Annotated in this window: 43 protein-coding genes and 1 tRNA gene (2 of these 44 cut by a window edge); 26 read left to right on the top strand and 18 right to left on the bottom strand. The window is 60.3% G+C overall.

Annotated features, from left to right (window positions below):
* A protein-coding gene (glnA, locus tag AC3YUO_RS09585) for a type I glutamate--ammonia ligase (protein WP_489962825.1) crosses the window boundary here: on the bottom strand, positions 1-947 show its 5' portion. It extends 385 nt beyond the left edge of the window; only the first 947 of its 1,332 coding nucleotides appear in the window; the start codon lies at positions 945-947; its stop codon lies beyond the left edge, outside the window.
* Positions 948-1,014: 67 nt separating this feature from the next.
* Positions 1,015-1,266: a hypothetical protein gene (locus AC3YUO_RS09580; RefSeq protein ID WP_489962810.1), complete on the bottom strand. Its 252-nt coding sequence runs from the start codon at positions 1,264-1,266 to the stop codon at positions 1,015-1,017.
* 63 nt (positions 1,267-1,329) lie between these two features.
* Between AC3YUO_RS09580 and AC3YUO_RS09575 the strand changes: the two genes are divergently transcribed.
* Complete coding sequence (locus AC3YUO_RS09575) at positions 1,330-3,438, top strand: glutamine synthetase III family protein (protein WP_489962809.1); 2,109 nt, start codon at positions 1,330-1,332, stop codon at positions 3,436-3,438.
* Positions 3,439-3,581: 143 nt separating this feature from the next.
* Positions 3,582-5,021: a glycoside hydrolase family 3 N-terminal domain-containing protein gene (locus tag AC3YUO_RS09570; protein WP_489962808.1), complete on the top strand. Its 1,440-nt coding sequence runs from the start codon at positions 3,582-3,584 to the stop codon at positions 5,019-5,021.
* Positions 5,022-5,149: 128 nt separating this feature from the next.
* Here AC3YUO_RS09570 and rnc read toward each other — a convergent pair whose 3' ends face one another.
* The 7 genes from rnc to AC3YUO_RS09535 form a co-directional block, all read right to left on the bottom strand.
* Positions 5,150-5,827, bottom strand: coding sequence for a ribonuclease III (gene rnc, locus AC3YUO_RS09565; RefSeq protein ID WP_489962807.1), 678 nt, complete (start codon positions 5,825-5,827; stop codon positions 5,150-5,152).
* A 54-nt stretch (positions 5,828-5,881) separates the two neighbouring features.
* The gene (acpP, locus tag AC3YUO_RS09560; protein ID WP_118641238.1) at positions 5,882-6,115 is read right to left on the bottom strand and encodes an acyl carrier protein; all 234 of its coding nucleotides are present in this window, start codon (positions 6,113-6,115) and stop codon (positions 5,882-5,884) included.
* A gap of 242 nt (positions 6,116-6,357) precedes the next feature.
* On the bottom strand, positions 6,358-7,569 hold the full coding sequence (rpoD, locus tag AC3YUO_RS09555; protein ID WP_489962824.1) for an RNA polymerase sigma factor RpoD: 1,212 nt from the start codon (positions 7,567-7,569) through the stop codon (positions 6,358-6,360).
* A 110-nt stretch (positions 7,570-7,679) separates the two neighbouring features.
* On the bottom strand, positions 7,680-9,446 hold the full coding sequence (gene dnaG, locus AC3YUO_RS09550; protein WP_489962806.1) for a DNA primase: 1,767 nt from the start codon (positions 9,444-9,446) through the stop codon (positions 7,680-7,682).
* A gap of 305 nt (positions 9,447-9,751) precedes the next feature.
* Positions 9,752-10,753 carry a deoxyguanosinetriphosphate triphosphohydrolase gene (locus AC3YUO_RS09545; protein ID WP_489962805.1) on the bottom strand — a complete coding sequence of 334 codons (1,002 nt, stop codon included), beginning with the start codon at positions 10,751-10,753 and terminating at the stop codon, positions 9,752-9,754.
* Between the two features lie 159 nt (positions 10,754-10,912).
* A complete protein-coding gene (locus AC3YUO_RS09540) occupies positions 10,913-12,247 on the bottom strand; it encodes a Na+/H+ antiporter NhaC family protein (RefSeq protein WP_489962804.1) in 1,335 nt (444 codons plus the stop codon).
* Between the two features lie 140 nt (positions 12,248-12,387).
* A complete protein-coding gene (locus AC3YUO_RS09535) occupies positions 12,388-12,756 on the bottom strand; it encodes a desulfoferrodoxin family protein (protein ID WP_489962803.1) in 369 nt (122 codons plus the stop codon).
* 163 nt (positions 12,757-12,919) lie between these two features.
* Between AC3YUO_RS09535 and AC3YUO_RS09530 the strand changes: the two genes are divergently transcribed.
* The 8 genes from AC3YUO_RS09530 to AC3YUO_RS09495 all read left to right on the top strand — a co-directional run bounded on the left by AC3YUO_RS09530 (position 12,920) and on the right by AC3YUO_RS09495 (position 21,228).
* Positions 12,920-12,993, top strand: a tRNA-Gly gene (locus AC3YUO_RS09530).
* Between the two features lie 364 nt (positions 12,994-13,357).
* Positions 13,358-13,756, top strand: coding sequence for a NifB/NifX family molybdenum-iron cluster-binding protein (locus AC3YUO_RS09525; protein WP_489962802.1), 399 nt, complete (start codon positions 13,358-13,360; stop codon positions 13,754-13,756).
* A gap of 204 nt (positions 13,757-13,960) precedes the next feature.
* Positions 13,961-15,427 (top strand): sigma-54 interaction domain-containing protein, encoded by a 1,467-nt coding sequence (locus tag AC3YUO_RS09520; RefSeq protein ID WP_489962801.1) that lies wholly within the window; start codon positions 13,961-13,963, stop codon positions 15,425-15,427.
* Between the two features lie 204 nt (positions 15,428-15,631).
* Positions 15,632-16,540 carry a 3-hydroxyacyl-CoA dehydrogenase family protein gene (locus tag AC3YUO_RS09515; RefSeq protein WP_489962800.1) on the top strand — a complete coding sequence of 303 codons (909 nt, stop codon included), beginning with the start codon at positions 15,632-15,634 and terminating at the stop codon, positions 16,538-16,540.
* Between the two features lie 18 nt (positions 16,541-16,558).
* On the top strand, positions 16,559-17,761 hold the full coding sequence (locus AC3YUO_RS09510) for an aconitase X catalytic domain-containing protein (protein WP_489962799.1): 1,203 nt from the start codon (positions 16,559-16,561) through the stop codon (positions 17,759-17,761).
* Between the two features lies 1 nt (position 17,762).
* Positions 17,763-18,185, top strand: a complete 423-nt coding sequence (locus AC3YUO_RS09505; protein WP_489962798.1) for an aconitase X swivel domain-containing protein — start codon at positions 17,763-17,765, stop codon at positions 18,183-18,185.
* Entirely contained in the window at positions 18,182-19,690 is a 1,509-nt protein-coding gene (locus AC3YUO_RS09500; RefSeq protein WP_489962797.1) for an HAL/PAL/TAL family ammonia-lyase, read from the top strand. The genes AC3YUO_RS09505 and AC3YUO_RS09500 overlap by 4 nt, the downstream gene beginning before the upstream one ends.
* 29 nt (positions 19,691-19,719) lie before the next feature.
* Positions 19,720-21,228 carry an HAL/PAL/TAL family ammonia-lyase gene (locus tag AC3YUO_RS09495; protein ID WP_489962796.1) on the top strand — a complete coding sequence of 503 codons (1,509 nt, stop codon included), beginning with the start codon at positions 19,720-19,722 and terminating at the stop codon, positions 21,226-21,228.
* An 81-nt stretch (positions 21,229-21,309) separates the two neighbouring features.
* Here AC3YUO_RS09495 and AC3YUO_RS09490 read toward each other — a convergent pair whose 3' ends face one another.
* From AC3YUO_RS09490 to AC3YUO_RS09470, 5 genes are all read right to left on the bottom strand, one after another.
* Complete coding sequence (locus AC3YUO_RS09490; protein WP_489962795.1) at positions 21,310-22,293, bottom strand: ATP-binding protein; 984 nt, start codon at positions 22,291-22,293, stop codon at positions 21,310-21,312.
* Positions 22,294-22,323: 30 nt separating this feature from the next.
* Complete coding sequence (locus tag AC3YUO_RS09485) at positions 22,324-23,853, bottom strand: HAL/PAL/TAL family ammonia-lyase (RefSeq protein ID WP_489962794.1); 1,530 nt, start codon at positions 23,851-23,853, stop codon at positions 22,324-22,326.
* 22 nt (positions 23,854-23,875) lie between these two features.
* Complete coding sequence (locus tag AC3YUO_RS09480) at positions 23,876-24,418, bottom strand: hypothetical protein (protein ID WP_489962793.1); 543 nt, start codon at positions 24,416-24,418, stop codon at positions 23,876-23,878.
* A 101-nt stretch (positions 24,419-24,519) separates the two neighbouring features.
* Positions 24,520-26,262 carry a sodium:solute symporter family protein gene (locus AC3YUO_RS09475; protein ID WP_489962792.1) on the bottom strand — a complete coding sequence of 581 codons (1,743 nt, stop codon included), beginning with the start codon at positions 26,260-26,262 and terminating at the stop codon, positions 24,520-24,522.
* 380 nt (positions 26,263-26,642) lie between these two features.
* The gene (locus AC3YUO_RS09470) at positions 26,643-28,112 is read right to left on the bottom strand and encodes a sigma-54 interaction domain-containing protein (RefSeq protein ID WP_489962791.1); all 1,470 of its coding nucleotides are present in this window, start codon (positions 28,110-28,112) and stop codon (positions 26,643-26,645) included.
* A gap of 532 nt (positions 28,113-28,644) precedes the next feature.
* Between AC3YUO_RS09470 and AC3YUO_RS09465 the strand changes: the two genes are divergently transcribed.
* From AC3YUO_RS09465 to AC3YUO_RS09400, 14 genes are all read left to right on the top strand, one after another.
* Complete coding sequence (locus AC3YUO_RS09465) at positions 28,645-29,112, top strand: CBS domain-containing protein (protein WP_489962790.1); 468 nt, start codon at positions 28,645-28,647, stop codon at positions 29,110-29,112.
* A gap of 285 nt (positions 29,113-29,397) precedes the next feature.
* Complete coding sequence (locus AC3YUO_RS09460) at positions 29,398-30,900, top strand: hypothetical protein (RefSeq protein ID WP_489962789.1); 1,503 nt, start codon at positions 29,398-29,400, stop codon at positions 30,898-30,900.
* A 1-nt stretch (position 30,901) separates the two neighbouring features.
* Positions 30,902-32,719, top strand: a complete 1,818-nt coding sequence (locus AC3YUO_RS09455) for a DUF6020 family protein (RefSeq protein ID WP_489962788.1) — start codon at positions 30,902-30,904, stop codon at positions 32,717-32,719.
* Complete coding sequence (locus AC3YUO_RS09450) at positions 32,712-33,644, top strand: glycosyltransferase family 2 protein (RefSeq protein ID WP_489962787.1); 933 nt, start codon at positions 32,712-32,714, stop codon at positions 33,642-33,644. Before AC3YUO_RS09455 ends, AC3YUO_RS09450 begins: the two co-directional genes overlap by 8 nt.
* A gap of 17 nt (positions 33,645-33,661) precedes the next feature.
* Positions 33,662-34,093, top strand: coding sequence for a GtrA family protein (locus AC3YUO_RS09445; RefSeq protein ID WP_489962786.1), 432 nt, complete (start codon positions 33,662-33,664; stop codon positions 34,091-34,093).
* A gap of 89 nt (positions 34,094-34,182) precedes the next feature.
* Entirely contained in the window at positions 34,183-34,311 is a 129-nt protein-coding gene (locus AC3YUO_RS09440; protein WP_489962785.1) for a hypothetical protein, read from the top strand.
* A gap of 240 nt (positions 34,312-34,551) precedes the next feature.
* Positions 34,552-42,207, top strand: coding sequence for an amino acid adenylation domain-containing protein (locus AC3YUO_RS09435; RefSeq protein ID WP_489962784.1), 7,656 nt, complete (start codon positions 34,552-34,554; stop codon positions 42,205-42,207).
* The gene (locus tag AC3YUO_RS09430; RefSeq protein ID WP_489962783.1) at positions 42,204-44,081 is read left to right on the top strand and encodes a histidine kinase N-terminal 7TM domain-containing protein; all 1,878 of its coding nucleotides are present in this window, start codon (positions 42,204-42,206) and stop codon (positions 44,079-44,081) included. The genes AC3YUO_RS09435 and AC3YUO_RS09430 overlap by 4 nt, the downstream gene beginning before the upstream one ends.
* A 15-nt stretch (positions 44,082-44,096) precedes the next feature.
* Complete coding sequence (locus tag AC3YUO_RS09425) at positions 44,097-45,632, top strand: HD domain-containing phosphohydrolase (protein ID WP_489962782.1); 1,536 nt, start codon at positions 44,097-44,099, stop codon at positions 45,630-45,632.
* A 21-nt stretch (positions 45,633-45,653) separates the two neighbouring features.
* On the top strand, positions 45,654-47,330 hold the full coding sequence (locus AC3YUO_RS09420; RefSeq protein ID WP_489962781.1) for an AMP-dependent synthetase/ligase: 1,677 nt from the start codon (positions 45,654-45,656) through the stop codon (positions 47,328-47,330).
* 6 nt (positions 47,331-47,336) lie between these two features.
* On the top strand, positions 47,337-47,567 hold the full coding sequence (locus AC3YUO_RS09415; protein ID WP_489962780.1) for an acyl carrier protein: 231 nt from the start codon (positions 47,337-47,339) through the stop codon (positions 47,565-47,567).
* A gap of 2 nt (positions 47,568-47,569) precedes the next feature.
* Positions 47,570-48,124 carry a 4'-phosphopantetheinyl transferase family protein gene (locus tag AC3YUO_RS09410; RefSeq protein WP_489962779.1) on the top strand — a complete coding sequence of 185 codons (555 nt, stop codon included), beginning with the start codon at positions 47,570-47,572 and terminating at the stop codon, positions 48,122-48,124.
* A gap of 415 nt (positions 48,125-48,539) precedes the next feature.
* The gene (locus AC3YUO_RS09405; RefSeq protein ID WP_489962823.1) at positions 48,540-50,054 is read left to right on the top strand and encodes a DUF1538 domain-containing protein; all 1,515 of its coding nucleotides are present in this window, start codon (positions 48,540-48,542) and stop codon (positions 50,052-50,054) included.
* A gap of 16 nt (positions 50,055-50,070) precedes the next feature.
* Positions 50,071-50,748 carry a hypothetical protein gene (locus tag AC3YUO_RS09400; protein ID WP_489962778.1) on the top strand — a complete coding sequence of 226 codons (678 nt, stop codon included), beginning with the start codon at positions 50,071-50,073 and terminating at the stop codon, positions 50,746-50,748.
* 62 nt (positions 50,749-50,810) lie between these two features.
* Here the strand turns inward: AC3YUO_RS09400 and AC3YUO_RS09395 are convergent, their stop codons facing one another.
* On the bottom strand, positions 50,811-53,264 hold the full coding sequence (locus tag AC3YUO_RS09395; protein WP_489962777.1) for an ATP-dependent Clp protease ATP-binding subunit: 2,454 nt from the start codon (positions 53,262-53,264) through the stop codon (positions 50,811-50,813).
* A 119-nt stretch (positions 53,265-53,383) separates the two neighbouring features.
* Between AC3YUO_RS09395 and fdxA the strand changes: the two genes are divergently transcribed.
* Together fdxA and trhA are read left to right on the top strand one after the other, a co-directional pair.
* Positions 53,384-53,554: a 4Fe-4S ferredoxin gene (fdxA, locus tag AC3YUO_RS09390; RefSeq protein ID WP_158579230.1), complete on the top strand. Its 171-nt coding sequence runs from the start codon at positions 53,384-53,386 to the stop codon at positions 53,552-53,554.
* Positions 53,555-53,712: 158 nt separating this feature from the next.
* Entirely contained in the window at positions 53,713-54,435 is a 723-nt protein-coding gene (gene trhA, locus AC3YUO_RS09385; protein ID WP_489962776.1) for a PAQR family membrane homeostasis protein TrhA, read from the top strand.
* 46 nt (positions 54,436-54,481) lie between these two features.
* Here trhA and AC3YUO_RS09380 read toward each other — a convergent pair whose 3' ends face one another.
* The 3 genes from AC3YUO_RS09380 to AC3YUO_RS09370 all read right to left on the bottom strand — a co-directional run.
* On the bottom strand, positions 54,482-55,876 hold the full coding sequence (locus tag AC3YUO_RS09380) for an MATE family efflux transporter (RefSeq protein ID WP_489962775.1): 1,395 nt from the start codon (positions 55,874-55,876) through the stop codon (positions 54,482-54,484).
* 161 nt (positions 55,877-56,037) lie between these two features.
* A complete protein-coding gene (locus AC3YUO_RS09375; RefSeq protein WP_489962774.1) occupies positions 56,038-56,700 on the bottom strand; it encodes a single-stranded DNA-binding protein in 663 nt (220 codons plus the stop codon).
* 129 nt (positions 56,701-56,829) lie between these two features.
* Positions 56,830-57,671: the 3' portion of a TPM domain-containing protein gene (locus tag AC3YUO_RS09370; protein ID WP_489962773.1), read on the bottom strand. It continues 229 nt past the right edge of the window; 842 of the gene's 1,071 nt are visible here — the last part of the coding sequence; its start codon lies off the right edge, out of view; its stop codon occupies positions 56,830-56,832.

The following is a 57,671-nucleotide window of genomic DNA, read 5'->3' as shown; positions in this document are numbered from 1 at the left end:
GAGCGGTTGGAGGCCGACCAGGCCTTGTACCGGGGGGCCTCGTAACCCGCGCTCAGGCGCTTGTAGGAGTTGACCAGCGGATTGGTGACGGCGGTGAAGCCGTCCACATGCTCCAGAAGCCCGGCGATAAAAGAGTAGGCCACGGAGGACAGCCCCTTTTCCCCACCCTCATCGGCAAAGGCGTTTTTCCCGTCCCGGAACAGGGACATGTTCAGGTGCATACCCGACCCCGCCACCCCGTACACCGGCTTGGGCATGAAGGTGGCGTGGAGGCCGTTTCTCTGGGCCAGGGTCTTGATGGCCAGGCGCATGGTCATAATCTTGTCCGCGCCGTCCAGGGCGTCCACATAGCGGAAGTCGATCTCGTGCTGGCCCACCGCCCCCTCGTGGTGGCTGGCCTCAATCTCAAAGCCCATGGCCTCCAGATTCATGCAGATCTCCCGGCGGGTGGAGTCCCCGTGGTCCAGGGGACCAAGGTCAAAATAGCCCGCCTCGTCCCTGGTGTGGGTGGTGGCCCGGCCCTGGGCGTCGGTCTCGAAGAGGAAGAACTCCAGCTCCGGGCCGATGTTGAAGGTGTCAAAGCCCATGTCATGGCAGCGCTTCAGCACCCGGCGCAGCACACCCCGGGGATCTCCCACAAAGGGGGTGCCGTCCGGGTTATATACGTCGCAGATCAGCCTTGCCACCTTGCCCTGGGACGAACGCCAGGGAAAGACACAGAAGCTGTCCAGGTCGGGATAGAGGCACTGGTCCGACTCGTTGACCCGGGTGAAGCCCTCGATGGAGGATCCGTCAAACATAATCTGGTTGTTGACCGCCTTCTCAATCTGGGAGGCGGTGATCGCCACGTTTTTCAGCTGACCGAAAATATCCACAAACTGCATGCGGATAAATTCAATGTCCTCCTCCTCCACCATGCGGATGATGTCCTCCTTGGTATAGCCCATGGTAAAGTACACCCCTTTTCTTTGTCCCGTCTTCCCCGTCCGGTTTTCGGGGCCTGCGGCCGCTTTTTTAGGATGATTCAGTATTGCATTTTTCCCGGAGTTCTGTCAAGAATTTTCTCTGCTGCCCCCCGCTTCTCCAGGCATCCTCGCCCCCTTGTGGAGATGTTCCACATTTTTTGGCGCTGGCTCCGACCACTTTCGTCAGAATTGATTCTTGCAAAATTCCTTTAAATGGAGTATCGTAATGACAAGAAGATTTTCCTGCCCGCTGGGCACGGCAATCGGCTGGCTTGAGTGAGACAATGATGTCGACGGGCATCGTTGTCTCCTTTTTTATATGACCACCGAAGCCGGAAATTCTTGGAAAGGGTTGAAGGAATTCATGAGCGTCAATATCACTGAGATCTTTGGCACCAACGTATTCAGCATGTCAGTAATGCGGGAGCGCCTGCCCAAAAAGGCCTACGCCGAAGTGGTGGACGTGATGGAGCACGGCGGCAACATCACCATGGCCACCGCCGACATCGTGGCCAATGCCATGAAGGACTGGGCGGTGGAAAAGGGCGCCACCCACTACACCCACTGGTTCCAGCCTCTCACCGGCATCACCGCCGAAAAGCACGACTCCTTCCTCACCGCCCCCGACGACAGCAAGACCCTGCTGCAGCTCACCGGCAAGCAGCTTATCATGGGTGAGCCGGACGCCTCCTCCTTCCCCTCCGGCGGCCTGCGCTCCACCCACTACGCCCGGGGCTACACCGCCTGGGACATGACCTCTCCCGCCTTCGTGAAGGAGATGTCCTGCGGCACCATCCTGTGCATCCCCACCATCTTCGTCTCCTACAACGGCGAGGCGCTGGACAAGAAAACCCCTCTGCTGCGCTCCATGGAGGCCATCAACATCCAGGCCCTGCGTATTCTCCGCCTGTTCGGCAATACCGAGTCCAAGAAGGTTACCCCTCTGGTGGGTCCGGAGCAGGAGTACTTCCTGGTGGACCGTGAGAAGTATCTGAAGCGCCGCGACCTCATCTACACCGGCCGCACCCTGTTCGGCGCCCCCGCCCCCAAGGGCCAGGAGCTGGACGATCAGTACTTCGGTGTCATCCGGGAGCGAGTGGGCGCCTTCATGTCCGACCTCAATGAGGAGCTGTGGAAGCTGGGCATCCCCGCCACCACCCAGCACAACGAGGTGGCTCCCGCCCAGCACGAGCTGGCCCCCATTTACACCAAGTGCAACCTGGCCGTGGATCAGAACCAGCTGACCATGGAGACCATGAAGCGGGTGGCCACCCGCCACGGGCTGGTGTGCCTGCTCCACGAGAAGCCCTACGCCGGCGTCAACGGCTCGGGCAAGCACAACAACTGGTCCCTGGGCACCGACAACGGCGAGAATCTGCTGGATCCCGGCGATACGCCCAACGAAAATCTCCAGTTCCTGCTGGTCCTCTCCTGCATCATGAAGGCGGTGGATAAGCACGCCGACCTGCTGCGCTGCTCCGCCTCCAACGCCGGCAACGAGCACCGTCTGGGTGCCCAGGAGGCGCCGCCCGCCATCATCTCCATCTTCCTGGGCGACCAGCTGGACAACGTGGTCAGCCAGATCATCTCCAACGCCGACTCCGTCAAGCTGCTGGCCGCCAGCAAGCTGGACACCGGCGTGTCCACTGTCCCCGTCATCAAGAAGGACGCCACCGACCGCAACCGCACCTCTCCCTTCGCCTTCACCGGCAACAAGTTTGAGTTCCGTATGGTGGGCTCCTCTGACTCCATCGCCGATGCCAACACCACCCTCAACGCCATTGTGGCCGAAGCCTTCTGCGAGGCTGCCGATGAGCTGGAGAAGGCGGACGATTTCAACGCTGCCTGCACCAAGCTCATCCACGACACCATGGTGGAGCATCAGCGCATTGTCTTCAATGGCAACGGCTACTCCGAGGAATGGGTGGCGGAGGCCGCCCGCCGCGGGCTGCCCAACCTGCCCTCCATGGTGGACGCCATTCCCGCTCTCACCACCCAGAAGGCGGAGGCCCTGTTCACCAAGTTCGGAATCTACACCAAGTCCGAGCTGGAGTCCCGCGCGGAGATCATGTATGAGACCTATGCCAAGGTGCTGAAAATTGAGGCTCAGACCATGATCCACATGGCCGGCAAGCACTACATCCCCGCCGCCATTCACTACATCACTCGCCTGGGACAGTCCGTCTCCGCTGTGGCCTCTGCCGCACCTGAGGCCGACATCTCCGTGCAGAAGGACCTGCTGGGCCGCTGCAGTGCCCTCCTTTCCAGCGCTTACAAGGCTCTGGATGAGCTGAAGGCCCTTCTGCCCCAGGTGGATTCCATGACCGATGTGGCCGCTATGGCCATGGCCTACCACACCCGCGTCGTCCCCGCGATGGCCGCCCTGCGTCATCCCGTGGATGAACTGGAGCTGCTGGTGGACAAGGACATCTGGCCGGTTCATACCTACGGCGATCTGATGTTCGAGGTCTAAAACTGCTTACTCCTTCCATTCCATTCCGGCGGAAATCCGTCTCCTGATACCAGGAGGCGGATTTCCGCTGTTTTTGTTGCCCCGGGGGCTCTCTTATGCTATGCTTTCAGTGAACAAACCCGTCCGAGAGGAGGCTGAATTTCATGCCAAAGCTGCACCCCGCCCAAACTGTGGGTTCCCGCCGCATTTTTTGGCTTCTTCTGCCTCTTCTTCTGGTCCTGGCCATTGGTCTGGCTGCGGCGCACCTGTTTTCCCCCGCGCCTCCTCCGGAGGCTCCCCCCTCTGCGGACCTCGTCCGGCCAACCTCTCCCCGGCCTCTGGGCACCCTGCGGGGCATGGTGGCGGATGGGACGATGAACTCCCTTCTGGTCCGGGACGAGGCCGGGCAGATGCACTCCTTTGACCGGATGGGCACCCCGGTGGTGGGCAATTCCCAGGGCATTCTCATCGGCAGCTTGGTTGCTGTTACCTATTTCGGTGACCTCGCCGACGCACAGCCGGAGCAGGCCCTCTTTGTGGCAGTGGAGGCTCCGCCGCCGGAGGAGGCCCAGGAGGAACAGCCCCCCACGCTCCGTGAACTGGCCCAGGCATACCTGGACACCATGACCCTGGAGGAAAAGGTGGGCCAGATGTTCTTTGCCCGGCGGCCCAAGGAAGATGCCCCCCAGGATGCCGCCGACTACGCGCTGGGCGGCTACCTGCTCTTCACCCGAGACATTCAGGACCGGACGCCGGAGGAGGTGGCCCAGGAAGTGGCCGACTGCCAGCAGGCGGCCTCCATTCCCCTGTTCATCGGGGTGGATGAGGAGGGGGGCAGCGTGGTACGCATCAGCAAGTTCCCCGCCTTCCGGGACGAGCCCTTCCCCTCCCCACAGGAGCTGTGGCAGCAGGGCGGTCTCCCTGCTGTCCAGGCAGATACCGCCGAAAAGTGCGCCCTGCTGCATTCCCTTGGCATCAACGTGAATTTTGCGCCCGTATGCGACGTGTCTCAGAATCCGGAGGACTACATCTATTCCCGCACCCTGGGCCTGGATGGGGAGTCGACCGCCCAATATGTCCGGACCGTAGTGGAAGAGATGTCCGCTCAGGGGATGGGCAGTGTGCTGAAACACTTCCCCGGCTACGGCGGCAGTCAGGACACCCACTCCGCCATCGCCCGGGATGACCGGCCCTACGAGGCCTTTGTGCAGTCGGATTTTCTGCCCTTTCAGGCCGGCATTGAGGCGGGCGCCAGCATGGTGCTGGTGAGCCACAACATTGTCTCCTCCATGGACAGCCAGCTTCCCGCCTCCCTCTCCCCCAAGGTACACGCAATTCTGCGGGAGGAGCTGGGCTTCCAGGGCGTCATCATCACTGACGACCTGGACATGGCCGGGGCTAAGGACTTCGCCGGAACGGAGCAGTCCGCCGTCCTGGCGGTGCAGGCGGGCAACGACCTGCTGTGTGTCACCGACTATCAGGTGCAAATCCCGGCGGTCTTACAGGCGGTGGAAGAGGGTGTGATTACGCCCCAGCGCATTGACGAGTCCGTTCTGCGGATTCTGGAGTTGAAGCTGGCCCTCGGAATTCTCCCCCGTGAGTGACCGATTTTTCTTATTCCGGAAATACAGAACGGGCGCGGACCAATGGTCCGCGCCCGTTTCTTCTGCGATATCCCCAATCTTCAAACAAAAGCCCCGCCCGCTGCACCGCAGCGGACGGGGCTTCCTATTCAGGATTTACTCTGAAGGAGATCGATGGCCGCCTTGGCCGCCATCTGCTCCGCCTCTTTTTTGCTCCGGCCAGAGCCATTTCCTACCGCTTTGCCGTTCAGGTCCACTTCCACGAAAAAGCGCTTGTCGTGGTCGGGTCCGGACTCTCCGGTGAGCCGGTAGCCCAATACCTGTCCGCTCTCCCGCTGAACCAGCTCCTGCAGCGCCGTCTTGTAGTCCCGGGGCTTGGTCAGCCCGGCTACCTCCCGGCTGAGGATATACTTCTGGATAATTTTCCGGGCGGATCCGATGCCGCCGTCCAGGTAGACTGCCGCCAGCACCGCTTCCACCGCGTCAGCCCGGATAGAGGGACGGTTCCGGCCTCCGCCAGCCTCCTCGCCCTTACCAAGGCGCAGGTACTCTCCCAGGTTCAGCTCCCGGGCCACCTCCACCAGGCTCTCCTCACAGACCAGGGCGGCCCGGGTGCGGGTCAGCTCTCCCTCGGGCAGGTCGGGGTGATTGCGGTAAAGGTGATCCGCCACCACCATGCCCAGAATAGAGTCACCCAGAAACTCCAGCCGTTCGTTGCTCTGCAGCTTTCCCTGGCTCTCGTTGGCGCAGGAGCTGTGGGTCAGAGCATTTTCCAACAGGGCAATATTCGTAAACGTATAGCCCAGCTTGCTCTCCAATGTCTTCATCCGTATCTCCTCAGGCAAGGCAAAGCTCCGCCATAGGCGGAGCTTTGCGTGTGATTAGTCAATTTTATTCTGAAGGAACCGGACCAGGTCGCCCACCGTGGAAATGGAGGACGCCTCTTCCTCGCTCAGCTCGTCGATATCGAATTCCTCTTCCAAAGCCATGGACAGGTCCACGATATCCACAGAATCGGCATTCAGGTCATCGGTAAAGGAGGTCTCCATGGTGATGGAATCCTCATCCACGTTGAATTGCTCCGCGATGAGCTCTTTCAGTTTCTCAAAGATCATACCTCGCTGCTCCTTTTGCTTGTGGTGTAGTAGACTTCTTTCCTTACTATATGCAGAATCCCTCTGGCTGTCAATAGGGTTTTTCCATTTTTTACGCTTTGACTGTTTCCGGCGTTTCCGCCCCGGGACAACCAGCTTCCAAGAAGCTGTCCTGGGCCTTAACTTCCGCTTAAAAAGCCCTCACATTTCTTCTTTCCACCGGGCTCCTGCGGCCCCGGAAACGCTGGGCTAAGAGATCAGTTTTAGTTCAAGAAGTCCTTCAGCTTCTTGCTCCGGCTGGGGTGACGCAGCTTGCGAAGCGCCTTGGCCTCGATCTGGCGGATACGCTCACGGGTGACGTTGAACTCCTTGCCAACCTCCTCCAGCGTACGGGTACGGCCATCCTCAATGCCGAAGCGCAGCTTGAGCACCTTCTCCTCCCGGGGCGTCAGGGTGGACAGCACCTCCACCAGCTGCTCCTTCAGCAGGGTGAAGGAGGCAGCCTCCGCGGGCTCAGAGGCGTCCTCGTCGGGGATGAAGTCGCCCAGATGGCTGTCCTCCTCCTCGCCGATGGGGGTCTCCAGGGAGACGGGCTCCTGGGCGATCTTCAGGATCTCCCGCACCCGCTCCACCGGCATGGACATCTCGGCGGCAATCTCCTCCGGCGTGGGATCGTGGCCCAGCTCCTGCAGCAGCTGCCGGGAGACCCGGATGACCTTGTTGATGGTCTCCACCATGTGCACGGGGATACGGATGGTACGGGCCTGGTCGGCGATGGCGCGGGTGATGGCCTGACGGATCCACCAGGTGGCGTAAGTGGAGAACTTATAGCCCTTGGTGTAGTCAAACTTCTCCACGGCCTTGATGAGGCCCAGGTTGCCCTCCTGGATGAGGTCCAGGAACTGCATGCCGCGGCCCACATACCGCTTGGCAATGGACACCACCAGACGCAGGTTGGCCTCGGCCAGGCGCTGCTTGGCCCGCTCACCCCGCTTGATAGCCTTGTTCAGTTCGGCGCGCACCTCGTCGGGAATCTCCTCCCCAGACTTCTCCATCTCCTCCAGCTGCTCCTTGGCCGCGCTGCCGGAGACCATGTCCTGGGCCAGCTGAATCTCCTCGTCGGAGGAGAGCAGATTCACCTTGCCGATCTCCTTGAGGTACATACGCACCGGGTCGTCGGTGCCGAAGGAGTCCACCATGGAGTTGGGATCCACGATCTCCTCCTCCGCAATCTCCTCCATGGCCTCCAGCGGGGGCTCCGCGTCGTCGGGAAGCTCGGGGATATAGTCCTCTCCCACGGTATCAATGCCCAGGTTCTCCAGGGTATCGTAGATCTTGTCCATCTGCTCGGCGCCCAGGTCCATGTCCTCCAGCACGTCCAGCAGCTCGGTGGAAGAGAGGTTGCCCTTCTTCTTCCCCCGCTCAATGAGCTCAGCCAGCTTCTCCGCGCCGGCCACGCCCTCGACGACCTTCATAATCTCGACCTTACCCGTCTCCATCCGGGCCTGCATCTCCGCCTGCTTGTCCATTTTCTCCTTCTGCTCGGCGGTGATGGTGTGTACAACTCCGGTTTTCTTTGTCGTGCTCATGGTTTTTCCTCCATATATGCTTTCTTCTCTTGGTATCGTCTCTGTGCGGCAAGCAGCAGGTCATCCCCGCTCCCCTGGCCGCTGCGCAGGAGAGCTTCCCGGCGGATGACGGCTATGTAGTCCGCCATGGCCTGCTGGGCGTTGGCTGCCGATTCCGGCTGGGAAACCACCTGTGCCAGGTGGTCCATCTCCTCGCTGGTGAGGTCCTCCGCCAGCACGGCTAGCTGGAGGGACAGCCCCTCCTCTGCCCGGGCTTTCAGCAGGTCATAGGCCCTGCCCAGCAGAGGTGAGGAAAATTCCGCCCCGGTCAGTCCCTGGGTATCCCTCAAAAGTCCGGGGTCCAGAAGGAGCAGCCGCAAAACGCCCTCCTCCGCCCGGGCGGATCGGATATTCTCGTAGCGCAGGCCCCTGGACCTGGGCTGCAGCTGGCTGGCGGGTGAAAGGTCCCGCCGCTCCTGCTGCTTCTTCTCTTTACGCAGGCGGATTTTCAGCGCCCGATTAATCTCCTGGGCCATGGTCTCCGGGGAGACCCCCGCCGTCTGTGCCGCATGGCCGCCGTAGATCTCCCGCTCCACCGCGCTGTGGAGCCCAGCCAACATCTGGGCCGCCTCCTGGAGAAAAGCCACCTTCTGGGCATCATCCTCCAGGTTAAATTTCTGCCGCAGCTGGTCCAGGCGGTAGTCCACCTGGTTTTCACTCTTGTCCAGCAGCCGTGCAAAGGCATCCCGGCCGTAGCGCTTGATAAACTCGTCCGGGTCCTTGGCCCCCGTCACCCGCAGCACCCGCACCTTCAGGCCCGCCTTTTCCAGAATGGGGATGGCCCGCTGGGCCGCCGCCACGCCGGCTCCGTCACCGTCGTAGGAGATGATGGCCTGCTTGAAGTAGCGGGAGAGGAGCTGGGCATGCTCCTCGGTCAGTGCGGTCCCCAGGGAGGCCACCGCACTGTCAAAGCCCGCCTGGTGAAGGGAAATGGTGTCCATATACCCCTCAGTCAGGATGACCCGCTCTGCCTTGGATTTTTTGGCAATATTCAGGGCAAAGACGTTTCGGCTCTTATTATACACCGGAGTATCCGGTGAGTTGAGGTACTTGGGCGTGGAATCATCCATCACCCGTCCTCCGAAGCCAATCACATTGCCCCGCACGTCGATGATGGGAAACATCACCCGGTTGCGGAAGCGGTCGTAGATCCGGCCGTCCTTGTTGTTGACCGCCAGCCCCGCGTCCAGCAGGTCCCGCTTGTCATAGCCCTGCTTGTTCATTTCCCGGATAAGGGCGTCCCAGCTGTTTGGAGCAAAGCCCAGCCCGAACCGGGTGAGGGTGGCCTTGGAAAGCCCACGCTTTTGCAGGTAGACCAGCCCCTGGGCCCCCTCCGGGGTATAGAGCCAGCCGTGAAAGGCCCTGGCCGCCTGGCGGTTGAGCTCCAGCAGCTTTTCCCGCCGCTGCCGGGCATCGGCAGACGGCCCCATTGTCTCGGGCATCTGCATCCCGGCCCGCTTGGCCAGCACCTCCACCGCCTCCCGGAAGGAGAGGTTCTCCAGCTCCATCACAAAGTTGATGGCGCCGCCTCCCTTTCCGCAGCCGAAGCACTTGTAGATCTGCCGGTCTGGCACCACATGGAAGGAGGGGGTCTTTTCGCTGTGGAAGGGACAACAGCCCCAATAGCTGCTCCCCTTTTTGGTCAGCCGGACCGACTCGGACACCAAGTCAACCAGGTCCGTGCGGGCGATGACTTCATCCAAAAACCGCTCGGGAATTGCCAAAAAGCCTCCTCCTCTCCCCAAAAACAGGGTCGGTACCCCTATTTTTAGCCATTTTTACTGGGAATTATCCGACTCTCTCCCTATTTCAGCGTCCAGCCCATGGGAATGAACAGTTCCTTGAACCGTTCCACAGCGAAGGGAGCGGTCATGCCGTATCCCACGGGGCGTGAGCCCCGCGGGAGCCCTTTTGATTTCAATCCTCGGGGCGGAGTGAATCCGCCCCTCCGGAATCCGCGCCTGAGGCGCGGATTTACTGCGCTTATCGCGCCGCCCCACTGTGTGGGGCCCCACATCGCCGGCCTTGCTTACTTCAGCGTCCAGCCCATGGGAATGAACAGCTCCTTGAACCGCTCCACAGCGAAGGGGTCGGTCATGCCGGCGATGTAGTCGCACACCGCCCGGTCCACGCCCTCCTCCGCCCGGATGAACTGGAAGTCGTCAGGGAGCTCGTCGGGATTGCGCTGATAGTATTCAAACAGCATACGCAGCATGTCCTGGGCCTTGCCCTCCTCCCCCTTTGCCAAGGGGTTAGTATACACGCTGGCAAACATAAATTCCTTCAGGGCCTGCATGGCCTCGCCCACCTCAGGGGACTGACGGATTTCCTTCTGTCCCTCGCTGGCCTGGATGGCATCCTGGACCAGGGTGTCAATGCGCACACCGTGGGTGAAGCCCAAAACGTTGGAGGCCTCCAGAGGGATATCGATGGGGTAGATGATGCCGCCGCGCAGGGCGTCCTCAATATCGTGGTTGATGTACGCGATATGGTCGGCCAGCCGGACCACCTGCCCCTCCAGTGTGGCGGCGGGCTCCCCTTTGGTGTGGCAGAGGATTCCGTTGCGCACCTCCCAGGTGAGGTTCAGCCCCTCCCCGTTCTTCTCCAGACGCTCCACCACCCGCACAGACTGCTGATAGTGGGCAAAGCCTCCGGGCATCAGGCTGTTCAGCGCCCGCTCTCCTGCGTGGCCGAAGGGGGTGTGGCCCAGGTCATGGCCAAGGGCAATGGCCTCGGTCAAATCCTCATTGAGCTCCAGCGCCCGGGCAATGGTCCGGGCAATACGGGTGACCTCCAGGGTATGGGTCATGCGGGTACGGTAGTGGTCGCCCTCCGGCTGAAGGAACACCTGTGTCTTGTGCTTCAGGCGCCGGAACGCCTTGGAGTAGACAATACGGTCCACGTCCCGCTGAAAGGGGGTTCGGACCGGACATTCCTCTTCCGGCCGCTGCCGCCCCCTGGACTGGGCCGATCGGCAGGCATAGGGAGACAATTGCTCCTCCCGCTTCTGCGCCCGTTCGCGCAAGGTCATGCCAACGTCCTCCTTTCTGCAGTACAAGCTACTTATCTTATACGCAATCGGCGGACAAATTCCTTCTTCCATCCAAAAAAATTTTTCTTTTTTCCGCGCAAAAGGACTGCCGCGGAACGGGACCGCGGCAGTCCTGTGGATTTGTTTCGAAAAGGGCGGTTACTTCCGGTTCTTCCGGCTGCCCAACAGCACAATGTAGACCAGCGAGCTGACCGCCAGCAGGTAGGGATAGAAGAGATTGGGAATGATCTCAAAGGCAGACACCGCGCTGCCCAGCTCCGTAGCGGTGGACACAGCGATGAGCATCTGGGCACCGTAGGGAATAATTCCCTGGAAGACGCAGGAGAAGGTATCCAGCAGGGAGGCCGACTCCTTGGGGGTAATGCCGTACTCCTGGCTGATTTCCTTGGCGATGGGGCCAGCCATCACGATAGCAACAGTGTTGTTGGCGGTGGCAATATCCATGGCACCCACCAGCAGGCCCACGCCCAGCCGTCCGCCTACACCGCCCTTGAACACCCGGCGGATAAAGGCCAGCAGAGCGGCAAAGCCGCCGTTCTCCCGAATCAGGCCGCACATGGCGGAGACCAGGATGGTAACCATAATGGTCTCAAACATACCGGAGGCGCCGGAGCCCATGCTGCTCAGCAGATTCATGGCGTCCACGGTTCCGGTGGACAGGGTGATGAGCACTCCGGAAAACACGCCTACCAGCAGCACCACGAACACGTTCAGGCCAAAAATACCGCCCACCAGTACCAGCACATAGGGGATGAGCAGCAGCAGGTTATACTCGGGAATCTGAATGTGCTCCACCCCGGCATTGAAGGAGGCCGCCAGAATCAGCACCAGCGTCACAATGGCCGCAGGCAGGGCAATCTTGAAGTTGGCACGGAACTTGTCCCGCATTTCACAGCCCTGGGTGTTGCAGGCCGCGATGGTGGTATCGGAAATAAAGGACAGGTTGTCGCCGAACATGGCGCCGCCCATCACCGATCCGATACACAGGGGCAGGGAGAAGCCGGAGACATTGGCCACTGCCACGGCAATAGGAGTAATCAAGGTGATAGTACCCACCGAGGTGCCCATGGCCACCGACACAAAGCAGGCCGCCACAAACAGTACCGCAACCGAGGCCCAGGCAGGGGTAATGGACAACAGGAAGTAAGCCACCGCTTCCGCGCTGTCACGACCCGTGACGCCCACAAACACACCGGCCACCAGGAAGATAAGAATCATGGTCATAATATTCTTATCGCCTACGCCCCGGGCCATGACCGCCAGCTTGTCATCAAAGCTCAGCTTCCAGTTCTGCAGACAGGCCACCAGCAAAGCCACCATAAACACAACAACGATGGGAATGCTGTAAAAGCCCATTTCAATTTTCAGCACATATTCAAATACAATGCCCAGCCCCAGATACAGCACCAAAAATACTAGAATGGGCAGCAGGGCTACGGGATTGCTTCGCTTCGCGCTCCCCTTGGAATCCATAACAGGATCTCCCCTTTCTTTTTAACACGAGGTCTATTTTAGGGACATTTTCCCTCCATGTCAATGTATGTTTCCGCGAAAAAGCAGAAAAAAGGCCGGCTTTTTTCCAAAGCCGGCCTTTTTTAACATTCTACTGGCGCTCAGGCTTTCCAAAGCCCATGGAGGTTGCAGTACTCATACACCGCCTTGACCTCCTCGCCCTCTGCCAGCGCAAAGCTGGCCTGGGGCGCCTGTCCGGGCTGCAGATATTTGATCTGGCTTCCCTGGTTGGTCTCAAGGGCAATCCACTGGATGAAGTGCTCCGCCAGCATGGGGTGCTCCACAGAGCCCACCTTTACGTTCACCACATTTCCAGCGGTCTCAACCACGGGAACATGCTTCTCCAGCGCGGCATCCACCGTGCCGGGAACCAACTCCGTCATCTTCTGGCCGCAGCACATCACAGGCACGCCGGTATTCTTGACCATGGTAATAATATTTCCACAATGTTCGCATACATAGAATTTCATATTATCAGTAACTCCTCTCATTACTTTTATTTTATTATACTATACCTCAGCTAAAAACGCAAGCAAATTCTTTTCGATTCCCCCCTTCTCCTCGCCTTTTTTCCTCCTATTTTTTGCTTGCAAAGCCATTTGGTTTATGGTATAGTATAAAAGCTAATCTAATGCAGGTGTAGTTCAATGGCAGAATGTCAGCTTCCCAAGCTGAACACGGGGGTTCGATTCCCCTCACCTGCTCCAGCAAAAGCCTGGAAACCCAGTATTTTCAATGGGTTTCCAGGCTTTTTTATTTGTCCGCGAAGAAAACTGAATGCCTATTTTTACTTGCTTTTTTCGTTTTTCCGGTGTTAAGGTGGTAGGATAAATTCGGAGCATTTTAAACGACAACTTTCGCCCCGCATTCCAACGTTCGGTTTCGGGAACGCACTGTCTCTCCGTGGCCCAATCCTTGAAAGATGTTTTATTGCTTTTTTATGCAAAAGGCGCTAGAATAGTTTTGGATGAACATATTTTACACGGCTCACCCACTTTCCTGCCGCAGGCGGCAGAGGTTTGATTCGATACCGCTATTATGGATTGATTGATGTTAAAAGGAGCGAGACACATGAAGATTGCGGTAACATTTGAAGACGGACAGGTTTTCCAGCACTTCGGTCACACGGAGCAATTCAAAATCTATGAGATTGCCAACGGTGCGGTGACCGGCTCCGCCGTAGTGGACACCAACGGCAGCGGCCACGGCGCTCTGGCTGGTTTTCTCCAGCAGCACGGCGTTGACACCCTGATCTGCGGCGGAATCGGAGGCGGCGCACGCACCGCTCTGGACCAGGCCGGCATTCGTCTGTACGGCGGCGTATCCGGCAGTGCGGACCAGGCTGTGGCCGACCTGCTTTCCGGCAATCTGGCCTATAACCCCGATGTCTCCTGCAGCCACCACCACGATGGTCAGGAGCACAGCTGCTCGGACCACCCCTGCGGCGAGCATACCTGCGACCATCGGTAAGCAACAACTGTTTTTGAAATCCCCCTGCACAAGCACGCTGCATTCGCTCACTGCTTGTGCGGGGGATTTTTATTTCCCGCTCGTCCCTTGGTCCGGGGCTGGCTCCGGGCTTGGGACCAGGCTCTGGAAGCTGGCGGGCAGCTCGACCTTTCCCACCATCTATGCTATACTGACCACAGAAACTGAAACAGGGAGATTCCAGCCATGACAAACGAGGAACAGCGGCATTTACAGCACCTGGAAGAGGAAAATTTCTGCCTGCGCGAGATTATCCGGCACGTCAGCGAGGGTGTAATCCTCACCGACCGCGCCTGTCAAATCACCGTTTTCAATCCGGCCAAGGAGCAGATGGAACAGATGAAGGCGGAGGATGTGCTGGGCAAAATCTCCTGGGACGCCTATTCCCACTCCAGCAAGGAGCAATCCGAGCACAAGCGGGTGTTTGATACTGGAAAGCCCATTCTCAACGCCTACCGCCCCCACGCCTACGTGGGCGATATCCCCATCTATATCCATTACAGCACCTACCCAGTTATCCGGGACGGGGAGACTCTGGGGGTCTACACCATCAGCCGCAACGAGACCATTCTGCGGGAGCTGCTGTACCAGACCATCGAGCACAAGCGCCTTCTCAACAAGGAGGACGTGAAGCGGCTGGAGCTGGTGGGCAAGGCCCCGGGCACCCACTACACCTTCTCCGATCTGGTGGGCAGCTCCCCGGCCATGAAAAGCCTGATTCGGGAGGCCCAGACGGTGGCCCCTCTGAACACGCCCGTCCTCATTACCGGGGAGACGGGCACCGGCAAGGAGGTACTGGCCCAGAGCATTCACAACTTCGGACGGGAGCGGAAAAAGTTCGTGGCCATCAACTGCGCCGCCATCCCGGAAAATCTGGTGGAAAGTGTTCTGTTCGGCACGGTAAAGGGTGCCTACACCGGCTCTGTGGACCGCAGCGGCCTGTTCCGGGAGGCCGGAGACGGCACCCTCTTTCTGGATGAAATCAACTCCATGAGTACCTTTATGCAGGCAAAGCTTCTGCGCGCCCTCCAGGAGCGCTGTGTACGCCCGGTGGGCGGCGCTAAGGAGTACCCCATCCAGTGCCGTCTGATCTGCGCCAGCAACGAGGAGCCCCAAATTCTCCTCCAGGAAAAGCGGCTGCGCAGCGACCTGTTTTACCGCATCTCCGGCTTCTGCCTCTCCATTCCTCCGCTGCGGGAGCGAAGCGGCGACACCGTGGAGCTGGCCCACCTGTTTATCAAGCTCTACAATAAGGAATTCGGCAAGCACATACAGCGGATGTCCTCTGATCTGGAGGATTGGCTGCGGGGCGGCCGCTGGCCCGGCAACATCCGGGAGCTGCAAAATGTCATTCAAAACATGATGCTTCGGGTAGGTGAAACGGAGGAGGAGCTGACCTATGCCCACATTCCCGCCTACGCCCTGGAAATTCAGCCCGCTTGCAGCGAGCCCCAGGACGCCGCTCCCCAGGAGTCGCCCCGGCAATGGGACTTGAACGGCCTGCTCCGGGACTATCAGCGCCAGCTTCTGGTCCAGGCCCTGGAGCAGAGCGGCGGGAACGTTACCCGGGCCGCAGCCAGTCTGGGCATTGGCCGGCAGAATTTGCTGGCCCGGATGAAACGGCTCTCCGTGGAAAAACCGGATCTCCAGTGAATTAAAATAAGTGTATCAAAATAGTACATCCGCATCTTTTTCGTTCATCGCACATAGTTCTTCTGTCCAGCATTGCGCTGATTTTTGATAAAATCCGTCTCCCGTCCCTTGCATATTCATTTGGCACGAAAGTTGCTTTTAATAAATGCACAGGCCCGGCTTTCCCGGCCTGTGCCAACTTTTATCTGACAGGAGAGGTGCGCTATGCCTGAACTTGACAACATTCATCGTGTAACCATTGTAGGAATTGGTACCCAGGGCTCCATGATCGCCTTCCGCAACGCGCTGTATGGCAAAACCGTGGTGGGATACAGCCGCACGGAGGCCTCGATTCAGACCTGCAAAAATAAAATTGAGAAATGGCTGGCCTATTTTATGGAAGAGGGCCGGCTGAGCCAGGAGGAGGCGGACGCGTTGCGCAGCCGCATCTCCTACGCCCGCACCCTGGAGGAGGCCTGCAAGGACGCCCAGCTGGTGGTCGAAAACGTTCCGGAAAAAATTGAGGTCAAGCAGGCTGTCTTTGAGCAGCTGGACAAGGTGTGTCCTCCCGACTGCTACCTGAACTCCAACACCTCCTCCCTCCTGATGAGCGACATCTACGCCCGGGTCTCCGACCACCGGAAGACACTGACCTTCTCCGTGGACCACGACGACCCCATCCGCAACAACTACCTGGAGATGATGTGGAACCCCAGCACCTCTGAGGAGACCAAAAAGGCTGCCATGGCCCACTACCACACCCTGGGCTTTGAGCCGGTGGTGACCGAACACGAGATCAAGGGCTACTCCATCAACCGGGTGTGGCGTGCTGTGAAGCGGGAGTGCCTCTATCTGTGGGCCAACGGCTACACCGATCCCGCTGAATTTGACCGCGGCTGGATGATCGAGTGGAACACCAACATTGGCCCCTTCAAGCTGATGGACCTCATCGGCCTGGAGACCATCTACAACATTGAAAATTCCTATTACGCCGCCAGCGGCGACGAGCGGGACAAGCCGCCGGCAAAGCTCAAGGAGATGATCGACGCCGGCCACTTGGGCATGAAGTCGGGCAGCGGATTCTACTCCGGCTACGACACCGAGGCGGGCAACCTGGCCGTCGATCACAAATAAAAAGAAGGGGCATTCATCATGGAACTGACCGCATATCAGCAGGAGATGCTGGACGGCGCCTGGGGAAAAGGCAAGTCCATGGCCATGCAGGTATTAGTGGGCATCGGCAAGTGCTTTGACGCGCCCCGTCTGGTGCCCATCACCCGGGCCCACGTGTCCCTCAGCGCCCAGGAGGCCGACCTGTGGTTCTCCGGCAAGCTGCTGGCGGCGGGGGCCAGCTGCGCGGTCCCGCCCACCGTCAATCCGGGCTACTCCCTGGACTACTTCGGCGGGCAGATCAGTGAGGCGGCTGTGGAAAATATGCGCCAGGTGGACCGGACCTACCGACAGCTGGGCGCCCGGATGACGTACAGCTGCACCCCCTATCTGGGCGACAATGTCCCAAAGTTCGGAGAAATTGTGGCCTTCTCCGAGACCAACGCCACCATTTTCGTCAACTCCGTGCTGGGAGCACGCACCAACCGGGAAAGCGCGGCCAGCGCCCTGTGCGCCGCGGTGACCGGCTTCACCCCGGAGTACGGCATGCTGCTGGAGAAAAACCGCTTTGCCACCGTGGCAGTGGAGGTTCAGGCCACCCTCCGCAGTGACTTCGACTATGCTGTTCTGGGACTGATGGGCAAAAAAATTGGCAAGGGCATCCCCGCCTTTCTGGGGCTGCCCCGGGACATCTCCACCGAGGCTCTCATTGCTCTGGGCACCCAGCTGAATGTCTCCGGCAGCTTCGACCTCTTCCACATCCCGGGCGTCACGGCGGAAGTAAGGGACATGCAGGACGCCTTCGGCGGAAAGGATCCGCAGCGCCGGGTAGTCATTACCGACGAGGACCTGGCAAAGGCCCTGGAGACTTTCTCTCCCAGCCCCTCCGGCCCCATCGAATACTGCATTCTGGGCTGCCCTCACTACACCTTTTCCCAGTTGGAGGAGGTGGCCGGACTGCTGGCCCAAAAATCCTCCCAGATCCCCATCCACATTCTCACCTCCTCCACCGTCAAGGCCAGAGCCCGGGAATGCGGGCTGGAACAGCGTCTTCTGGATCGGGGCGCCCAGCTCATCCCGGACACCTGCGTGGACGAGGCCTGCTGCTGGGGCTATCTGGCGGGTCGGCCGGGCGTGACCGATTCTCCAAAGGGGGCCTACTATATGGAGACCTCCGGCATCCAACTGGCGGTGCGGGACCGAAGCACCTGCATCCGCTGGGCGCAGAACGGGAGGGTATGCTGAGATGAATGAGACATTTTCCTGCCGGGAGATTTCCCGGGGAATTGTGGAGGGAGAGGTGCTCCTCTCTCAGGACCAGATTCTCTTTTACCACGCCGACCCGGCCACCGGGGTCATCACCGAGCGAGACCACTGTCTGGAGGGGATCAGTGTCAAGGGAAAGATCCTGGTCTTCCCCGGCGGAAAGGGCAGCTCTGTGGTCCAGATGGACGGCATGTATAAGCTGGAACAGCACGGCACCGCGCCCCTGGGGCTCATTGTCCGGGAGCCGGACACCGTGCTGGTCTCCAGCGCCATTATTATGGAGCTGCCCATGGTGGATCGGGTGGAGGAATCCTTTTATAACACCATTCAGAACGGTGACCGGATCCGGATTGACACGGAGCACCAGGTCATCCAGCTTTTGGAAAGGAGACGTGACCTTTGAATGCTGTTCGATTGACCGGACATGACCTGACGCTGCAGGACCTGTATGCTATTGCCTGTCAGGACTGTCCGGTGGAAATTGACCCTGCGGCCTATCAGCGTCTTGCTCAGGGGCGGCAGACCATGCTGAAGCTGGCCCACCAGGGCAAAGCCATTTACGGCTTTAACCGGGGTGTGGGCTGGAACAAGGACCGGGGTGTGGACGAGGACGCCCTGGAACTGGAAAACCAGAAAGTCATCCGCAGCCACGCCCTGGGACTCCCCCCTTACAACACTGTGGAAGAGGTCCGGGCCATGATGGCCATCCGGCTGAACAACCTGCTCATCGGCGCCTCCTGCTCCACCGATGAGCTGGCCAACCGCTACCAGGATTTTCTCAACCACGGCATTACGCCCCAGGTCCCCAAGCGGGGCTCCGTGGGTGAGGCAGACATCACCACCATCACCCACATGGGCATGGCCTTTGCCGGCGAGGGCATGGTCCACTACCGCGGCCAGCTGGTGGAGGCCCATCAGGCCATCGAGGCAGAGGGACTCCCCCCCTACCGCTGGGCACTGAAGGACGCCCACACCGTCATGCTCTCCAACTGCCAGGGTGAGGCCACCACCGCTCTTCTCCTCAAGGAGGCGGAGGAGCTGGTCAAGATGTCCGATCTCATCTTCTGTCTGGACTATGAGGGGTTAAACGGCAACATTGAGGCCATGGGCGAGGAAGTAAACCGGCTGCGCGGCCTGCCCGGCCAGATGGAGTGCGCCGCCCGGTGCCGCCGTTATCTGGAGGGCAGCTACCTCTACGAGGATCACCCTGACCGTGCTCTCCAGGATCCCCTCACCTTCCGGGGCGGTTTCACCATCACGGGTACGGTGATGGATGCCATTCACTACATTCAGGACTATCTGAGCATCCAGCTCAACTCCCCCTCGGACAACCCCTGCATCATGCCGGGCACGGAGCAGTTGTACGTCAACTCCAACTTTGAGACCACCACCCTGTCCGTGGGCGTGGAAATGCTGGCCATTGCCCTGGGCCACCTGGCCCGTTCCATCAATTACCGCATGATTAAGATGAGCGGTCCCCAGTTTACCGGCCTGACCCGCTTCCTGGCCCCCCGGGACGGGAAGGCTCTGGGCTACGCCCAGGTGCAGGATACCTTCTCCGCCCTGGACGCGGAAAACCGTCTGCTGATTAATCCCTCCTCCGTGGATTTCTTCTCCATCGAGGGAGACATTGAGGACCACGCCAGCAACCTGCCTCTGGCCGCCGCCAAGGCCCTCCGGCTGGTGGACAACCTGCGCTATCTGGTGGGTATGGAGGCGCTGTACGCCGCCCAGGCCGTGGATCTGCGGGACAACGTCCATCTGAGCAAGTGCACCCAGATCGCCTATGATGTCATCCGGGAAAAGATTCCCACCCTGGACGAGCCGCGGAGCATCAGCGGCGACATCTTGAAGGCCTATGACTTAATCCGCTCCGGCGTGCTTCTGGAACGTATTCCTTCGGTATGACGGTCCATCCGGTAAAAGGAGAATGAACTATGGAAACACTTGTACTGAACGGCAGCAATCTGACCCTGGAGGCGCTGCACGATGTGGCCTGTAACGGCCGCCCCGTGGAGATTGCCCCCGAGGCTTACGCCCGGCTGGCTCACGGCCGCCAGGTGATGCAGGATCTGGCCCGGGGCGGCAAGGCCATCTACGGTTTTAACCGCGGTGTGGGCTGGAACAAGGACCAGGACATCGACGAGGGCTACTTTGAGACTCAGAATCTGAAAATCATTCGCAGCCACACCCTGGGCATGGAGCCCTACAACACCGACGAAGAGGTCCGGGCCATGATGGCCATCCGGCTGAACAACATGCTCATTGGCGCCTCCTGCGCCTCGGACGATTTGGCCCACAGCTACCGGGACTTTCTGAACCACGGCCTCATCCCCCGGGTACCCCGGCGGGGCTCGGTAGGCGAGGCGGACATCACCACCATCTCCCACATGGGCCTCGCCTTTATCGGCGAGGGTGAGGTGAGCTACAAGGGGGAACTGGTTCCCACCCGCCAGGCCATGGAGGCTGAGGGGCTCAAGCCCCTGCACCTGACACTGAAGGACGCCCACACTATTATTCTCTCCAACTGTCAGGGCGAGGCCATGGCCGCATCCCTGGTCTGGCAGGTGGAGCAGCTGGTAAAGATGTCCGACCTTATCTTCTGTCTGGATTATGAGGGACTCAACGGCAACATTGAGGCCATGGGCGAGGAAGTGAACAAGCTGCGCGGCCTGCCCGGCCAGATGGAGTGCGCCGCCCGGTGCCGCCGCTATCTGGAGGGCAGCTACCTCCACGAGGACCACCCCGACCGTGCCCTTCAGGATCCCCTGTCCTTCCGGGGCGGCTTCACCATCACCGGTACGGTGGTGGACGCCCTCAACTTCGTCAAACGCATCCTCAGCATCCAGCTCAATTCCCCCTCGGACAACCCCTGCATCATCCCCGGGACGAACCATCTGTATGTAAACTCCAACTTTGAGACCACCTCCCTGGCGGTAGGTGTGGAGATGCTCTCCATCGCCCTGGGACACCTTTCCCGGACCGTCAACTACCGCCTGGTCAAGATGGGTTCTCCGGAGTTCACCGGCCTGACCCGCTTCCTGGCTCCCCGGGACGGCAGCGCCCACGGCTATTCCACCATTCAAAACACCTACTCCGCCATCGATGCGGAAAACCGCAGTCTTATCAATCCCTCCTCTGTGGACTTTTACCACATGCAGGGCGGCATTGAGGATCACGCCAGCAACCTGCCCCTGGTGGCCTCCAGAAGCCTGCAGATTGTGGACAACCTGCGCTATCTGGTGGGCATGGAGGCTCTGACCGCCGCTCAGGCTGTGGATCTGCGGGACAACATTCACCTGGGCAAGTACACCCAGATCGCCTACGACACCATCCGCGAGGTCATCCCCACCCTCTCCAGCGGCCGGAACGTCTTCGAGGATATCCGGGACGCCTATGAGCTCGTTCGCTCCGGGCGGCTGCTGGATCGCATCGGAGAAGTCTGAATACTCTGAAACGTCAAAAAAGTCCGTCCATTCTTTGGAATGGACGGACTTTTTTGTTCGGAATCAGGCGATAATCCGGTTTTACTTCAGCGGGGTACGGGTGATGGCACCCTTGGGGCAGTTATTTGTACAGACGGTGCAGCCCCAGCACTTGGTCGGGTCAAAGGAGACCTTCTTGTCCTCCCCCATGGTAAAGGCCTGGAAGTTACAGACCTGAGTGCAGCGTCCGCAGTTGATGCAGCGGCTCTCATCCCAGTGGAGCTGCCAGTAGGCTCTGGGGTACTTCCCCTGGGAGCCCAGCTTTTTGGCCATCTGGATGGGGTAGCAGGAGGGGCAATCACAGTTGCAGAAGCCGCCCTCCTCCTCAGGCTTGCCGTTGGGCATCAGGCCGCGCTTGTTCCACTCATGGAGCAGCTCCACAGCCTGCTCAGCGGTAATCCGCTGGCCATGGCCCCGGTCCCAAGCGGAATTATCATCGTGGCGGAAGTGAATACACACATCCCGGGGCTTATCGGTCAGGTCCATCATGTACTTGCAGTTGCAGGGGACACGGCAGATGAAGTCCTGCTTCATAACTGCCTCGCAGGCCTCGTCCAGGGTCATAAAGTCTCCATCGTGCATGAAGACGTCCTCACCCCGCATTTTGGCCTTGACCACATCCTCATACTGAGACATATACACTTCCAGATCCCACTGGTTCAGCAGCTCCCGGCGAGCCCGGGGAATCCGGACATACTCTTCATACTCAAACTGGGCATAGTAGGGGAAGCGGCTGTAAAAATCGGTCACCTGGTACTGCAGGCCGCCGTTCTCATCCCGCACCTTGCACAGCACGGCCCGGGAATAGGCAGAGGCAATGAGTGCCTCGGGGCAACGGGCCAGCCCGGCCTCCCCAATCCGCTGTTCCAGCTCCTTTTCCGGGATACACGCCTTTTCCATCAGCAGGATCAGCTTGAGCTCCTGCTGGGAGAGCATCTTCAGGGCCTCCGGCCGAAACTGCACCGGCGTGTCAAACAGGTCCAGGGCCTTGTTCTTTTCCTCCATTGTCAGCTGCTTCAGTTCCATTTGGGAATCCTCCTCCATATTCCTTCCTGATTAAAATTCCAGCGTTCCTACTTCCTGTTCCACGGCCCGGATATAGGCCCGGTCCATGACCTGCGCGGCCACCGCCTCGATGAGGGGCTCCAGCGCGGCATCGTTCTCCAGCTCCGGCACCTTCGTACGCAGCAGCCGGTAGACTGCTCCGGTGGCACTGGAGCAGCTCCGGTCCTCATAGCAATCCAGAGCCTGGCCGTCACAGATGAGCTCAATGGCCAGAATATACTTGGCCAATCCAATGGCATCGTAGGCCTTTTTGGCCGCATTGTAGCCCATGTTGATGTAGTCCTCCTGATTGGCACAGGTGGTCAGATTGTCCACCACCGCGGGGTGAGAGAGCACACGCAGCTCTCCCATGAGGCCGGCGGCGGTGTACTGAATCATCATGAGGCCGTCATTGTACTCCGCGTTTTTGTTGAGGAAAGCGGGCAGCTCACTGACCAGACGGTTGAGCATGCGGTCAATGCGGCTGGAGGACATCTTGCACAGGTCAGTCACCGCAATGGTCAGCAGGTCCGAGGCAATGCCCATGTAACTGCCGTCGGCATTGCAGCCCATCAGCGCCTCAGCACTGCCGTCCTCCTCTTCAAAAATCAACGGATTATCCACCGCGGACTGCAGCTCCACCGCCAGGGTGTCCAAGCCAAAGCGGATGGACTGCTTCACTGCTCCGTGGAGCTGAGGCATGCACCGGATGGACAGGGCATCCTGGACCCGGTACCCTCTGTACTTCTCCACGATAGGGCTGTCCCGCAGGATATTGCGGATATTGGCCGCCGTGTTTCCCTGGTCCCGGTGTGGCCGGACGTCCATGATTTTCTTATCCATGGCCATCAGGGTCCCCTTCAGCACCTCCAGGGAGAAGGCTCCGGCAATGTCCGCCGTGAGGGCCAGCGTCACTGCGTCATAGAGAGCCAGCGCAGAAAAGGCGGTCACTGAGGTGGTACCGGACACCATGGTCAGTCCCTCCTTGGACCCCAGGACGGTGGGCTCCAGGCCGGCGCGGGCCAGCGCCTCACCTCCTGGGAGCAGCTCGCCCTGATACCAGGCCTTCCCCTCCCCGATGAGCACCATACCCACATGGGCCTCCAGGGAGATGTAGCCCACAGACCCATGTCCGGGTACGCGTGGGGTCACGCCCCGGTTGAGCATCTGGCGAATGAGCTCCAGGGTCTCCAGGCGGATCCCTGTATAGCCGCAGCCGAAATGGACCAGCATGATGAACATGATGGCCCGCACACACTCCTCCGGGATGGGCTCACCCACCGCGCAGGTGTGGGCTAAAATGTGGTTGCGCTGGATTTTCACCCGGTCCTCCTCAGGGATAAATTTTCTCCAGTTATCCCCCAGGCCGGTGGTCAGGCCGTAGATGGCCTTTCCTTCCCGGCTGAATTGATCCACATGGGCCCGGCAGCGCTTAACCCGCTCTTCGTAGGCAGGGGAAAAGGTCACCGCAGCATGCTGTCTGGCCACCCGGACAACATCCTCCAGTGTAACGGTACCGCCTAAAACAACCGTCTGCTCCATACTCTTTCTCCTTTCCCAGGTATTACAGAGCCCGCTCCACCCGGTTTCCGTCTGCCGGAATGGGGAGATAGCGCACCCGTGTCCCCATTTTCAGCTCGCCGTAAAAAGCGATGTAATAGGGGCGGTAGATGGATCGCATCTGGTAGAGCTCCGCCTTGGGCACCTGCCCAATTTGCCGCCGGACCATCCGCACCGCCATACGCTTGGCCGTCTGGATGATCTCCTCGTCCGAATAGGTGGTTTTCTGAATGGCCTCGGAATCCTCAATTTCAATTTCCCGGGTATTGATGGGCTCCCCGGCATAGCTGGCCGTGCAGCGGGTCCCTTCCACAATCATCCGGATTTTCTGTGAGGGGCGCTTGGAGCCGGTTTTACCCAGCCAGCGCATCAGAGGTGCCGGCTGATAGTCCAGATTAAAAATGACCTCCCGGTTTTCCAGATACCAAAGCTGCAGGGTAATGTCCTTCTTTCCAAACATCGCCTTGCCGATGATATTTCCTCCGCCCCGGGCGACTTTCATTGCCTCTTCCTCCGACATGGTGATCGGAGTCACCTCAATTCGCATGGTACGTCCCTTCCTTTCCCAGGTGTTTGCTGAACATGATTGAAATGGGCTAGGCAAAACCTGCCGGCTCTGCCTAGCCCCGATTTGTGCTTTAACTGAGCTTACTTATGATGCTGCTTGCCAGCATGCTTACCGAAGGTGAACACCTCGGTCAGATAGCGGATGAAGATACCGGTGGTCATCAGAGCCGCCACGGCCGGAGCAAAAATGCCAACGGGCCAATCGGTGCGGGTAATAATACCCCAGCTGATGACAATGGAAAGGCAGGCATACAGCAGGCACAGAGCACCATCGATACCGAACCACTCCACCTTGACCATCTTCTTGATCTCAGCCTCAGCCTTGACCAGAGCCTCCTCACGAGCCTTGCTGTCCAGCTTGGACAGGTCAATGCCCAGACCGGGAATCTCATCGAAGCCGCGGGCCAGCTCATGACCGAACTGGTTACCGATGAGGTAGGCCACCAGGGACAGGGGCAGAGCGATAAGCACGGGATCCAGCTGGCCGCCCAGCACCTCGACGCTGACCGGCTTGAAGTAGAACCACACCCAGGACACAGCGCCCACCACCATGCTGGCCACACCGGCCACATTGGTCTTCTTGCCGTTATACATAATGGCAAGAAGTACGGGCCAGAACAGCACGGACATACCCAGGGAGCTCAGGAAGATAACTGCGTCGTACACCAGGGGGAACTGGAACGCAGAGGCCAGGCCGATGGCAGCGAACACTACGCAGCAGACGCGGGTCGTATTGATGGACCAGCGGTCGGTCAGCGGCTTCTTGCGCAGAACAGCGATAATGTCGTTGGCTACAATCTCGCCGCCAATCAGATAGTAGGAGTCGATGGTAGAGATGATAGCGCCCATCATACCCAGGATGAACAGGCCGCGGGCCACGGGAGGCAGATAGCTGAGAACCAGCTGGATGTAAGCAACCTCGGGCTGAACGGTCATGGCGGGATCCAGAGCGCGCAGGATGATGCCGGTGAAGATCAGGCACACGTCCATGGTCAGCCAGATGGAGAAGCAGGTCAGCATGGCCCGCTTGCCGGTCTTGGGACCGTTGGAAGCGCTGAACCGCTGATAGAAAGCGGGGTCCTTATACATGTTGACACACAGCAGAATCAGCACGATTGCTTTTCCAATGGGAGTGCCGCCCAGAGGGGTCATCAGAGAGGGGTCCACAGGGTTCAGAGCAGCGTCCAGACCAGCCAGACCGCCCACGCTGAAGAAAGCGGTGGGGAACACCAGGGCCACGGAGTTGATCATCAGGAAGAAGAAAATCATATCCGTAACCGCCACGCCCATCAGGCCGCCCATGCAGGCCAGAGCGGAGGAAATGGCCAAAACAATAATGGCCACCACAAACTTGTTGGCGCCCCAAGCCGCCTCGCCCACGTAACCGGCACAGGCAATCTCGGAAATGGACAGGCTGCCGATAACCAGGACAATAGCGCCCAGGAAAGAGGCAAACTTACCATAGAACCGATTGAGCAGCTCGGTCATGGTGGTGTTAACCTTCACGGAGATACGGGGGGCTACCCACAGAGCCAGGGGGAACCGGCTCAGGTGCGCGCCGATAGACCAGATGAAGAAAGCGGAGATACCCATGGTACCGGTGTATCCTACGGTACCGATGGTGCCGTTGCCGCCGTACCAGGAAGCGGCGATGGTGCCTACTGCCAAAGACCAGGGCAGAGACTTATTGGCGTGGTAGTAGGCATCCATGTTCTGGGCCTTTTTACCCAGCTGGCGGCTGACGTAAAAGATAACAATCAGCGCAACCACAATCGTAAGGTTGTCGATCCAAGTTAAGTACTGTATGGGTGGTAATCCTGTCATAAATTTCTTCCCTCCTAAAATATTGCACGTAACTCACACACTTGCGCCTGTAAAACACCTCTTTTCCATTGGTAATCACAGCCTATTATTACTCCAAAACCAAACCGGTTTCAGGCTATGAACGCTTTCATGCTTCCACTGTGCAGCACTGCATCTCGCAAAAGCAATTTGGGCAAAAAAACACATCCTCTCACCTTTGCCCCCAAACACACTGTCTTTTTTATACCAGCAATTTTAATGCCAACTGCTCTCTCATAAAACGATGCGAAAACGGTTCCATTCTTCGTGGTTTTTCTTCTTTGCAGTACAATAAGAAACCATGCGTCAAATTTATGTGCAAGTTTTTCTTGCTATTAGAACGAAAACCTTGCATTCAGCATCTATAAAGGCGTCTCTCCCAGCTCCAACCGTTTCATCCGCTGAGATAAATTTTGACGCTGAAGCCCTAAATCTCTGGCTGTCTGGGAAATATTCCCGTTATTTCGCTCCAGGCGGTAGGAAATGATCTCTGTCTGAATCTGCCGCAAGGTCGCCTGAAGGTCCGTTGTCTCCAGATAAGACGATTCCGGGCGCACTGCCGTATGTTCCAGACCAAGAAGACTCTCAATGTCCTTCTGCAGATCCAGTTCTGACTCCACCTCGGGCACCCGCAGCATGAGGCTGCGCATCACCCGCTCCAGTTCCCGGGTATTCCCTTTCCAGCTGCCGGCCTGCAGCCGATCCTGCAGCCTGTCCGACATTCCGGTTATATTCTTATGGAATTCCCGATTATACTGACAGATAAATCGCTTCGCCAGTTCCAGAATATCTTCCCTCCGCTCTCGAAGCGGCGGAATTGCCAGAATAAAATCAGAAATGCGGTAAAACAAGTCCTGCCGCATCAGCTTGCCTTGTAAAAGCTCCCGAGCCGATTCATTGCTGGCGCAAATCAGCCGGCATCGGATGGGATACTCCTCCATGCTTCCCACCGGACGAACACAGCGCTCCTGCAATGCCCGGAGCAGCTTGGCCTGCATGGCCGTGCTCATGGAGTTGATTTCGTCCAGGAACAGTGTCCCGTCTTCCGCGGCCCGCAGCAGCCCCTGACTGTCCACCGCACCGGTGAACGCCCCCTTGACGCTGCCGAACATCGTGCTCTCCATCAGCGTGTCGGGGATAGCGGCACAATTGACTGCCACAAAGCGCTTGTCTTCCCGTCCAAAATTGTGGATGCTCTGAGCCAGAACCTCTTTTCCGGTTCCCGTCTCTCCTGTGATCAGTATCGAGGCATCCAGCCCAGCAATGGTCTGGGCATCCCGAATGATCTGCTTGATTTGCGGTGAGCAGCCCACAAAATTTTCAAAGGTAAACTTTGTGCCTTTGGCCAGCGTACGTTCCTCTTCCGTCTCTTCTTCCGCTCTGTATAAGCTCCGTTTGTGCTCGATGGTCTCATACAGCAGCTCCCGAAGGAGTGTTTCGTTCCGGCTGACGGTATAAACACCCAGCACCTTGCCGTCCCGTATGACAGGATACGTACTATAATAGATGTAGATGGGAACTTCTCCCACATAGGCGTGGGGGCGGTACGCGTTCAAAATGGGCACCCCGGTATCAAAGACCTGCTGATGCTCCGAAATCTCCCGGTTCGAATGGGAATAGGCCTCCCAGGAAATCTTGCCCAGCACGTCTTCTGCCTTCATCTGCTCCATCTTTTCCTTTGCAGGATTAAAGACGGTGATCCGGCAGTCCTGATCGGTCAGGATGACCCCCTCACTGACATGGCGGATAATGGCTTCCAGACAACATACACGATCTTCCAGTTCCCGGATTCGCTCTTCTGCCGTGCCCGACATCTGTATCGCTCCATCCATGTCGTAATGATGTATTTTATTGTACCACAAAACTGCTGCTGCGCAAATAGCGAAGGATCAGAATTTTCACTCCGGACCTATTGCTGACAAAGACGGCTTCACATGCTGTCGAAACATTCATTTTTTTGCATGCTCCGTACAAAGGCGTTATCGGTATAAGCAGACATTTCTCAGTCTTTCGGACCAGGATTCCCTTCCTTTGGACGAATTTCCGCAACCACGTCATTATAACAAATGGTGGATTTTTATGCAACCTAAAATTCTTTTTTCTTTTCTAACTCCACAGGCAAAGCGTGATATTAACGTGTTATTTCTCTGCATGGGCGTTGCTGTTACTGTGCTTTCCATCCCCCCATACACTCATTTCATGTGCATTTTTGAGAGGCAGGCGGAAATTTTCTATTTCTGCCAATCAATTATTTTCTTTACAAATTATTTATAGATCCTTCCTCCCATCTGTGGTATCTTCATAATAGTTAAGAAATGCCTACATTTTTCTCCATAACACACTCGGAGAAAGGAGATATCGCCCGTGAATGTCATCTCTCTGCTCACCCCAAAGGCCCAGGTTGCCTACCTATATGAGGATTTCACCATCCGTCAGGGTCTGGAAAAACTGCGGGCCCATGGCTACACAGCTATTCCCGTTCTTGCCCGTGACGGACAGTATGTGGGCACAGTCAGCGAAGGAGACTTTTTGTGGCACATTCTGGACGCAAAGGATAACAGTCTGCGGACGCAGGAAAAGCTTCCCCTGTCCCAGGTACTGCGCCCAAATTTTAATCCTGCCGTTCGAATTGATGTAACGCTCTCCCAGCTTCTGGAGCGCTCCATGCAGCAGAGCTTTATCCCTGTGGTGGATGACCGAGGCGCTTTTGTGGGCATTGTCACCCGGCAAAATATTATCCGCCGCCTCACGATTCCCAACGTGGATGACCATGGTGAAGCGGAGACTATGTATGCAGCCCGGCCCGTTTCTGTCTCCCGGCCCACCTGCTGACCTTTGTCCATACCATTTTTCTTTTCTCCCGTTGTGTCTATAATCAAAAGACGCCGGCCATGGTTTCAGGCCGGTGTTTTTTGACTATTACCTTAAATTCTCTTTATTTTCATTCCTTCTGAGTCGGACCGGCAGTCTGTGCGTCTGCCGGTCCTTTCTCGTGCCCCTCTTGCCTTTTTTCAGGGCGTATAGTAGAATAAGGCGATGAGACAGAGCGTTTTTCCTGATTTCCATTCGAAAAACGCTCTTTTTCGCTTGTCCATTCCCGTTTCAGAAGGTGACCCAATGCCACTGAACAAAAGACGAATCTCTCCCTGGAATGCGGCCCTGCTGCTGGCAGTGCTGGTACTGGCTGCTCTGTTCATTCTGGAGTCGGACGACTGCTACTTCTTTTACTGGAAGTATGACAGCCTTCTGGACTTTCTCCTCACCCAGCCCGACACCACCCACGCCAAAATTGTCAGTGTCCCCCAGAACGGGCGCTACCTGGGCAATCTTATTGGCGTGTGTCTGGCCAAATGCTTCGAGTCTCCCCTGTTCCCCCTGCGGATAGTCTACTTCGCCGGGGGGTTATTCCTGCTGTCCTGGGGCGGTGCGTGTACTCTGGCCCGCCCGGAACGGAAGCGGGAAGCCTTCTTTTTCCTGCTGTCCATGCTTCTGCTGGCCCACCGCGGGATCTGGCAGGAGGTATACAGCTGGGGAGCCGCCTATGTCAACTACCTCACCCCCATGGCAGGGTTGTGTTGTCTGCCCATCCTGCTGCGCCGGGCTGAGAAGTCGGAACGCCCCGGAGGGTGGTACGCTCTTTTGCTGCTGGTAAGCTTTGTCTGCTGTCTTTTCATGGAGACGGTAACGCTCTTTCTCCTGGCCGCCGCCTCCTTGGCTCTGCTGGAGCAGCTGTGGAAGCTGCGCCGCCTGCCTGCCCCCTTCCTGTGGCTCTGGCTGGGCGCCGTTGCGGGCGCAGCGGTCATGTTTACCGCCCCGGGCTACGGAGCGGTGGGCTCCGACGGCCTTCGTCAGGCCGGGCTGGGACTGATGTACGAAAACTTTCTCTCCATCTTCATCGGCACCGTGGTGCGTCCCGCCATCCCCGCCCTCATCATCACCGGCTTTCTTCTGTGGCATCTGCGCCGCCAGGGCTGCCGCTGGTGGAAGCTGTGTGCCCTGGCGGCGGTGCCCATCCACCTGGTGTGTCTGGCGGAGTGGTGCAAGGACCTGGCCGACCCGGGCAACCTGCTGCTGCCTGATCCCTCTCTCCGCCTGGCTCTGGTCGGAATGGCTCTGGCCGCCCTGTGGCTTTTCATGGTTCTCCTGTGGCGCGGCAGGCAGGCAAAGCAGACCATTCTGCGGCTCATTCTGGCTCTCTGTCTGTTCAGCGCCCCCCTGCTGGTGGTCTCCATCGGGGGCAACCGCAACTTTCTGCCTGGCTTTGTGGTCCTGTGCCTTGTGTGCCTGGTGCTCTACGACAGCGCCCGGGATGCCGGACTGAAGCTTCTCCGCTGGCCCCGTGCCCTGGCCCTGCTGGCCTGCTGCGCCCTGATCGTTGTGTATGGCGTCAACTGCCGCGTCTATTATCAGCGCATGGCCTACGCCCGGGAGCAGGTGGCCGCCGGAGCGGAACAGATTACCCTCCCTCTGCTCCCCTTCGCCGGGTTTGCCCGGAATGAACAGGAGTGGAAGGGCGACCTCTCCTATCAAATCTATCGCGAGACCCCCTGGGATGTGGGCTTTACCTTTATATCCTACGAGAAATGGGCCCAGTCGGGGCAGCGCTTAGGAGGCGATTGAATTGAAGGGCAAACTTGATACTCCTCCTCTTCTCTGGGGTCGGGTGGTCCTGTACGCCCTGCTCACCAGCTTTGCCTTGTCCGTGCAGATCACCATGCCAGGCAGCTACGATTCCCTCGCCTTTGCGGATCGCGTGGGACAGCTGGTACAGGGCAGCGGCGCGGTCTATCTGGTGCTGGTCCTGGCCCTGATCTTTTACTATCAGCGCCTGCTCCCTCTGACCCGCCCCTTCCTGCCCAGCGCCGCTCTGGTGTCCCTGTTCTTTGCCCTGTGCCTGCTCTTCGGTCAGAGCTTTGAGGCCACGGACAGCTGGGCTCCTGTGTTGGGAAGCCCCCTGCGCATTGCGATGTCCTTTGTCCGGACTGTGGGATACGCCCTGTTCTTCCTCCCCCTGCTGTCCGCTCTCTTCCACTGGCTGGACCGGCGTGCCAAGACTGCCCCGTCCGCTCCCCTCACCCGAAACGGACAGCTGCGTTTCTTTTTCCTGTGCTTCGGCCTTATTCTGCTGTTCTGGCTGCCCTATCTGCTGCTGTGTTACCCCGGCAGTGTCACCTATGACGGCATGTACCAGATGGAGCAGTACTTCGGACTGACTGAGGCCACCAACCACCACCCCTGGCTGTCCACTCTGCTTATGGGCTGGATTGTAAGCCTGGGTGGGGACAACCTGTCTCTGGGTGTCTTCCTCTATATACTTTTCCAGAGCCTGGTGTGCGCCGCCGCCCTGGCCGGGGTGTGCTGGCAGGTGCGGGTCTTGGCTGGCCGGGTGCCCGCCTGGCTGTCTCTGGCCTTCTTCGCCCTGGTGCCCAACTTCGGAGGCTACGCCCAGATGTTCGTAAAGGACACCCTGTTTTTCGGTGTGTTCGCCGCCTTCTTCCTGTGTGTGGTTCTCTTTTTAAAGGTCCGGGGAAAGGCTGGGCCGCTGCTGTGGGCAGGCCTGCTGCTCACGGGGCTGTTGTGTGCCCTGCTGCGCAACAACGGACTCTACATTGTGGTGCCCACTCTGTTTCTGCTGATTCCCGCCGCCCGTACCCTCTCCGCCCGCCTGGGCGCCGCCGGAATCGGTGCAGGAATCATGATCGTCTATCTGTGCTTCAACCAGGTTTTGCTCCCCGCCTGGGGCGTGGCTCCCGGCTCGGTGCGGGAGGTGCTGAGCCTCCCCTTCCAGCAGACGGCCCGCTACGTTCAGGTCTGCGGTGACACCCTGACGGAGGAGGAAATTGCCGTCATTGACAGCGTTCTGGACTACGAAACCCTGGTCACTTCCTACGACCCCCGGGTGTCCGACCCGGTGAAAAACACCTACCACGGGGACAGCGAAGCGCTGAAGGAGTACCTGGGACTTTGGCTGCGCCAGGGACTGCGCCGCCCGGATATCTATCTGGAGGCCACCCTCAACAGCATGTTCGGCTATTTTCTTCCCGGATACCGCTACGGGCCCTTCGGCGGCAACTACTTCTTCATGCAGGAATCCAGCCATGGGCTGGAGGTGGAATTCGCCCGCCCCAACGCCCCTCAGCTGGCCGACGCCTTCAGCCGGCTCTGGAGCCAGGCTCCGGGACTTGGGCTGCTCAACGCCCCGGGCACCTTCTCCTGGCTGCTGGTGCTGGCCTCCGTGGCCCTGCTGCGCCGGCGAAAGGGAGTCGCTCTCATCGCCTGTCTCCCCCTGTGGCTGGCTCTGGGCATCTGCTGCGTCTCCCCGGTCAACGCCCTGGTGCGCTACATGCTGCCCATTATGGCCGCCACTCCCCTGCTGCTGGCCTACACGTTCTCTGCGCTGGGGAACCATGACAAAGGAGGTACGCTCTCCCATGGATAAAATTGCCGTACTCATTCCCTGCTACAACGAGGCTGCCACTATTGAAAAGGTGGTGCGGGATTTCCGCGCCGCCCTTCCCGAGGCGGTCATCTACGTCTACGACAACAACTCCACCGACCACACTGATGAGATTGCCCGGGCGGCGGGGGCCGTGGTGCGCTACGAGCGCCGCCAGGGCAAGGGCAACGTCATGCGCACCATGTTCCGGGACATTGAAGCACAGTGCTACCTCATGGCCGACGGGGATGACACCTACCCCGCCCAATACGCTCCCCAGATGGTCCGCGCCGTGTTGGAGGATGGGGCCGACATGGTCATCGGCGACCGGCTGTCCTCCACCTACTTTACCGAGAACAAGCGCCCCTTCCACAATGTGGGCAACGTGCTGGTGCGCAAGCTGGTCAACTACTTCTTCAAAGGAAACATCCAGGACATCATGACCGGCTACCGTGCCTTCAGTCGCCTGTTTGTGAAGACCTACCCGGTGCTGTCCAAAGGCTTTGAGATCGAGACGGAGATGTCCATCCACGCCCTGGACAAAAACTTCCGTCTGGTCAACATCCCCGTGGACTACCGGGACCGCCCCGCGGGGAGCGAGTCCAAGCTGAACACCTACTCCGACGGGGCCAAGGTATTGGCCACTATCTTCCGTCTGGTGAAGGACTATAAGCCCCTGGTGTTTTTCTCCACCGTGGCCCTGCTGCTGGCCGCCGTGGCTCTCATTCTTTTTGTTCCCGTCTTTTGGGACTATCTGGAGACCGGCCTGGTCCCCCGGTTCCCCACTCTCATTGTGGCGTGCTTCCTGTTCCTGGGGGGACTGCTCACCTTCTGCTGTGGGCTTATTCTGGACACTGTCATCAAAAAGGACCGGCAGAACTTTGAGCTGTGGCTCAATCTGTTCCGGGCTACGGAAGAAAAATCATGAAAAAAATTGTGCCATTTTTGAAACAGCTGGTTCGGGACCCCAGCCTGTACTCCTTTCTGCTCATCGGGCTGGGCAACACGGCCATCAGCCTGGCACTGCAGTTTCTCTTTTACTCCCACCTCCACTGGGGCTACTGGCCCTCCAGCGCGCTGGCCTTTTTCTTGGCCAGCATCTCCAGCTTCTGCCTCAACCGGCGGTACAGCTTCCACAGCCAGGGCAACGTTTGGGTGGACGCCCTGCGCTTTTCCATCAACATCGCCGTGTGCTACCTCATCGCCTACGGCATCGCCCAGCCCCTGACCAACTGGATTGTTCCGCTGCTGGGATGGCCGTTTCTGGTTCGCTGGCAGGGTGAGCTGTCCCTGCTGGCCGGCAACGGGCTTTTTACCTGTCTCAATTATTTTGGCCAGCGCTTCTTTGCGTTTCCCAACCAAAGGAAATCTGCCTGAGAAGAACCTGTTTTTGTTTTCCATTTCATGTATAGTTCTCCGGTTTGGGGGTATGCTACCAATACCCTCAAGGAAAGGAGGTCTGCAGCATGAGTTCCAATCGGCAAAACACCCCCAGCAGCCAGAATCCTTCTGACCCTCAGGCTTCCAAGAATCAGCAGCGGAGCCAGAAGAATCAGAAGGGCCAGAAGATGTCTTCCAGCCAGACTGAGCGCTGACATCCCCCAAGCCATCCAAGTCTTCCATCCCTCTCCAACCATGCCCGTCCACACCTGTGTGGACGGGTTTTTTATTGCCCGACTTGGCTTTCCATGGTTGGATAAATTTACCTGATAAAATCTGTTACGGTTCGACAAAAAACTTTCATTTTGGCCCTGTTCTCCCTTGCTTTTTTTCCTGGAAAACGGTATAAATAGAGGTGGTGTGGTTGCACCGTTTTTGGAAGGGTGGTTGTCTACTTGGGTTATGTAACCGAATCTCACAATCTGTTTCCCCTCTCCCTGAGCCAGAACAATATCTGGGATGTGGAGCGGGCCTGCCCTGGTACCTCCATCAATAACATCTGCACCACCCTTCATATTCAGGGACGGGTGGATTTTCCCGCCCTTCAGCGCAGCGTGGACTTTGTTCTGGCCGCCGACGGCTCGCTGCGCACTCGTTTTATTCTTCAGGATCAGACTCCCATGCAGTATCAGGCCCCCTTTCAGCGGGAACAGGTACCCATCTATGACTTTTCCCAGACCAGTCAGGAGGGTATTCACCGCTGGGAGGAGGCCTTTACCCGTGAGGTCATGCCGCTGCTGGACGCTCCCCTGTACCGCTTTGTGCTGCTGCGCACCGGGGAGAATACCGGCGGACTGGTGGTAAAGCTGCACCACCTCATCTCCGACGGCTGGACCCAGGCCCTGGTATGCAACCGCATCGGACAGGTCTATCTGCACCTGCTGGCCGGGCGGGAGCCCCATCTGGACCCCATCCCCAGCTATGAGAACCACATTGAGGAAGAAAAGCGCTACCTCGCCTCCCCTGCCTTCAATCGGGACGAGGCTTACTGGAAGAAAGTGCTGGAGCAGTCCGGCGAGGCCACCATGCTCAAGTCCGTGCGGGGAGCCGCCGTCAGTCCGGTGGGCCATCGGCTCTCCTTTCAGCTGCCCCAGGACCTGAACAACGACATCTATTCCTTCTGCATGAGCCGCCGGGTGGCTCCCTTTTCTGTCTTCTACATGGCGCTGGCCATCTACTTCAAGCGCATCGGCGGAGCCGACCGCTTTACCATCGGCGTTCCCATTTTTAACCGCATGAACTTTGCCGCCAAGCAGACCAGCGGCATGTTTGTCAGCACCCTGCCCTTTTACAGCCAGATCTCCGGGGACTGGACGCTGAACGAATTCAACGACCAGCTCAACGAGAACTGGTTCAATATGCTGCGCCATCAGCGCTATCCCTTTGATAAGATTATGCAGCTGGCGGGCGATCAGGAGCGGCTGTTTCACATCGCCTTCTCCTACCAGAACACCCAGCTGCTGGAGAGCCCCGACGCCTTTGTCCGCTTCACCGGCCGCTGGCACTACAGCGGCTATCAGCTGGAGCAGCTGTGCATCCACCTGAGCAATCTGGAGGACAACCGCCGCTATTCGGTGGACTACGACTATCTGGCCCAGCTCTTTTCTCCCCGGGAGATCGAAACCCTTCACACCTGCCTGGTGAACATCCTGCGGGAGGCCCTGGCCGCCCCTGACCGGCCCATCTGCCAGCTGGCGGTGCTGGGCCCCGGGGAGCGGGAGCGGGTGGTCTATACCTTCAACCGCTCCGCCCGTCCCATCTACGAGCCCGACCTCTACCGCCGCTTTGAGCGCTGGGTGCGCACCAACTCCGGCCGTGCCGCCCTCATCTGCCGTGGTCAGCGGATCACCTACCGTCAGCTGGAGGAGCAGGCTGCCCGGGTGCACGCCGCCCTCCTGCGGCTGGGTGTCACGCCCGGCACTTTGGCCGCCGTTCTTCTTCCCCGGGATGTCCCCCTGTTTGCCGCCATGATGGGTATTCTCCGCAGCGGCGGGGCCTTCCTGCTGCTCCCCGCCACTCTGCCGGAGCACCGGATTCGTGAGATCCTCACCCAGAGCGGCGCCGCCGCCCTCATCTCTACCCGGCCGCTGGCCGCCCCCTACGGAGACCTGCTGCCCCTGGTGGACGCGGAGGACCTGCCCGGTCCCACCGACTGTCCCCCCGTGGAGACCCAGGCCAATGAGCTGGCCTACGTGGTATATACCTCCGGTTCCACCGGCACCCCCAAGGGGGTGGAGGTGGGCCGGCGCTCCCTGCTCAACCTGGCCCTGGCTATGGAACCCATTTACAGCGAGGGGGCCGTGCTGTCGGTATGCAGCGTAGGCTTTGACGCCTTTCTTCTTGAGAGCGCCGCCGCCCTGCTGGATGGGCGGACCATTGTGCTGCCCTCCGACGAGGAGCTGGAGTCCCCCCGGCGTCTGGCCGGTCTCATCACCGGCTACGGCGTGGGCTTTCTGTCTCTCACCCCCTCCCGCCTGTCTGCCTTCCGGAAGGACCCGGACTTTCAAAAGGCCCTGGCCCGGCTGGAGAGCATCGTCTGCGGCGGGGAAGCCTTCCCCAGCGACCTGCTCCAGCGGCTGCAGCTGGACACCCAGGCCCGGATTTACAACCAATACGGCCCCTCGGAGGCCACGGTGGCGGTGAGTGTCAAGCTGCTCAACGGCTCGGACACCATCACCGCCGGCGCTCCCATGGCCAACTGCAAGCTGTACGTACTGGACAACTGGGGCAATCCCCTGCCCATCGGCGTGTACGGCCGTCTGTACGTGGGCGGCGTATGCGTGGGCCTGGGCTACCGCAATGCTCCCGAGCTGACCGAGGAGCGCTTTTCCCAAAATCCCTTTGAGCTGGGCGACCGGCTCTATGACACCGGCGACATTGCCTGCTGGACCCCCGAGGGAGAAATTGTGCTGGCCGGCCGCTCCGACCGGCAGGTGAAGCTGCGCGGGCTGCGCATTGAGCCCCAGGAGGTCTCCGCCTGTCTCACCCGCCACCCCATGGTGCGCCAGGCGGTGGCCGCGGTGCAGCAGCACGGGGGCCAGGATGTGCTGGTGGCCTTCTACACCGCCGACGGCCCCGTGACCGAGGGGGAGCTGCTGGCCCTGTGCGCCTCCTACCTCCCCCACTACATGATTCCCTCCGCCATTCTCCCCCTGGAGGAGCTGCCCCTGTCCCCCAGCGGCAAGGTGAACGAAGCGCTGCTCCCTGTCCCCGACCTGGCGGCTCCCTCCGGCTCTCTGCCGGAGACCCCCGCCCAGGAGCAGGTGCTGTCCATCCTGCGCCGGGTGCTAGGCCGCCCCGACTTGGGGGTGGACAGCGACTACTTCCTCTTCGGGGGCAACTCCCTCAACGCCATGGAGGCCCTCAGCGAGCTGGCCCAGGCCACCGGGCGCTCCCTGCGCATTGCCGACCTCTACGCCTGCCGCACCCCCCGGCGTCTGGCCGGGCTGCTGGGGCAGGATGGAGCGGAGACCCTCCGCCCCGTCCAGCATCTGCGTCCCGCTCCTCCCCAGGAGCGCTGGCCTCTTACGCCCATTCAGCAGGGCATCTATGTCCAGTCCCACCTGGACCCCACCGGCCGCACCTACCACATGGCCGGTGCCTTCCGCCTGTCTGCGGCCCCCGACCGTTCCCGGCTGGAGGCGGCCTTCCGGGCCGTTATCGCCCAGGAGCCTCTGCTGCGCACTGCCTTCGCCCCGGAGGAGGACGGCATCTTTGCCCGAGTACAGGATCAGGTGGACTTTGCCCTCACGCCCTGCTCCGGTGCCTCCCTGGACGAGGCCGCCCAGCCCCTGCTGGCTCCCTTTGACCTGTCCCGGCCGCCCCTGATGCGGGCGGGCCTGTGGCAGGAGGAGGAGGGCTCCTGGGTGCTGCTTCTGAACATCCACCACATCATCGGAGACGGTCTCACCACCCCGGTGCTGCTCGCCCGCCTGGACCAGTGCTATCGGGGGCAGAATCTGCCCGCCCAGAACCTCACCTACCTGGACTACGCCTGGCACCTGGCCCAGGCCCAGGGTGGGGACCAGCTGGAGTACTGGACCCGCCGGCTCGCTCCCCTGCCCGAGCCGCTGGAGCTGCCCGGGGACTTCCCCCGCTCCCGCACCGCCGACTTCCGTGGGAACACCTGCCGCCTCACCCTGAGCCGGACCCTGTCCGACGCCTGCGACACCTTCTGCGCCGCCCAGGGCGTCTCCCCCTACATGTTCTTCCTGGGCGCCTTCGGCCTGCTCCTCTCCCGCCTGTCGGGGAAGGAGGACCTGGCGGTGGGCGCCGCCGCCGCGGGCCGTCTGCTCCCCGAAACCCGCAGCATGTGCGGCCCCTTTATCAACACCCTGCCTCTGCGCCTGCGTCCGGAGGAGAACCTCACTCTCAGCGCCTACCTCCAGGCGGTGCGGGAGGAGGTCAATGGGATGCTGGATCACCAGAGCGTTGGGCTGGAGGAGATTGTCTCCGCCCTGGGGCTCAAGCGCACCCTCTCCCAGAGCCCCCTGTTCCAGGTCATCTTCTCCCAGCGCCCCGTGGACGCCGCCTCCTTCACCCTGGACGGCGCTCCCCTGGAGTACCTGCCCCTGCACACCGGCACCGCCCGGATGGATCTGTGGGTGGAACTCTGCCGGGAGGAGGACTGCTACGCCTTCCAGGTGGAGTACGCCACGCAGCTTTTCCTGGACGAGACCGTCCGCTACTACACCCGCTGTCTGGAGGCCCTGGCCGCCAGCATGGTGCGGCTGGGGGGCGAAGCGCCCCTGGCCGACTTGAACGCCCTGTCTCCCCGGGACCGGGCGGAGCTGCTGGACATTCCCCAGAATACCGTGGCGCCCTTCCTGAACCTCCCCATTCCCGTCCAGTTTGCCCGGCATCTGGCCCTGGACCCCGACGCCCCGGCGGTAATCTTCCACGGGGAGACCACCACCCGGCAGCAGCTGGACCGGCGGGCCTGCCAGCTGGCCAATCTGCTCACCAGGGCGGGAGCCGCTGCCGGCACCCGGGTGGGCATCGCCCTGAGCCGGAATGTGGACCTGGTGGCCGCCGTGCTGGCCATCTGGAAGATTGGTGCAGCCTACTCCCCCCTGCTGGCCCACTACCCCAAGGCGCGGCTGGAGTACATGGTGGAAATTGCGGGCATGACCCACGTGCTCTGCGACCGCCGCACGGCGGAGCAGCTGCCCGACGGCCTGCCCTGCACCCTGGTGCCCACCTGGGAGGAGGCGGAGGACGAGTTCCAGGCCGTCCCCCTGAAGGAGACCGACCTGGCCGAGGTGCTCTTTACCTCCGGCTCCACCGGACGGCCCAAGGGGGTCATGCTGGCCTGGCGCTCCCTGGCCAATATGGCCGTTGGCTTCCGGGATATTCTCAAGCGCTCCGACGGCCCCATTCTCTGCACCACCAACGTGGTCTTTGACATGTTCAACGGCGAGGTGGTCATCCCTCTGTCCATGGGTAAGACCATCGTCATGGCCGACGAGGAGGAGATGATGCTCCCCTGGAAGCTGGCCGAGCTCATTGAGCGGGACGGCGTGCGCATCACCCAGTCTACCCCCTCCCGGGTGCAGATGTGGCTGTCCAACGAGGCCTTCTGTCAGGCCGCACCCAACCTGGACATGATGATCTACGGGGGCGAGGTGCTCACCGAGGTGCTGCTGCGCAAGGCCCAGACCGCCTCCCAGGAGGCCATTCAGATCAACATGTACGGCCCCACCGAGTGTACCGTCTACAACACCACCCGCCAGGCCGACTACCGCGGCCACATCAACGTGGGCTGGCCCATGCAGAATAACCGGGTCTACATTCTGGACGAGGCCCACCGCCCGGTGCTGCCCACCGCCGTGGGCGATCTGTACCTGGCCGGCGAGTGTGTGGGTGGGGGCTACATCTCCCGGCCCGATCTCACCGAGAACGCTTTCCTCCCCGACCCCTTCTTCCCCGGCGAGCGGATGTACCGCACCGGAGACGTGGCCCGGCTGCGTCTGGACGGCTCCTACGACTTCCTGGGCCGCCGGGACGCCCAGGTGAAGCTCAACGGCCAGCGGGTGGAGCTGGACGAAATCAACGGCGCCCTGGTCACCCAGGGCTGCGCCCTCCAGGCCGCCACCGTACCCGTGCGCCGGGAGGACGGCTCCATGGAGCTGTTTACCTACTACATTCCCGCCCCCGAGCCCTTGGAGGAGCACGCCATCCGCCAGCGCCTGATGGAGGTGCTGCCCGCCTACATGGTGCCCTCCCACCTGGAGGCGCTGGACGCCATGCCCTGCACCCCTACGGGAAAAATCTGCCTGCGGGAGCTGAAAGCCCGCGCCCAGGCGGAGGGCGGCGTGGCCCCCGACACCTTCGGGGCCAGCGAGGCTCCCGCCGCCCAGGTGGAACCGCCTGTCCAGGCTGTGTCTGTCAAAGCAACCACCGAGCCGGAACCTGCCCCCATTGTGGAGGAGGTCCCAGCGGAAGCCACCTCTTCCCCTGTGGAGGAGGTACCTCAGGCCCCTGTTTTCACGGAAACTGCTCCCCAGGAACCCCTTGCGGAGCCTGCACCCCAGGCCGCACCGCCGGTCATGGCCCAGCCCGCCGCTGAGCCCTCCCGCGCGGAAGCACCGTCTGGGGAGGCAGGGCCCGCTCCCGGCAGCGTGGATTGGATTCTGGCCCTGTGGCAGCGGGTGCTCCGCCGTCAGGATGTGGCGTCCGACCGCTCCTTCTTTGAACAGGGCGGCACCTCTCTGGCCGCCCTCAGTGTTCTGAGCCACTACAATAACCACCGTCTCACCCTGTCCCTGGCCCAGTTCTACGACCATCCCACTGCGGAGGGACAGGCCCGGCTGCTGTGTCCCCAGGCCGCGGAGCAGCCCCCGGCGGAGGCCCTGCCTACCGCCCGTACCATTCTCTCCCAACCCGTCCGGCAGGAGAAGTCCTACCCCCGCCAGGTGCCCGCTCTCCCCGCCCGCAGCGGACGGCGGGGCATGAAGACCGTGCTGCTCACCGGGGCCACCGGATTCCTTGGGGTGCATATTCTCCAGGCCCTGCTTGAGGAGGGCACGGACAAGGTGCTGTGTCTGCTCCGCGACGGAGACGCCCGGCGGCTGGAGGACACCCTGTCCTGGTACTTTGGCGGCGGCTGCGCCGCCTCCCTGATGGAGCAGGTGGAGGTCCTGAAGGGCGATGTGGCCCGGCCCGGCCTCGGCCTGTCTCCCCTGGACTATCAGGCATTGTCCGGCCGGATTGACGCCGTGTGGCACTGCGCCGCCGACGTGCGCCACTACGCCGCCGACAGCGAGCGGCTGCTCCAGACCAATCTGGAGGGCACCCGTGAGGTCATCAAGCTCTGCCGGGCGGCCAATGCCCCTCTCTATCACATGTCCACCACCAGCGTCTCCGGCGACCGGCTGGCCGGCCGGGAGGAGCGGGCCGTGTTTACCGAGCACGACTTTGACATCGGCCAGGACTGGCGGCGCAACCTCTATGTGCGCAGCAAGTTCCTGGCGGAGGATGCCGTCTTCGAGGCGGTCCGGGACGGCCTCACCGCCCGGGTCTTCCGGCTTGGACGGTTGGTCGGCCGGGCCAGCGACGGCACCTTCCAGAAAAATGCCTCCACCAACGCCTTCTGGCTCACCCTGCGGGGTGTCCACGCGTTGGGTATTCTCCCTGCCTCCATGGCTCAGCTGCCCCTGGAGCTCACCCCCATCGACTGGTGCGCCCGGGCGGCGGTGGCCCTGCGCAATTCTCACCTCACCGCCTGTCACCTCCAGGGCCCCAACCCGCCCACGCTGGAGGCGGTGTGCCGGGCGGTGGTGCCCCAGCTGCGGATTGTCTCCGACCAGGAGGCCGCTGACATCGTCGCCCGTGCCCCGGTGGACACCAAGGGCGACCTGCTGGCCCCGCTGCTGGACCTGTGGAACCGCCTGCAGGAGGCTCCCACCACCATCACAGTGGACAGCCGCCTGACCTTGGAGCAGCTGGAAAAAGCAGGCTTCCGGGACCCTGTCCCCGGACCGGAGCGGTTGCTGCGCGCCTTCCGGTTCCCCGCAGAGGAGTGCTTCTGTGAGAGGGGGGCTTCCCGTTGATTTCCGACACCACTACCGTTATTTTTATCATCCTTCTGCTTCTGATTGCCCTGTTTTTCCTATGGAGTTTTCAAAAGCGGCAGCGGCTTCATTTGCTGCACAAGCTGTATCTGGCCCTGACCGGGACGTACAGCATCTGGCTGCTGGCCCTGCTGGGGATGAAGTTCACTCCCCCCGACCGGCTGGATATCCTGTTTGTCTTTGACTGCATTACCCAGATCGGTCCCTTTACCTCAGTCATCTACCTGTGTATCGCCATGGTGTTTGTGGAGGGCTGGCAAAAGCTGCCCCGGTGGACCTGGTACTTATACGTCATCCCCGTCATCTGCTGTCTGGTATGCGCCACCAACCCCCTGCACCATCTGCAGTACCGCACCTTTTCCATCGTAAAAAGCGAAGTGGTGTTTGGCCCCTTTGTGATGGTTGCCGGCGCCTACTACTACCTCTGTCTGATGACCAGCCTGGCTCTGATGATTCGCTTTTCCATGCAGAACCGGAGTAATCTTTATCTGAAGCAGGCCGTTTTGTTCTCCATCGGCGGCATCTGCCCCCTGGCCGTCAGCATTCTGGCCACCTTCTCCAGCCTGAACCTGTCCATCGCCGCCACTGCCATGGGCTATCTGCCCACTCTGGCCTGCAACGGCCTGGCCATCTATCAGCTCCATCTGTTGGACATTGTTCCCGTGGCTACCCAGCAGGTGCTGGACCTGATCTCCGACTGCTACCTGATTCTCAGTGACAAGGGCCTGGTGATCAGCTACAACCGCCCCTTCGCCTCTGTCTTCGCCTCCCGTTACGGCATCACGGAGAACCGGTACCTGAAAAACTGCCTCAAGGAAGAGGATGTCTCCAAAAAGACTGCCATCTACAACATGATTACCGCAGTGGATGCCTGCCGGGAATCCCAGTCCACCATCTCCTATGAGCAGGCGGCTACCATCTCCCGGGCCGGCGTAGTTCAGAAAAATTACTACGTCACCGACGTGTCCCCGCTGATTCTCAACGAAAAAATTGTGGGCTTCGTGATTATCTTCAAGGACATCACCCAGCTGAAACGCAGTATGCAGCAGCTCCAGGACAGCCAGAGCCGCATGATGGAGCAGGAGCGCTTCGCCTTCCTGGGCCAGATGATGGGCGGGCTGGCCCACAACCTGAAGACCCCCATTATGAGTGTCTCCGGCTGTGTGGCTGCCACCGACGGCCTCATCGACGAATGCCTCAGCAGTCTGGACGACCCCGCCGTCACCCAGGACGATTACCGGGAGATTTACGGCGAGATGCGGGATTGGCTGCAGAAAATCCAGGAGTCCACTGCCTACATGTCCGATATCATCTCCGCCATCAAGGGCCAGGCCACCAGCGTAAGCACCTTTGACGAGTCAGTCTTCACGCTGGAAGAGCTCATCAAGCGCACCACCCTGCTCATGCGCCACGAGCTGGTCAGCGGCGGCTGCACCCTGGTGGCCGAGTACAAGGGCACCCAGGACATCACCCTCCACGGCGACATCAACAACTTGGTCCAGGTCCTGGGCAATCTGGTGTCCAACGCCATCTACGCCCAGCGTCAGGTGGGCGGCGGCTGCATCACCGTGGGGCTGGAGCAGGAGGGCGACGAGGCCAAAATTTACGTCAAGGACACCGGCCCCGGCATTTCCGATTCGGTGCGCCAGCGGCTGTTCCGCGAGATGGTAACCAGCAAGGGCACTCAGGGCAGCGGCCTTGGCCTTTACATTTCCAACGCCGTGGTACACGGCAAATTCAACGGCACCATGTGGTGCGAGGATAACCCGGATGGAGGCGCCATCTTTGGTCTGACCATTCCTCTCTCCACCCGACTCCGGGACCCGGACAGCTCCGGATCCCCCGCAACTTGAACGAGGTGACTGGCTGTGAGACAAAACAGACAACAAAACAATGAAGCAGCATTTTCCATTCTCACACTGGACGATGATCCCATTATGACCTCCACCGTCCAGGCCTATTTCCAACGTTCCGGTTACCGGGTGGATGTGGAAAACGACCCCAATCGTGCCATCGAGCGAATCCGGAACGGTCACTATGACATTCTGCTGCTGGACTTCCTCATGACCCCCATCTGCGGCGACCAGGTGGTGGCCCAGGTGCGCCAGTTCAACCAGGATATCTTCATCATCCTCCTCACCGGTCACAAGAGCATGGCTCCCCCCATCAAGACCATCCGTGCACTGGACATTCAGGGCTACTACGAGAAGAGTGACCGCTTTGACCAGCTGGAACTGCTGGTGGAGTCCTGCGCCAAGTCCATCCGGCAGATGCGCACCATCCGCAGCTACAAGGACGGTCTGGCCACCATTATGGACTCACTGCCCCAAATCTACGACCTCCAGTCCGTGGACAACATGGCCGACGGCATTCTGCGCACGGTCATGTCCCTGATTCCCTGCACCAGTGTCATGCTCACCCTGGACATCAACAGCTCCAGAGAGTCGGAGGAGCCCCGGGAGCCCCGCTTTATTTCCCGTGCCGTGGGCGAAAACTTCTCCGCCCTGGTCCCGGCTCAGGCCAAGGCCCTGCTCCACAGTCTGGAGGGCAAGTCCTCTCTGGCGGAGGACACCCGGCTCCTGCTCCCCCTGCTGGACAACAGCGGAACGCCGGTGGGCCTCTTGTCTCTGGATTTGAAGGCCCCGCCCAAATATGACCAGATTCAGCTGATGGAGGTGCTGGCCCGCCAGGCCTCCTCCGCCCTGTGCAACGCCCACCTTCACACCCTGGTGCAGGAGAAAAATGTCCAGCTGGACCAGGCGTACAGCAAGCTGAAGGACGGCTATCTGGAGATGATCAGCGCCATCCGGCGCATCGTGGACGCCAAGGACATCTACACCCGGGGCCACTCGGACCGAGTCTCCCGCTACGCCGTCCTCATCGCCCGCAAAATGGGCCGGGATCGTCGCTACTGCGAGCAGATCCGGATTGCCGGACTGTTCCACGACGTGGGCAAGCTGTCCATTCCCGATGAGATTCTGCGCAAAAATGCCCGCCTGACCGACGAGGAATATGAGGTCATCAAGACCCACTCCCGCAACGGCGCGGACATCCTTTCCCACATCACCCAGTTCCACGCCATCCTCCCCGCCGTTCTCAGCCACCATGAGCGTTATGACGGCAAGGGCTACCCCGACGGACTTCAGGGGGAGGATATCCCGGAAATGGCCCGGATTATCGCGGCGGCGGACGCCTTTGATGCCATGACATCCAACCGGCAGTACCGCCAGAGCTTGAACTTCTCCCTCGCTGTGGAAGAGCTGCGCAACGGCCGGGGCACACAATTCGACCCCAACGTTGTGGATGTGTTCCTCCAGGTCATCCAGGAGGAGGATTTTGAGCACCACCCCCTGAACGACGTTCCTGACAGCGCTCCCTTCTCCGTCGGCTCCAACCTGACATAATCCAAGGAGGTAGACATTGCGATGCACCCCAATGAGTTTGCTCCATACAGTGCTCCCAGCTATGACACCTTCCCTGAGTTTCTCTCCGGCATCGCAGAACGCTATTCCGCGCAAACGGCCCTGACCTGGTTCAGCCGCCGGAAGGAGGCCCACAGCCTCACCTACCGCCAGCTGACCCAGCGTGTGGCCGCCCTGCGCCAGGTGCTGTGTATCCGGGGCTGCACCCAAGGTGACCATCTGGCTATCATCAGCGAAAACAGCGCCGACTGGATCACCGTCTTTCTCGCTGCCGCCTCCTGCGGCGCGGTGACCGTATGTGTGGACACGGAGCAGTCCGACGAAAGCATCCGGGATATGGTCATGCGTTCGGATTCCCGCACGCTGTTCCTCTCCCCCACCTTTCTGCCCATCTGCCTGCCTCTGCTCAACCAGGGCAAGGTGGATCACATCATCCTCATGGGCGGACTGGCCAGCGAGGAGCGAATTGAAAGTCTGGAAGACCTGATCCAGTTGGGCGGGGACCGGCTGGAGTCGGACGGTCCCGCTCCCGCCGAAGTCTCCCCCGACCGGACCGTCCAGATTGTCTTTACCTCCGGCACCACCAGTCAGTCCAAAATGGTCATGCTCAGCCAGAGGGCCATTCTGAGCAATATGTACGGCGCCAGCTCCCATGTGCAGCTGCACCGCAGCGTCTTCTGTCCCCTGCCCTTCTACCACGCCTACGGCATGAACTGCGCCGTCCTCAACAGCTTTCTCCAGGGCTGCCAGTTGTTCATCAACGGCGATTTGAAAACCGTCATGCGTGACCTCCATCTGGCCCAACCGGACACCATGTTTACCGTTCCTTTAATGGTGGAGGCCATCCACAATCAGATTTGGCTGACGGCGGAGAAGGCAGGCAAGGCCGACGCCCTGCGCAAGGCCATGAAGCTGGCCACTCTGTGCCGCCGGTTCCATCTGCCTGTGAAAATCAAAGCGCTGGGACAGCTGAAGGAGAAGGCGGTGGGCTCTCTGCGTCTTGTGATCTGCGGCGGCGCCCACCTCAGCCCCGACATCGCCCGGGAGTTTGAGCTGCTGGGTGTCCAGATGCTCCAGGGCTACGGCATTACCGAATGTGCCCCCCTCATCTCCGTCAACCGCAACTGCTGCAACCGGCTGGGCTCGGTGGGGCAGCCCCTCATCAACTGCCGGGTGGAGGTCCGGGACGGCGAGGTCTGGGCCAAGGGTCCCTCGGTGATGCAGGGCTATTACAAGGATCCGGAGCAGACCGCTCTGGCCCTTCAGGACGGCTGGTTCAACACCGGCGATCTGGGCTATCTGGACAAGGACGGCTACCTCTACCTCACCGGCCGGAAAAAGAACCTCATCGTCTTCAAAAACGGCAAAAAAATTTCCCCGGAAAAGCTGGAGGAGCTGATTGCCCCCATCCCCCTGGTCAAAGAGGTTCTGGTCAGCGGCACCGCCAACGGCGCCTCCGCCGACGATGTCAAGCTCACCGCCAGCATTTATCCCGATCCCGAACGCACCCGCGGCATGAGCTCCTACGAAATTCTGGAGCAACTGCAAAGCGCCATCGATAAAATCAACCAGGACCTGCCCACCTATCAGCAGATTCAGCTTGTGAACATCCGGGAAAAGGAATTCAGCAAGACCGGCACCAAGAAAATCAAACGCCACGGCAATCCATCCAGGGAGTGACCACCTATGCTTCAGCTCATTCAGGACATTATCTACGAGGTAACGGGAAAACAGGGCATCACCTTCGACACCGACTTCATTCAGGATCTGGCCCTCAATTCCTTTGATGTGATGAACATCATCAGCGCTTTTGAGGAACACTTTGACACCACCATCCCCACCCGTGAGGTGTGGCACCTGCACCAGGTGAAGGACGTCATCAACTACCTGGCCCAGAAGGGCTTTACGGAGCCCTGACGGTGGAGTCAAGCCAGCCTGTCGCCCTGTTCCGCGCCCCGTTTTCCGAGGACAGCCGCGACTCCCACGCGCTTTTGTACCGGGCGGCTACCCAGTACAGCGGATTGACCGCGGATGAACTGGGTCCCCTGGTCTCCGGCCCCTGGGGGAAGCCCGCCTTTTCCGGTACCCCAAGCCTGCACGCCTCCCTGTCCCACAGCGGCTCCTGGTGGGTCTGCGCCCTCTCTCCCCGGCCGGTGGGGCTGGACCTCCAGATTCACCGGGCCGACGCCCCCCTGGCCACCCTCTCCCGCCGTTTTTTTCACCCCAGGGAGGACGCCTATCTGGCCGGGCGGGATTACCGTCCCTTCTTCGATCTGTGGTGCGCCAAGGAGAGCTATGTGAAATTCACCGGTCAGGGCTTTCATCTGGATCCCTCAGAGTTCTCCGTGGTCTCGCCGGAAGGCATATTCCCCCGTTATCCCGGTGTTCATCTGCGCCTGCTCCCTGCCGACCCGGGATACAGTCTGTGCCTGTGTACCGCCTGTCCGGCCGAAGTACAGTGGAGCAAGCTTTGAGGCTGTTTCTGTTGTGTTAAAAAACACCTCCCGAATGTAAAGATTCTGCAAGTCCTCCGTCCTTTTCCGCAGGCCAGAGCGCCGCGGCAAAAGCCGGAGGGCTTTTCTTTGCCTCCTTTTTCTCGTATTTTATAACTTTTTCTCATATTTTCCGAATATTTTTTATTTATTTTTAAATTTATTTTCCATTTCAGGAATTTGACACCTCAAGCATGTTTCCTCTATAATGGGATTCAGACGCTGCAAAATCGCCGTCATTTCCACTCTGCCCCTCCCTTCCGGATGGGCGTCTGGAAAAAACGGCGATCTTCCAAATGCTCCCAACGAGCGAACAGGGCCCGGCTTTTCTTTGCCTCCGGCCCAGATTACCCAGCGGCCCTCTCTGGTGGGCCCGGAAAGGAGTCTTCCCTTGCATCTGAATCCACAGCTAAAGGAAAAAAACCGGGAGTCCCTGGCCAGTGTGCTGCCCATTACGGCCATCGTGTTTCTGCTCTCCATCACCATCGCTCCGCTGGCCCCGGGCACACTGGTGCTGTTTTTGTTCGGTGCCATCCTGCTGGTGGCCGGCATGGGCCTGTTCACCGTAGGCGTAGATATCTCCATGATCCCCATGGGAGAGGGAATGGGCGTGGAGCTCAGCCGAAGCAAGGGACCCGTTTTATTTGTCGTTGCCTATTTCCTGCTGGGCGTACTGACCACCGTGGCTGAGCCCGACCTGCAGGTTCTGGCAGAGCAGGTGCCCGCCATTGAAAACATGGTGCTCATTCTCACCGTGGCGGTGGGTGTGGGCATCTTTCTGGTGCTGGCCGCCCTGCGCATCCGCAAGGCCATCCCCCTGCGCCGTCTGCTGGTCCTTTTTTACCTGCTGGTCTTTGCCCTGGCTGCCGCCGCCCCCGGCAACTTCATTCCCGTCTCCTTTGACTCGGGAGGCGTTACCACTGGTCCGGTGACAGTGCCGTTTATTATGGCCCTGGGCCTTGGCATTGCTTCCACCCGAAGTGACGCCAACTCCGCCAGCGACAGCTTCGGTCTGGTCTCCCTGTGCTCCATCGGTCCCATCCTGTCCGTTCTGATTCTGGGGATTCTTTACCGGCCGGAGGAGGCCCTGTACTCTTCCTCCCAGCTGCCCGAGGTGGACACCACCGTGGACGCTGCCCGGTACTTCTTCTCCGCCCTGCCCCACTACTTCCGGGAGGTGGCCCTCTCCCTGCTGCCCATTGTGGTGCTGTTCTTCCTCTTTCAGCTGGTCACCCGCCGCTTTCAGGGCAACCAGGTTTTGAAGATCTGCGCGGGGCTGCTGTATACTTACCTGGGTCTGGTGCTGTTTCTCTGCGGGGTCAATGTGGGCTTTATGCCCGCCGGCCAGTTCATCGGCGCCACGGTGGCCGGCAGCAGCCAGCGCTGGCTGCTGGTCCCCATCGGCATGCTCATCGGCTATTACATCGTCAAGGCGGAGCCCGCCGTGGCCGTCCTCACCAAGCAGGTGGAGGAAGTCTCCAATGGCTCCATCTCCCACAAGTCCATGGGCCACGCCCTGTCCATCGGCGTATGTATATCGGTAGGGCTGGCCATGGTGCGGGTGCTCACCGGCCTGAACATCCTGTGGCTGCTCATCCCCGGCTATGGGGCGGCACTGATTCTCTCCTTCTTCGTGCCGTCCATCTTTACCGGTATCGCCTTCGACTCCGGCGGAGTGGCCAGCGGCCCCATGACCGCCACCTTCCTGCTCCCCTTTGCCATGGGGGCCTGTACCGCTGTGGGGGGCAATCTGATGACCGACGCCTTCGGCATCGTTGCCATGGTGGCCATGACGCCTCTGATTACCATTCAGACCATGGGCCTGGCCAGCCAGATCCGCCACAAGCTGGCCCGCCGCCGCCTGCGTTACCACATGGAGCGGGTGGAGGACATGGTCGTCTACTTTGATTGAGAAAGGAGGAACCCTTATGGCACAGTCCATGCGTTTGATTGTCTCCATTGTGGAGCGCGGCCACGGCGTGGCCATGCAGAAGCTCTATACTGCCCGCCAGGTGTTCCTCCACCTCCAGTGTGCCGGACGGGGCACGGCCACCTCGGAGATTATGGATATTCTGGGTCTGGGCTCCAGCGAAAAGGACGTGGTCCTCTCCTTTGCCCCCGCCCCCACCTGCCGGGCGCTGCTGCAGGAGCTGGACAGCGACCTGCGGAGCCGCACCGGAACCGCAGGCATTGTATTTTCCCTGCCCGTCAGCGCCCTGAACAACTTAGCCGCCGCCCTGGTGCTCTTCAAGGCGGAGGAATCCAAGCGAACCGGAGGAGATGAAACGATGAACCACAACGAGGAAAACACGCTCATTCTGGTGGCCTGCAGTCGGGGCCACACCGACGAGGTCATGGCCACCGCCAAGGCCCAGGGTGCCCGGGGCGGCACGGTCATCAAGGCCCGTCTGTCCGGGCTGGAGGAGCTGGAGCAGGCCTACGATCTGGCTGACCTCACCGCCGAGCGGGAAATTGTGGCCATCGTGGTGCCTGTCCACCTGCGCGCCCCCATTCTGGAGGCCATCAACACCGCCCACGGCCTGCGCAGCCCCGCCCAGTCGGTGCTGTGCGCCCTACCCATTGAGAATATTGTGCGTCTGGGATGACAGCTTTTTTCTGCCTAGCAAAGACCGGGCCCCACAGAGCTCTGTGGGGCCCGGTCTTCTCGTTATTCCGGCTCCGCAGCCGGACGGGCGGGCCGCACCTGGACACGCCCCTCCTCGGCAGTGACCTGCAGCGTATCCCCCTGCTTCAGTTCCCCCGCCAGCAGCAGATCCGCCGTCCGGTCCTCCACCTGAGCCGCAATGGCCCGGCGCAGGGGACGGGCACCGTATTCCCGGTCGCTGCCCTGACCGGCCAGAAGGGCCACCGCCTCGTCCGTCGCCTCCAGCTTTACGCCCAGCCGCGCCATACGGCGGCCGCTCTCCTCCAGCAGCTGCCGGGTAATGGACTCCAGCGTGCTTTGCCCCAGAGGGTGAAACACCAGCATGGCGTCCAGTCGGTTGATGAATTCCGGCGCAAAGGCCCGCCTGGCATCTCCCAGCACCTCCCGCTCCAGACCTTCCCGCTCCACGGCCGCGTCCCCTGATGCAAAGCCCAACTTCTTTCCCTGGGCAAACCGCCCCGCTCCCAGGTTGGAGGTCATGACCAGGACGGTGTTGCGGAAGTCTGTTTTCCGGCCCTGGGCGTCGGTGAGCACGCCCTCCTCCATCACCTGGAGGAGGATGGACCAGATATCCCGGTGGGCCTTCTCCAGCTCGTCCAGCAGCACCACCGACCAGGGGCAGCGCCGCACACGCTCGGTGAGCTGACCGCCCTCCTCATGGCCCACATAGCCCGGAGGGGAACCGATGAGCCGGGAGACGGTATGGGCCTCCATATACTCCGACATGTCAAAACGCAGCAGGGCCTCCTCACTGCCGAAAAGGGCGGCGGCCAGGCTGCGGCACAGCTGGGTCTTGCCCACGCCGCTGGGGCCCAGCAACAGAAAGCTGCCCACCGGACGCCGGGGGTCCTTCAGGCCCAGACGGCTGCGGCGGATGGCCTTCACCACCGTCTCCACCGCCCGGTCCTGTCCCAGCAGGCTTCTGTGCAGGGTCTCCTCCAATCCCGCCAGGGCCTTGCGGTCCGCCTCATCCGGGTCGGTGACGGGTACCCCCGTCCACTGGGTGAGCACCGCCCGGATGTGGCTCTCCTCCACCTGGCAGGGCTGGCAGCTGCTGATCCACTGCTTTTTACCCTCCTCCAGCTGGCGGCGGAAGCTGCTCTCTGCGTCCCGGAGCATGGCGGCCTTCTCAAAATTCTGGCCCCGGATGGCCTGCTGCATCTGCTGTCCCGCCTGGCAGGCCCGGCTCTCCAGCTCCTTCAGCTCCGGGGGCAGCGCCCGCCCTGTCAGCCGGGCCCGGGACGCCGCCTCGTCCACCAGGTCAATGGCCTTGTCGGGGAGAAAGCGCTGGGGCAGATAGCGGATGGACAGGTCCACCGCCGCCTCCAGGGCCCGGTCACTGATGGTCAGGTGGTGGTGACTCTCGTACCGACCCCGCAGGCCCCGCAAAATGGCCAACGTCTTGTCCCGGTCGGGCTCCCGGACGGTGACCGGCTGAAAGCGCCGCTCCAGGGCGGAGTCCTTCTCAATGTGGCGGCGGTACTCGTCCAGGGTGGTGGCGCCGATGACCTGCAGCTCTCCCCGGGCCAGGGCGGGCTTCAAAATATTGGCCGCGTCAATGGCCCCCTCGGCGCTGCCCGCCCCCACGATGGTGTGCAGCTCGTCGATAAACAAAATGATATTGCCCGCCTTGCGGACCTCGTTCAGCACGTGCTTGAGCTTCTCCTCAAACTCGCCCCGGTACTTGGTCCCCGCCACCATGGCAGACAGGTCCAGGGCACACACCCGCCGTCCCAGCAGGTGGCTGGGGGCGGTACCGTCGGCAATGGCCAGAGCCAGCCCCTCCGCCACCGCCGTTTTGCCTACGCCGGGCTCGCCCACCAGGGCGGGGTTATTTTTGGTGCGCCGGGACAGGATCTGGATGACCCGCTCCAGTTCCTCCTCCCGACCGATGACCGGGTCCAGCTTTCCTGCGGCGGCCAGCCGGGTCAGGTCCCGGGCGCACTGGTCCAGCTGGCGGGTATCGGTGGGATTGGCCCGCTGCTCCGGCTCCCTGGGTCGAAAGCGGGGCGAGTAATCCTCCCCGCCCAGAGAGGCGCTCACCATCTGGTAGAGCCCCTTGCAGTCCACCCCGCAGTCCCGCAGCAGTCGGCAGGCGCCGCTCTCCTCCGTCCCAAGCAGACCCAGCAGCAGGTGCTCGGAATTGATGGCTCGCTGACCCAGCCGGCGGCTCTCCCCCACTGCCCCCTGAATGGCCTGGCAGCAGTGAGGCGTCAGCCCCTGGTGCAGTGCGGGACAGGGAACCCCGATGCCCACCCTCTGGGCAATGGCCGCCCGCAGCACCTGGCTGCCCGCTCCCGATTTGCGCAGCGCCATAGCCGCCGGACTGTACTCCTGGCTGGCCAGTCCCAGCAGCAGATGCTCGCTGCCCACATAGCTGTGCCCCAGGCGCACGGCGTTTTCCTGGGCCAGACGGATGGCCCCCAGCGCGGTGGATGTAAAACGGCTGTCAGACATTGTGTCTTCCTCCCTACGTAAATCTTCTGTTAATCATTCCCCCTTTTGAAAAATTTAGCATTGCATTTTTGAAAAGTTGTGTTAGAATGAATATACATTCTAAGGGAGGTGTACTTATCATGGCTTATGTTATCGGTGATGCCTGCATCAGCTGTGGTTCCTGCGCGGATTCCTGCCCCGTGGGCGCTATTTCTCAGGGCGACGACCACTACGTGATCGACGCCGGCGCTTGCCTGGACTGCGGTTCCTGCGCTGGCAACTGCCCCGTGGGTGCTATTTCCCAGGGCTAATGTCAAAAAAGCAGCGCCGGGTTTTCCCGGCGTTGTTTTTTATATCCCTTAATCTAATTTTAAAAATTATATTTAGTCATTTTTTATATTGATATTTTTCGGAGACGTGGATATACTGATAGTGCAAAGAATTCTTCTCTCGGAAAGGAGTGTCTGCCATGCGTTCCGATGTTTTGACCGCCCAATCCCCCCTCTTTGAGCCAAGACCCCGGCGCCGCCGCGAGGTGCGGGATCCCTACGACGGTCTGCGCCCCTGGTCAGCCATTACCCATGGGGCAGGCGCGCTGCTGGCAGTTGCAGGCACTGCGGCTCTGCTGCTGCGGGCTGTGCAGGTGGGACATCCCGCCGATCTGCTGCCCTTTTTGATTTACGGGCTGTCTATGGTGGGTCTTTATACCGCCAGTACCCTCTACCACTGTCTGAACGTATCGGTTCCCGGGCGCATTGCCCTGCGGAAGTACGACCACTGCTCCATTTATCTGCTCATTGCCGGCAGCTATACCCCCATCTGCCTCACTGCACTGCGCGACAGCGGCGGCCCGCTTCTCCTCAGCTGCATCTGGACCCTGGCTGCTGCCGGTCTGGTGCTCACCATCGCCAAGCTGGGAATTCCCCGCTGGCTTACCAGCACCATCTACCTCATTATGGGCTGGCTGGCTATCTTCGCCATTGTTCCCCTCTACCGTGCCCTGCCCACCTCCGGTTTCGTCTGGCTCCTGGCCGGCGGACTGTCCTACACCGTGGGCGGCGTGCTCTACGCCGTCAAATGGCCCGGTCGGAACAATCCCCGGTTTGGCTGCCATGAAATCTTCCATTTATTTATCCTGTTGGGAAGCATATTCCATTTCATTCTCATGTATGAGGTGGTTGTCTTCCTGTAATCTCTCCAATAAAAAAGGACGCATCCGTATGGATGCGTCCTTTTTATTAAGCAGCCTTTTCCTCCTGCCGTTTCTTCAGCGGAAGAATTTCCCGGCGATAGACCCGGCGCAGGAACAGGATACAAAGGGTCACAGAGGCAAGCTCTGCAATGGGGAAGGCCCACCACACCGCCTGGAGATCAAAGAGGCGGGAGAGCAGGAACGCCACCGGCAGCAGTACCACCAGCTGACGAATAACCGAAACAAGCAAAGAGAGCACTCCGTGGCCCAGGGCCTGGAATACCGAGGAGCTGACCACACAGAAGCCGGCAAATAGGAAGCTGTACGAAATGGTGCGCAGAGCGGGCACGCCGATAGTCAGCATGTCGCCGGCAGTCTCCCCATCCGCCATAAACATGGACAGGAACACATGGGGGATCAGCTGGAAGGCCAGCAGGCCCAGCATCATGATTCCCACCGCATACATAATGCTCAGACGGATCGTCTTGGAGATGCGGTCCGGCCGTCCGGCACCGTAATTGTAGGCCACAATGGGCACCATGCCGTTATTGAGGCCGAATACCGGCATGAAGATAAAGGACTGCAGCTTGAAGTACACGCCGAAAACCGCCGTTGCGGTGGCGGTAAAGGCCAGCAGAATCTGGTTCATGCCGAATACCATGACCGAACCGATGGACTGCATGGCAATGGAGGGCACGCCCACGCTGTAAATGCCGCGAATGATGGAACCGTTGGGGCGGAATCCCCGGAACTTCAGCTGCACATCCGGGTTGCGGCACAGGTTGAAGTAGACGGACAGGCCGGCGCCGCAGATCTGGCCGATGACGGTGGCCAGGGCGGCCCCTGCCACCTCCATCCGCGGGAAGCCGAACAGGCCGAAAATCATGATGGGGTCCAGAACAATGTTGATGATGGCCCCCACCGCCTGGGTAATCATGGTGTAAAAGGTACGGCCGGTGGCCTGGAGAATCCGGTCCAGCGTGACTCCGGCAAACATGCCAACGCTTACGCCGCAAACGATGGTCAGATAGTCCTCGCCGTAATCTACAATCCGGGTGATGTCCGTCTGAATGGTATAAAACAAGCGGGAACAGGTAAAGCCCAGCACGGTAAAGACCAGGCAGCTGACAAAGGCCAGAAACAGACCGTTGACCGCAGTTCGGTTGGCCTTGACCTGGTCCTTCTGGCCCAGACTCCGGGAGAGCAGGGCATTAATGCCTACGCCGGTACCCACACCAACGGAGATCATCAGGTTCTGAACCGGGAACGCCAGGGAGACTGCATTCAGGGCATCCTCGCTGAGCTGCGCCACAAATACGCTGTCCACTACATTGTAAAGGGCCTGTACGAGCATGGAAATGACCATGGGCACGGCCATGTTGAGCAGCAGACGATTGACGGGCATGACGCCCATTTTATTCTCATTTGCAGGTGTTTCCACCGTAATTTCCTCCCAACCTCTCATTTTTCTCTCTTTTCAAGCAAGAATAGATTATAGTGGAATCCATTTTTAATGTCAACGCTGCCCAGGGAAAAAATTGTATCACCACAGCACAAAGCCGGAATTGCCGCCTCTTCGGCAGCAATTCCGGCTTGTTTCTCTCAGGTTCGCACCAGCTCCGCGGGATGGACCATTTCCTCCCGGCCCCAGCCCTCACCGCTCTCCAGCGACATGACGGACACCTCAAAGGCTGTGCGGGACTCCTGTCTCCCCTCCACCACTTTTGTGTACTCCCGGCTCTGGAGCCGTCCGGACAGCTGGAGCCGGTCACCCACTCCCATGGCCCCACAGCGCCGGGCCAGGCTGCCCCAGGTAATGCAGGGCAGGTAATCCGCCCGGCCGTACCGGCGGTTCACCGCCAGAATCATATCGCAGATGGTTCTCCCCAGAGGCGTCACTCGCAGGCTGGGCTCCTTGCACAGCGTCCCCGTCAGCTCCAGCTGGTTCTCATCCTCCGCCCACTCCCGCCTCAGCTCCCGGGCAAAGACGTTGATCACCAGCCGGCTGCCCGTTCCGCTTCGATTGTTGAAGGTGCGCACCTCCCCCAGCACGGTCACCTCCTCCCCTGCGCCCAGACCGGGACACTGCTCCAGCAGAGCCCGGGGAGCCACGGCATACACCCGGTCCTCCGCCCCGGACAGGCGTGTCACACACAGGGGAAAACGGTAAAACTCCACGTCGTGGTTCACGTGGGAAAATACAGGGCTCTCCTCAAGCCGGCCGTGCAGGCGGATGCGGTTGAGGTCGGCGGAGCTTTGTCTCATGGAACATCACACTCCCAAAATCGTTGGTTCCTCCCATCTATATGCTCCAGCGATTTGGGATATGCCCCGGCGGGAAAAAGACGGCGCAGCCCCTGCCCGGGACTGCGCCGCCCAATGTTTCTGTATTGCTCAGCGCCGGCCAAAGCCACCGCCGCGGCCGCCGCCAAAGCCGCCACCGCCACGGCTGCCTCCGAATCCGCCGCCACGGCTGAAGCCACCGCCTCCGCGGCTGCCTCCAAAGCCACCTCCGCGGCTGCCACTGGAGAACCCACCGCCGCCGCGACTTCCACCAAATCCGCCGCCGCGGCCCGGGCCATTGAAGCCAGAGAAGCCTCCGCCGCCGGGACGGGAGGAGTGATTTCCACCACCCGGTCCGCCAAAGCCGCCGAAGCCGCCCGGACCACCGGGGCCTCTGGGCGGAGGCGGGGGCGGAGGACGGCGCCAGCGCCGCCGGTACCAGCCGTAGGCCGGTCCATGCCAGAACAGGATGGGCCGGAACACCACCGGCGGGTTGACCACGCCGTAATAGCGCTGCCGGTAGGAGGCGTACCGCAGGTTGTCCACCACGGTGGCAATTACCAGCAGAATCACCACCAGCATAATAATGCCCAAGAAGTTACTTCCGCTCTGATAGCCGTACCCATAGCTGCCGTTGTCCAGATAGCCCCGGCCGTACTGGTCCACGTAGTACTGGTTCACTTCCTGGAACAGCTCCAGGATACCGGAGGCGTATTCCTTGTTTGCCACCCCGTCATAGAGGTAGGTATTCATATAGGAGTTAATCTGGCTGTCGGTCAGCGGATAGTTGTCGCCGGGGAGGAAGTAGGCGCTGCCGCTGCTCGTCTCAATCACCAGCACGGCGTCCGCCGCCGCCAGCTCCCAGGCCATAGCCCGCTCATAGGCGTAGTCCTCCAGACTGCCGGATGCAGAGGGCACCACCGCAACTGCAATGAGGCTGTCATAGCGCTCCA

Source organism: Pseudoflavonifractor sp. HNCC25GI2 (assembly GCF_058136395.1).
This window is presented reverse-complemented; position numbering and strand designations above follow the sequence as displayed.

Coding starts and splice junctions, on each gene's coding strand:
- AC3YUO_RS09580 (WP_489962810.1), bottom strand. CDS start 1,266: ATGCCCGTCGACATCATTGTCTCACTCAAGCCAGCCGATTGCCGTGCC.
- AC3YUO_RS09575 (WP_489962809.1), top strand. CDS start 1,330: ATGAGCGTCAATATCACTGAGATCTTTGGCACCAACGTATTCAGCATG.
- AC3YUO_RS09570 (WP_489962808.1), top strand. CDS start 3,582: ATGCCAAAGCTGCACCCCGCCCAAACTGTGGGTTCCCGCCGCATTTTT.
- rnc (WP_489962807.1), bottom strand. CDS start 5,827: ATGAAGACATTGGAGAGCAAGCTGGGCTATACGTTTACGAATATTGCC.
- acpP (WP_118641238.1), bottom strand. CDS start 6,115: ATGATCTTTGAGAAACTGAAAGAGCTCATCGCGGAGCAATTCAACGTG.
- rpoD (WP_489962824.1), bottom strand. CDS start 7,569: ATGAAGGTCGTCGAGGGCGTGGCCGGCGCGGAGAAGCTGGCTGAGCTC.
- AC3YUO_RS09545 (WP_489962805.1), bottom strand. CDS start 10,753: ATGACCTTGCGCGAACGGGCGCAGAAGCGGGAGGAGCAATTGTCTCCC.
- AC3YUO_RS09540 (WP_489962804.1), bottom strand. CDS start 12,247: ATGGATTCCAAGGGGAGCGCGAAGCGAAGCAATCCCGTAGCCCTGCTG.
- AC3YUO_RS09535 (WP_489962803.1), bottom strand. CDS start 12,756: ATGAAATTCTATGTATGCGAACATTGTGGAAATATTATTACCATGGTC.
- AC3YUO_RS09525 (WP_489962802.1), top strand. CDS start 13,358: ATGAAGATTGCGGTAACATTTGAAGACGGACAGGTTTTCCAGCACTTC.
- AC3YUO_RS09520 (WP_489962801.1), top strand. CDS start 13,961: ATGACAAACGAGGAACAGCGGCATTTACAGCACCTGGAAGAGGAAAAT.
- AC3YUO_RS09515 (WP_489962800.1), top strand. CDS start 15,632: ATGCCTGAACTTGACAACATTCATCGTGTAACCATTGTAGGAATTGGT.
- AC3YUO_RS09510 (WP_489962799.1), top strand. CDS start 16,559: ATGGAACTGACCGCATATCAGCAGGAGATGCTGGACGGCGCCTGGGGA.
- AC3YUO_RS09505 (WP_489962798.1), top strand. CDS start 17,763: ATGAATGAGACATTTTCCTGCCGGGAGATTTCCCGGGGAATTGTGGAG.
- AC3YUO_RS09495 (WP_489962796.1), top strand. CDS start 19,720: ATGGAAACACTTGTACTGAACGGCAGCAATCTGACCCTGGAGGCGCTG.
- AC3YUO_RS09490 (WP_489962795.1), bottom strand. CDS start 22,293: ATGGAACTGAAGCAGCTGACAATGGAGGAAAAGAACAAGGCCCTGGAC.
- AC3YUO_RS09485 (WP_489962794.1), bottom strand. CDS start 23,853: ATGGAGCAGACGGTTGTTTTAGGCGGTACCGTTACACTGGAGGATGTT.
- AC3YUO_RS09480 (WP_489962793.1), bottom strand. CDS start 24,418: ATGCGAATTGAGGTGACTCCGATCACCATGTCGGAGGAAGAGGCAATG.
- AC3YUO_RS09475 (WP_489962792.1), bottom strand. CDS start 26,262: ATGACAGGATTACCACCCATACAGTACTTAACTTGGATCGACAACCTT.
- AC3YUO_RS09470 (WP_489962791.1), bottom strand. CDS start 28,112: ATGGATGGAGCGATACAGATGTCGGGCACGGCAGAAGAGCGAATCCGG.
- AC3YUO_RS09460 (WP_489962789.1), top strand. CDS start 29,398: ATGCCACTGAACAAAAGACGAATCTCTCCCTGGAATGCGGCCCTGCTG.
- AC3YUO_RS09450 (WP_489962787.1), top strand. CDS start 32,712: ATGGATAAAATTGCCGTACTCATTCCCTGCTACAACGAGGCTGCCACT.
- AC3YUO_RS09440 (WP_489962785.1), top strand. CDS start 34,183: ATGAGTTCCAATCGGCAAAACACCCCCAGCAGCCAGAATCCTTCTGAC.
- AC3YUO_RS09420 (WP_489962781.1), top strand. CDS start 45,654: ATGCACCCCAATGAGTTTGCTCCATACAGTGCTCCCAGCTATGACACC.
- AC3YUO_RS09415 (WP_489962780.1), top strand. CDS start 47,337: ATGCTTCAGCTCATTCAGGACATTATCTACGAGGTAACGGGAAAACAG.
- AC3YUO_RS09400 (WP_489962778.1), top strand. CDS start 50,071: ATGGCACAGTCCATGCGTTTGATTGTCTCCATTGTGGAGCGCGGCCAC.
- AC3YUO_RS09395 (WP_489962777.1), bottom strand. CDS start 53,264: ATGTCTGACAGCCGTTTTACATCCACCGCGCTGGGGGCCATCCGTCTG.
- fdxA (WP_158579230.1), top strand. CDS start 53,384: ATGGCTTATGTTATCGGTGATGCCTGCATCAGCTGTGGTTCCTGCGCG.
- trhA (WP_489962776.1), top strand. CDS start 53,713: ATGCGTTCCGATGTTTTGACCGCCCAATCCCCCCTCTTTGAGCCAAGA.
- AC3YUO_RS09375 (WP_489962774.1), bottom strand. CDS start 56,700: ATGAGACAAAGCTCCGCCGACCTCAACCGCATCCGCCTGCACGGCCGG.